This is a genomic window from Dryocola clanedunensis subsp. sulfonylureivorans (assembly GCF_016756775.1).
Lineage (GTDB): Bacteria > Pseudomonadota > Gammaproteobacteria > Enterobacterales > Enterobacteriaceae > Dryocola > Dryocola clanedunensis.
Map to the genome: position 1 here is coordinate 345,104 of NZ_JAERMU010000001.1, position 57,671 is coordinate 402,774.

Annotated in this window: 44 protein-coding genes and 1 tRNA gene (2 of these 45 running past the window's edge); 4 read left to right on the forward strand and 41 right to left on the reverse strand. The window is 53.0% G+C overall.

Translation table 11 applies throughout. The features are described from left to right. The 11 genes from HYQ67_RS01625 to HYQ67_RS01675 form a co-directional block, all read right to left on the reverse strand. Positions 1–416, reverse strand: partial view of a LysR family transcriptional regulator gene (locus tag HYQ67_RS01625; RefSeq protein WP_202300958.1) — the beginning only. Its footprint begins 565 nt before the window's first position; 416 of the gene's 981 nt are visible here — the first part of the coding sequence; the start codon lies at positions 414–416; its stop codon lies off the left edge, out of view. Between the two features lie 133 nt (positions 417–549). Next, entirely contained in the window at positions 550–1,749 is a 1,200-nt protein-coding gene (locus HYQ67_RS01630) for a fimbrial protein (RefSeq protein WP_202300960.1), read from the reverse strand. 61 nt (positions 1,750–1,810) lie between these two features. Continuing rightward, positions 1,811–4,432 (reverse strand): fimbria/pilus outer membrane usher protein, encoded by a 2,622-nt coding sequence (locus HYQ67_RS01635; RefSeq protein WP_202300962.1) that lies wholly within the window; start codon positions 4,430–4,432, stop codon positions 1,811–1,813. A gap of 46 nt (positions 4,433–4,478) precedes the next feature. Continuing rightward, positions 4,479–5,201 carry a fimbrial biogenesis chaperone gene (locus HYQ67_RS01640; protein ID WP_202300964.1) on the reverse strand — a complete coding sequence of 241 codons (723 nt, stop codon included), beginning with the start codon at positions 5,199–5,201 and terminating at the stop codon, positions 4,479–4,481. Between the two features lie 20 nt (positions 5,202–5,221). Beyond that, positions 5,222–5,767 carry a fimbrial protein gene (locus tag HYQ67_RS01645; RefSeq protein ID WP_202300966.1) on the reverse strand — a complete coding sequence of 182 codons (546 nt, stop codon included), beginning with the start codon at positions 5,765–5,767 and terminating at the stop codon, positions 5,222–5,224. 789 nt (positions 5,768–6,556) lie between these two features. Then, positions 6,557–7,501 carry an HTH-type transcriptional regulator Cbl gene (cbl, locus tag HYQ67_RS01650; protein ID WP_202300968.1) on the reverse strand — a complete coding sequence of 315 codons (945 nt, stop codon included), beginning with the start codon at positions 7,499–7,501 and terminating at the stop codon, positions 6,557–6,559. Positions 7,502–7,607: 106 nt separating this feature from the next. Next, complete coding sequence (nac, locus tag HYQ67_RS01655) at positions 7,608–8,525, reverse strand: nitrogen assimilation transcriptional regulator NAC (RefSeq protein ID WP_202300970.1); 918 nt, start codon at positions 8,523–8,525, stop codon at positions 7,608–7,610. A 223-nt stretch (positions 8,526–8,748) separates the two neighbouring features. Beyond that, a complete protein-coding gene (locus HYQ67_RS01660) occupies positions 8,749–9,255 on the reverse strand; it encodes a protein disulfide oxidoreductase (protein WP_202300972.1) in 507 nt (168 codons plus the stop codon). Beyond that, positions 9,245–9,871: a DsbA family protein gene (locus tag HYQ67_RS01665; RefSeq protein WP_202300974.1), complete on the reverse strand. Its 627-nt coding sequence runs from the start codon at positions 9,869–9,871 to the stop codon at positions 9,245–9,247. Before HYQ67_RS01665 ends, HYQ67_RS01660 begins: the two co-directional genes overlap by 11 nt. Beyond that, positions 9,868–11,751, reverse strand: a complete 1,884-nt coding sequence (locus HYQ67_RS01670) for a cytochrome c biogenesis protein CcdA (protein WP_202300976.1) — start codon at positions 11,749–11,751, stop codon at positions 9,868–9,870. Before HYQ67_RS01670 ends, HYQ67_RS01665 begins: the two co-directional genes overlap by 4 nt. Before the next feature lie 49 nt (positions 11,752–11,800). After that, the gene (locus tag HYQ67_RS01675) at positions 11,801–12,166 is read right to left on the reverse strand and encodes a copper resistance protein (RefSeq protein WP_202300978.1); all 366 of its coding nucleotides are present in this window, start codon (positions 12,164–12,166) and stop codon (positions 11,801–11,803) included. A 183-nt stretch (positions 12,167–12,349) separates the two neighbouring features. Between HYQ67_RS01675 and HYQ67_RS01680 the strand changes: the two genes are divergently transcribed. Next, positions 12,350–12,425, forward strand: a tRNA-Asn gene (locus HYQ67_RS01680). 262 nt (positions 12,426–12,687) lie between these two features. On the opposite strand, the gene HYQ67_RS01685 is transcribed toward HYQ67_RS01680, so the two are convergent. The 9 genes from HYQ67_RS01685 to HYQ67_RS01725 all read right to left on the reverse strand — a co-directional run bounded on the left by HYQ67_RS01685 (position 12,688) and on the right by HYQ67_RS01725 (position 22,361). Continuing rightward, a complete protein-coding gene (locus HYQ67_RS01685; RefSeq protein WP_202300980.1) occupies positions 12,688–15,096 on the reverse strand; it encodes a T6SS phospholipase effector Tle1-like catalytic domain-containing protein in 2,409 nt (802 codons plus the stop codon). Beyond that, a complete protein-coding gene (gene tli1a, locus HYQ67_RS01690; protein ID WP_202300982.1) occupies positions 15,084–15,677 on the reverse strand; it encodes a Tli1a family immunity protein in 594 nt (197 codons plus the stop codon). Before tli1a (HYQ67_RS01690) ends, HYQ67_RS01685 begins: the two co-directional genes overlap by 13 nt. 73 nt (positions 15,678–15,750) lie before the next feature. Beyond that, positions 15,751–16,347: a Tli1a family immunity protein gene (gene tli1a / locus HYQ67_RS01695; RefSeq protein WP_202300984.1), complete on the reverse strand. Its 597-nt coding sequence runs from the start codon at positions 16,345–16,347 to the stop codon at positions 15,751–15,753. 252 nt (positions 16,348–16,599) lie between these two features. Beyond that, positions 16,600–16,863 (reverse strand): DUF202 domain-containing protein, encoded by a 264-nt coding sequence (locus tag HYQ67_RS01700; RefSeq protein ID WP_202300986.1) that lies wholly within the window; start codon positions 16,861–16,863, stop codon positions 16,600–16,602. After that, positions 16,860–17,249 carry a DUF202 domain-containing protein gene (locus HYQ67_RS01705; RefSeq protein ID WP_202300988.1) on the reverse strand — a complete coding sequence of 130 codons (390 nt, stop codon included), beginning with the start codon at positions 17,247–17,249 and terminating at the stop codon, positions 16,860–16,862. Before HYQ67_RS01705 ends, HYQ67_RS01700 begins: the two co-directional genes overlap by 4 nt. Then, positions 17,233–18,114, reverse strand: a complete 882-nt coding sequence (locus HYQ67_RS01710; protein ID WP_202300990.1) for a MurR/RpiR family transcriptional regulator — start codon at positions 18,112–18,114, stop codon at positions 17,233–17,235. Before HYQ67_RS01710 ends, HYQ67_RS01705 begins: the two co-directional genes overlap by 17 nt. Positions 18,115–18,166: 52 nt before the next feature. Then, positions 18,167–19,039 (reverse strand): aldose epimerase family protein, encoded by an 873-nt coding sequence (locus HYQ67_RS01715; RefSeq protein WP_202300992.1) that lies wholly within the window; start codon positions 19,037–19,039, stop codon positions 18,167–18,169. 5 nt (positions 19,040–19,044) lie between these two features. Continuing rightward, positions 19,045–20,805 carry a sulfatase gene (locus HYQ67_RS01720; protein ID WP_202300994.1) on the reverse strand — a complete coding sequence of 587 codons (1,761 nt, stop codon included), beginning with the start codon at positions 20,803–20,805 and terminating at the stop codon, positions 19,045–19,047. A gap of 14 nt (positions 20,806–20,819) precedes the next feature. Further along, the gene (locus HYQ67_RS01725) at positions 20,820–22,361 is read right to left on the reverse strand and encodes a PTS transporter subunit EIIC (RefSeq protein WP_202300995.1); all 1,542 of its coding nucleotides are present in this window, start codon (positions 22,359–22,361) and stop codon (positions 20,820–20,822) included. A 156-nt stretch (positions 22,362–22,517) separates the two neighbouring features. Between HYQ67_RS01725 and HYQ67_RS01730 the strand changes: the two genes are divergently transcribed. Next, positions 22,518–23,735 (forward strand): anaerobic sulfatase maturase, encoded by a 1,218-nt coding sequence (locus HYQ67_RS01730; protein WP_202300997.1) that lies wholly within the window; start codon positions 22,518–22,520, stop codon positions 23,733–23,735. Positions 23,736–23,832: 97 nt separating this feature from the next. Here HYQ67_RS01730 and HYQ67_RS01735 read toward each other — a convergent pair whose 3' ends face one another. Together HYQ67_RS01735 and HYQ67_RS01740 are read right to left on the reverse strand one after the other, a co-directional pair. Beyond that, a complete protein-coding gene (locus HYQ67_RS01735; protein ID WP_202300999.1) occupies positions 23,833–24,516 on the reverse strand; it encodes a 4'-phosphopantetheinyl transferase family protein in 684 nt (227 codons plus the stop codon). A gap of 63 nt (positions 24,517–24,579) precedes the next feature. Beyond that, positions 24,580–30,663 (reverse strand): non-ribosomal peptide synthetase, encoded by a 6,084-nt coding sequence (locus HYQ67_RS01740; RefSeq protein WP_202301001.1) that lies wholly within the window; start codon positions 30,661–30,663, stop codon positions 24,580–24,582. A gap of 745 nt (positions 30,664–31,408) precedes the next feature. Between HYQ67_RS01740 and HYQ67_RS01745 the strand changes: the two genes are divergently transcribed. Together HYQ67_RS01745 and HYQ67_RS01750 are read left to right on the forward strand one after the other, a co-directional pair. Further along, entirely contained in the window at positions 31,409–33,094 is a 1,686-nt protein-coding gene (locus tag HYQ67_RS01745; RefSeq protein WP_202301003.1) for an arylsulfatase, read from the forward strand. Between the two features lie 73 nt (positions 33,095–33,167). Beyond that, positions 33,168–34,430, forward strand: a complete 1,263-nt coding sequence (locus HYQ67_RS01750; RefSeq protein WP_202301005.1) for an anaerobic sulfatase maturase — start codon at positions 33,168–33,170, stop codon at positions 34,428–34,430. A 51-nt stretch (positions 34,431–34,481) separates the two neighbouring features. Here the strand turns inward: HYQ67_RS01750 and HYQ67_RS01755 are convergent, their stop codons facing one another. The 19 genes from HYQ67_RS01755 to HYQ67_RS01845 all read right to left on the reverse strand — a co-directional run. Next, positions 34,482–34,883, reverse strand: a complete 402-nt coding sequence (locus HYQ67_RS01755; protein WP_202301006.1) for a DUF302 domain-containing protein — start codon at positions 34,881–34,883, stop codon at positions 34,482–34,484. A gap of 35 nt (positions 34,884–34,918) precedes the next feature. Further along, a complete protein-coding gene (locus tag HYQ67_RS01760; protein ID WP_202301007.1) occupies positions 34,919–35,800 on the reverse strand; it encodes a hypothetical protein in 882 nt (293 codons plus the stop codon). Between the two features lie 558 nt (positions 35,801–36,358). Then, entirely contained in the window at positions 36,359–37,585 is a 1,227-nt protein-coding gene (locus HYQ67_RS01765) for a bifunctional alpha/beta hydrolase/OsmC family protein (RefSeq protein ID WP_202301008.1), read from the reverse strand. A gap of 38 nt (positions 37,586–37,623) precedes the next feature. After that, complete coding sequence (locus HYQ67_RS01770; RefSeq protein WP_202301009.1) at positions 37,624–39,012, reverse strand: VasL domain-containing protein; 1,389 nt, start codon at positions 39,010–39,012, stop codon at positions 37,624–37,626. A gap of 20 nt (positions 39,013–39,032) precedes the next feature. Continuing rightward, positions 39,033–39,515, reverse strand: coding sequence for a hypothetical protein (locus tag HYQ67_RS01775; protein ID WP_202301010.1), 483 nt, complete (start codon positions 39,513–39,515; stop codon positions 39,033–39,035). Between the two features lie 37 nt (positions 39,516–39,552). Next, entirely contained in the window at positions 39,553–40,008 is a 456-nt protein-coding gene (gene tssE, locus HYQ67_RS01780; RefSeq protein ID WP_202301011.1) for a type VI secretion system baseplate subunit TssE, read from the reverse strand. After that, entirely contained in the window at positions 40,008–40,553 is a 546-nt protein-coding gene (gene tssJ, locus HYQ67_RS01785) for a type VI secretion system lipoprotein TssJ (protein ID WP_202301012.1), read from the reverse strand. Before tssJ ends, tssE begins: the two co-directional genes overlap by 1 nt. Further along, entirely contained in the window at positions 40,531–41,616 is a 1,086-nt protein-coding gene (gene tssG, locus HYQ67_RS01790) for a type VI secretion system baseplate subunit TssG (RefSeq protein ID WP_202301013.1), read from the reverse strand. Before tssG ends, tssJ begins: the two co-directional genes overlap by 23 nt. After that, entirely contained in the window at positions 41,580–43,334 is a 1,755-nt protein-coding gene (gene tssF / locus HYQ67_RS01795; protein ID WP_202301015.1) for a type VI secretion system baseplate subunit TssF, read from the reverse strand. The genes tssG and tssF overlap by 37 nt, the downstream gene beginning before the upstream one ends. 32 nt (positions 43,335–43,366) lie before the next feature. Beyond that, positions 43,367–44,962: a type VI secretion system protein TssA gene (gene tssA, locus HYQ67_RS01800; RefSeq protein ID WP_202301017.1), complete on the reverse strand. Its 1,596-nt coding sequence runs from the start codon at positions 44,960–44,962 to the stop codon at positions 43,367–43,369. After that, positions 44,962–48,441, reverse strand: a complete 3,480-nt coding sequence (locus tag HYQ67_RS01805; protein WP_431355425.1) for an ImcF-related family protein — start codon at positions 48,439–48,441, stop codon at positions 44,962–44,964. The genes tssA and HYQ67_RS01805 overlap by 1 nt, the downstream gene beginning before the upstream one ends. An 81-nt stretch (positions 48,442–48,522) precedes the next feature. Beyond that, positions 48,523–49,746 (reverse strand): hypothetical protein, encoded by a 1,224-nt coding sequence (locus HYQ67_RS01810; protein WP_202301021.1) that lies wholly within the window; start codon positions 49,744–49,746, stop codon positions 48,523–48,525. Continuing rightward, the gene (locus HYQ67_RS01815) at positions 49,746–50,012 is read right to left on the reverse strand and encodes a PAAR domain-containing protein (protein WP_202301023.1); all 267 of its coding nucleotides are present in this window, start codon (positions 50,010–50,012) and stop codon (positions 49,746–49,748) included. The genes HYQ67_RS01810 and HYQ67_RS01815 overlap by 1 nt, the downstream gene beginning before the upstream one ends. 3 nt (positions 50,013–50,015) lie before the next feature. Further along, complete coding sequence (locus HYQ67_RS01820) at positions 50,016–51,044, reverse strand: DUF6708 domain-containing protein (protein ID WP_202301025.1); 1,029 nt, start codon at positions 51,042–51,044, stop codon at positions 50,016–50,018. Between the two features lie 123 nt (positions 51,045–51,167). Next, positions 51,168–52,196 carry a DUF6708 domain-containing protein gene (locus HYQ67_RS01825; RefSeq protein ID WP_202301027.1) on the reverse strand — a complete coding sequence of 343 codons (1,029 nt, stop codon included), beginning with the start codon at positions 52,194–52,196 and terminating at the stop codon, positions 51,168–51,170. Positions 52,197–52,319: 123 nt separating this feature from the next. Then, positions 52,320–53,357 (reverse strand): DUF6708 domain-containing protein, encoded by a 1,038-nt coding sequence (locus tag HYQ67_RS01830; protein ID WP_202301029.1) that lies wholly within the window; start codon positions 53,355–53,357, stop codon positions 52,320–52,322. A 123-nt stretch (positions 53,358–53,480) separates the two neighbouring features. Further along, the gene (locus tag HYQ67_RS01835) at positions 53,481–54,509 is read right to left on the reverse strand and encodes a DUF6708 domain-containing protein (protein ID WP_202301031.1); all 1,029 of its coding nucleotides are present in this window, start codon (positions 54,507–54,509) and stop codon (positions 53,481–53,483) included. Between the two features lie 123 nt (positions 54,510–54,632). Further along, positions 54,633–55,661: a DUF6708 domain-containing protein gene (locus HYQ67_RS01840; protein WP_202301032.1), complete on the reverse strand. Its 1,029-nt coding sequence runs from the start codon at positions 55,659–55,661 to the stop codon at positions 54,633–54,635. Further along, positions 55,662–57,671, reverse strand: partial view of a T6SS effector BTH_I2691 family protein gene (locus tag HYQ67_RS01845; protein ID WP_202301033.1) — the 3' portion only. The gene runs 582 nt beyond the window's last position; only the last 2,010 of its 2,592 coding nucleotides appear in the window; the start codon falls outside the window, past its right edge; its stop codon occupies positions 55,662–55,664.

Below are 57,671 nucleotides of genomic sequence, written 5' to 3' on the forward strand. Positions count from 1 at the left end.
TTTAACTGATAAATACGCGCCTCGGCACTTCCTTGCCAGACTTTAAATGTATAACGAAAAGGCAAGACGGCTGATTTATCCATGAATGCACTGTTCGAGAACATCATTTCCATCAGCGACCAGGTGTGAACCGTAATTGTCTCGCGGCACGTTTCCTCTTTCCCCCTGGGAAGTTGCGTAACAGCCGTATTATACTGCTGGTAGCGCTGGCTTAATTCCCTGGCCGCTGATACAGGCTTCATTCCCGTCCTGGTACGAATAAATAAATGCGAGCCAGTTATTTCGCGCAACTTTCTCAACTGATGACTGATATTTCCAGGGGACTGATTAAGTATTCTTGCCGCCTCCGTCACGCTACCGCACATCACAAGGGTATGGATGAGCTTTAAAAGTTTTAGATCGATATCCTTTGTCATATTGCCTCAGCCTCCCTGATAATTTCATAAATATATTAAGATTGCGCTTTCTGCTGACAGCCGCGCAGAAGATCGGTGCCAAAGAACACAGCAGTGTGTCCCCGGCACCATTTATATAATATTTATAATATCGTTATCTGTATTCAATATTAAAAGTCACTGACGCATTAGCTTTACCAGCCGTCGCTTTATTTTCGATTTGATAATAACGGGCCGCAATAGGGATTTTAAATGAATTCCTGCCATCGTTAGGTGGAGAAATCTCCCATTTCTTACCAGGTGCCCAGGTATTCGCTGGTGTCGTCGGGCTGGCATTAATATCACTTGAATAGCCCAACTCAATGCCCACTCCCGTTGCAGTATCAGTACCGGAATCCAGGCCGATAATAAGATTGTCCTTTACCGGATTACTGGTGGTCAGCGAAACGGTTAGCAAGTTTGGGTTTCGCCCTGCTGAAGGTTCCTGAGCGTCTCCCCCCTCCAGTGGAATCGTCTGGCCAGTGTAATGGTTAGCATAATATCCGGAGAATTTCGGACAGTTTTGCATCACAATCGAGGCGTCTTTCCAGGGCGTGGTATACCCCTTAGCAGTGAACTTATTGGTTTCATACGTCCCCATGTTCACCGTCACATCCGGCGTCTGGCACGAAGCTGTTGTAATCGTTATCCAGCCCGACTGGGGAAAATCTACAATCTTCAGCTGTGCCGGGTTATCGTTCTGCGTCGGTGAAAGTACCAGAGCAATATGCGGCATAAGTTGCGAGATAGAGACTGCTGCCCCAGAGGCAATAGGGCCAGTTTTCACTAAGGCGACATCAAAGTTACCATCGCTTGCGGTTAACTCTGTTATCTGTGTCGCTGGAACATTAGCTTTAAAGTCAACTCTTTGCGGATATGACGGTGTTGTCTTACTAATAAAAGCGGCAGGACTGCTGTAGAAGTAGACGGCTCCAATACCCGGTACACCGGTCGGATAGACCGGCCCGGTGCCAAAATCCGTCTTCATAATAGTCGGTGGCCCGGCAGGTTCCGTGGTGACGGTAAGAAATTTATACATCGTGGTGTCTTGATCGCAAGTAACCTCAGCGCCACCAAACGGCCCGGTCTGGTAGCTGGCCCTGTATAAAGTACTGCCCACCGGACGCTCATTACCACTGTAGGTTTCAGACACGTTAAAAATCATTGGAATAGAGGTAACATTCTTTACCGTACACGCAGCCTGCGCTCCGTGGCTGTAGCCAAATACACCAGCCACCAATAGTGCTGCCGGCACAATTGCACTGACAACACCACGGCTCTGTTTTGCGTTAACTGAATGGTTATTTGCGTCCATTCTTTTTCTCCTGATAGTCCCTGCCCCGGCTGCCCGGGTGCAGGGATAGATTCGTGTCAACTCAGGCACCTTCACCTGTCGTGTTGCTGCGCATCGCCAGCTCGTTATGCCCTGACGTGGCGCTACTGCTTCCGGCCTCACATTCCGAAGTAAAGGTCTGCAGACGATTGCCTTTTTGCGTGCTACCCACAGGCATCAGGTGATAGCGGATTTTGCAGGTCTGAGCCGAATTTTTGCCCCAACGTACGGTCAACGCTCCCTGGTCCTTTTCAACTCGGGCGTAAATCTGCCCACCCTGACCTGCGGTTCCGACACTACGACCTTCGGCATCCAGAACTTCCGCACCAAACGGCACTGGATCGCCGTTCACGGTCGCATTGACAAGAATTGGCGTACCGCTCTTCGTCCCGTATTTCACCTTCACCACTGCGCCGTAGTAAGGTGCCACTTTCTTCTCGGTTGAAGCCATTTCGACATCTTCACTCGCGCCTTTCGGATCCAGGGTGATGTTGTTCATCTGGTACGGATCAAGGTACGGCACTAAGGCATAGCCAAAGTGGTCGATATGTACACCCGGATAACCGGAAACAGTGGCCCCCGCAGCGCCCTTCGCTTCAATCAGCGCAAAGGTGTCTGAGTTATACGGCGACAGCGTCACACCGCCGCTGTGCGCCACGATGGTACCGTTCGCACCAAGTGACTCGCTGTGGTAGTTACGACCACCGCTCCAGCCTGCGCTCAGGTTGGTAAACGGCGCACGGTACTGGGCGTTCAACGCACCGGACGTGCCGACGCCCTGGTTGGTGTTCATCGCCGTCGCGCTGTAGCTGAACTGATGCTCGTCCCCACCGGTACCGGATAAGGTTGCCTGCTCACCAGTACGACCGTTGCTGTCGTGATTCAACATCATGGAAAGCTGCGGACGATACGAACTGTCGGAGCGGCCAAGCGGCATACTCATCGTCAGCAGGTAAGTGTCCTCGGTACCGGAAATGCTATATGTCCGACCCGCTGATATCCCATAGCTGACCGAGCCGTAGCTGTTGTTGTAGCCGACCTGGTACTGCTTATCAGACCCACCTTTGTTCCAGTAATCCTGCACCGATCCGCTCGCATAGATCTGGCCCCAGGTATCCGCCAGCCCCTGGCTTGCCGTCAGGCTGAAACGGTTACGCGAACGCGAGATACTGTCTTCGCCATAGCCATGCTTAACCGCGTTCAGCGTCTGCTGTGCGGTCAGGAAATCCATAAAGCCGCTGGAGGAGAAGCGGTACGCGGCCACCGACAGATTGGTGTTGTTAAGCGTTTCGCTGTAGCTCAAACGATAACTCTGCCCCGGGCTTGCCACTTCGTCGGTGCCTCTCAGGTGCATCCTCGCCTGAGTCACATCAAAGGAAAACGCGCCGATACCGGTACCGAGCGCCGCGCCCCCCAAAAGAGCGTAATAGTTCTGGCTGACCTGCAAACCACCGTAGCCCGTCACATTGTTGGTGATACCGTGGCGAACCGTGCCCTGATAAAGGGCGATATGGTCGGTGATATAGTCGTTGCGCAGGTCACCGCCAACAATTTCATAGCGGGTTGAACCTGGACGTAACTGCTCGACTACCGAGGCATAAGGCACGGTAAACGCCTGACGCGTACCGTCGGCTTCTTCAACCGTGACTGAAAGATCGCCGCCGTAGCCGGTCGGGTAGAGATCGTCAATCAGGAAGGCGCCCGGCGCCACGGTGGTCTGGTAGATAACCTGCCCACTCTGACGTACCGTAATTTTGGCGTTAGTCCGCGCTATGCCGCGGATTTCCGGTGCATAGCCGCGCTGGGATTCAGGCAGCATTCGTTCATCAGTGGCAAGTTTGACGCCGGTAAACGGCAGCGTATCAAACACATCACCTCGGGTGTTCGCCTGTCCGATCAGGGCGCGGGCGCGCAGTGCCGGAATATCGCGCTGCATGTAGGTGTTGATGGACTCGTATTTTTTACGGCCATTCTGATCCCAGTTATAGCTGCCGTTATGGCGGAAATACCAGGCCCCCACGTTCAGACCGGCATTAATACCCGCATATAACGATTTATTTTCAACGCCATGAGAGGTGCTCTGGTAGCCATTCAGGTTGTATCCCAAAATGGCGGCCGGAATACCACTGTCCCACAGCTCCGGGCTAACGGAGCCACGCGCGCTGTCAGAGACATAAAGTTGCGGCAGTTGAATATTAAGGCGCAGCTCATTACTGTCATACTGAACGATGGCTTCAGGCAGTAACTGCTGTAAATCACCACACTCCCCCACTTTGTCAAAAAAGTGGGCTGGCAGATGGTCATATCGGAAGGGAATTTGACGCAGCAGCGTATCCGTCATGCACGGATAGATAGTTTTATCCTTCCGCTCGCGTAACGTCACATCCATATTGCCGACTGGATCGCCATTGACATACACCGCCGAGCTATAGGTTCCCGGCGTAATATTCGCACCATTAGCGTAGCGGCTCAGGTCAACGGCGCTTTGATCTTCTAGCTGTAAAAATGACGAGCTAAACTCGACGTTTTTAGCCAGCTCCTGAGGTGGCAGAGTTTCTGCCGCATGGGCATTTGTGGTGCCCAGCGACAGTAAAGCAATTATAAGCGGAGATAACTTCCCCGGAAATTGGGCGCAGGCTTTATCATCAACTTTATTATATTTCATCGCGTATTATTACCCTCATCCAGAGTTTAATAAGAGTCGGGCTTTATTACTGAACGGCAGCATCCAGTGTAATAACGGCCCCGTAATCATTTACGTATTCTGCTTTTACTTTGCTTCCTGCTGATGCCGGTAGCGAATAATTGTCTTCACCAAATGGCGCCAGCATTTTCCCATCAGCTTTTTTTCCACCGACCGCGACATCAACTAAAGAGATGTAATAAGGCGATGTATTTTTGACATGCAGAGCTGAGCCCTGGCTTGTCCACTTCAAATCGGTTGCTGCTGCCTTCGGGCTGCCTGCAAGGCCTTCAGGACGATAGAAAAACTTGATACGGCTACGGAATGCGACCTGTAAATAATTATCTTTTTCTGGTTTGGCATCTTTTGGCTTGGCCGGAATTTCCAGCACGTTTAACCAGAAAATAGATTCTTTATCCGCCGGCAAGTTATTTGGCAGCCCACGAATACGCAGCGTCTGGCCACTTCCTGCTTCTACCCGGTTAATGGGCGGCGTCAGGACGAACGGGACTTTAATCTGGTCCGGCTTTGATTTTGTATTGCCGTCATCCATCCAGCTCTGAATTAATACAGGGGACTTACCTTTATTACTGAGTTTAACACTCACCTCTTTGGCGTCAGACGGATAAACCACACGCGTTCCGGTAATAACAATACTGGCGTAGGCGCTGTTGCAAATAAGAGTTAATGCGACAATAGAAAAAAGAGAACGAAACATTGAGAATACCTCCGGTAAAACAGGGGGAGCCATGCAGGCTCCCCCAAACGGCATTATTTGTACTGAATGGAGTACACAACGTCGCTCACAACTGTACCGGCAGTGGTCGCTGCGTCAGCAAAGTATTCAACGTTGTATGGCAGGTCAGCAGAACCTGAAGAGATGTCGAAGTAAGAAGCGTTAGCAGTCTGGTTAGAGTTACCCGCCTGGATAACCTGCTCGCTTCCACCGTTTTCACGCAGCTGCAGGCTGACGTTGGTTGCATCACCGGTCATGTTTTTCAGGTGACCAGTAGGCAGATCAACAGAAGAACCCGCTTCGAAGAACGCAGAAGCAGTCTGCAGGGTACCAGCACAGTTGCTCAGACCGATGTTGAAACCAGTACGGCCAGCAGTTTGACCTTGAGCAGTCAGCTGGTTAGTACCGATTGTTGGCAGAACGATGGTGGCATCCGGGCCCTGGCCATCTACGTTTGCATCACAAGTGGTTGCAGTCAGTTCACCGTTGAATGTGATAGTACCGGTAGAAGCAGCCTGTGCACTCATGGAAGCAGCAGCGATAACAGCCAGCAGAGCAGCGGAAGTAATAACCTTTTTCATTTGTAAGTCCTGTTTTACGAGTTAATAAAGATACGAGGTTGCCCGCCACTTATTTTAAGCAGTGAAGAGTTTCGTATATTAATTGCACTTGAGGCGTCATTGCCTTTCCATACATTGGAATAGCAGTTCGTTATACACCCACGATTCCTGCTGGTTTAAAATCTACATAAATAACATTCATCAATCAAATAAGTGCCGCTGAGAAAATATCGTTTACTGACAAATAAAACAGAATCCACCCATAAGCACTAAAACCCAGAAAATATGCAAATGACAGAATTATCACCCGATAAACACACAATCCAACAGAATCCACAAAATATAAACCCAGACAAGACGACAGGCACCGCTTTGATATCTTTACGAAATCAACAATAACTTACACACCTAAATTTAACCGCAACCCATTGATTTAAATAACTAGTTAAAGAAACACTCAAAGTGAAATGAAATGTACATTTAGTGAATTTTGTTTTTTTTACAGGAGATCAATAAATTCCATAGCAAAGGAATATTTTCAATTAACTAAATTAGCGCTTTAGGCGAATAAAAATACCTGACAAAGCCGACAAAAATACTTTACCTGGCGGTGGGTTATGAAATGCAGCCTGTATTTTAATTTAGGTTAAATGAGCGAAAATTAAGGGCATGCCATAATAAAAACATCATGAGAAGGATAAAAAATGGGCCCACCACGGGCAATCATGAGCCAACATTTCATTCTTGGGGAGCAGAGTTAAGCAGACGAAAAACCCTGCCAGAGAATGTTCAGCAGGGTCAGAGGGAGGGTTAGATTTGAAAATCAATGGCAATTTCGTCCGACTCAAGCGCCTGACGCTTTATCTCATCAACCGACAGCTCAGGGTTACATAGCTCAATAAAGCGCCAGACGTAGTTGCGCTGTAGCTGCCCGCGTTTCAGGCCAAGCCAGACGGTATTGGCATCAAACAGATGACGGGTATCCAGGCGCACCAGACTTCCCTCCTCCCCACTCGCCTGATCGGCCACCAGCCCGATGCCCAGCCCAAGTTCGACATAGGTTTTCACCACGTCAGAATCCTGCGCGCTGAGCACAATATCGGGCGATAGCCCGCGACGTGAAAATGCCTCATCAATGCGGGAGCGTCCGGTAATGCCCTGCCGATAAGTGATCAAAGGCCAGCGGCTGATATCGTCCAGGGTCAACGGACTGGCGTGAATGAGCGGATGGCCCTTTGGCACCAGCAGGCTGTGGTACCAGCGGAACCAGGGGTAGGCGACAAGCGTCGGGTCGGTGCTGAGGCGTTCACTGGCAATGCCAATATCCGCGGTACCGCTGTGGATCAGAGCTTCAATTTCCTGCGGGGTTCCCTGAATAAGCTCCAGACGAACCTCAGGGAAAAGTGCGCGGAACGCTTTAATAATCACGGGAAGGCTGTAGCGCGCCTGGGTGTGGGTGGTGGCAATAGTGAGGACGCCGCTTGCGTCATTGGTGAACAGATCCGCCAGCCGCCGCACGTTGCTGGCTTCATTAAGAATGCGCTCGGCAATCAGCAGCAGCGCCTTACCCGGCTCGGTCATTCCCAGCAGCCGCTTACCCCGCCGGATGAAAATCTCAATGCCCAGCTCCTCTTCCAGCTCGCGAATATGCCGGCTGACGCCCGACTGGGAGGTAAAAAGAATATTGGCGACCTCGGTGAGATTGTAATCCCGCCGGGCCGCCTCGCGGATGATTTTGAGTTGCTGGAAATTCACGTTGCCCCCAGGAGCATGACAGTTCTTTACACCATTGTTAAAGTCACTCAGCTCTGGGAACAAATAATAAAAACCAGCAAGCTATTCCATTTAGCGATAAGCGCTATCAGCCCGCCAGCATCAGCTCGCGGCTTTCCAGCGATGGGCGGGTGACCAAAGACATCAGAATATCTTTTACCGCCTGCGCCTGAGGGGTGAGCGGTAAGCGAGCGGAAAGATTGACCGACAGCGGCAGATTCAACGACGGGCTGGTGATGCGTGCCATCCAGCCGTTTGCCGAAGCGATGAGCGAACGGGCGGCAGATTCTGGCAGCACGGTGACCCCCATACCGCTGGCAATCGCCGCAGTGAGCGTGGATATCGACTCAATTTCACCAATAATCTTCGCTGTCAGGCGGCGCAGCGAGAAGGCTTCATCAACGCGCTTACGCACGGCGCTGTAGTCACGCGGCAGGAACAGGTTCATTTCGGCCACCGCGGCGAGATCGACTGTCAGACCTGGACAGTCGCGGGTGCCGACCAGAAACAGCTCCTCTTTCAGTAACGGCTGGCTGATGATACCTGCCGTCGGAGAACGGTCATACAAGACCGCCATGTCAAGCTGGCCGCTTAACAGCTTGTCATTCAGGGAAGTGCCGCTATTTTCATGCAGATAGACCAGCACGTCCGGCAGTTCAGCACGCACGGCCTGCAGCAGAGGCATAGTAATAGATGAGGAAGCGGTGCCTGGCGCAAGGCCGATGGAGACGGCGCCGCTCAGCGTCTGGCCCACATTGCCGACGGCAAGCTGGGCCTGTTCACATTGCCGCAGAATGGCACGCGCATGGGTATAAAGAATTTTTCCTGCTTCCGTCGGCGTGACCCCTCGCTTGGTCCGAATAAGCAGCTGCTTGTCCATCTCCCCTTCCAGAGTTGCGACCTGCTGACTTAACGCCGGCTGCGCGATGTGCAGGACTTCAGCAGCCTGCGTCAGGCTACCAATATCGACGATTTTTACGAAGTACTTCAGCCGTCTTAAATTCATTTTGCCTCCTTCGGGAAAGACCAGCGCCGGTTACAGCAGTGTTGTTGATGAAGGAATTGCAAGATGCTTGCCACTTTTTCGCCAGCGCAGCGCCACGAGCCTAACCGGCTGGATAATAAGCGAAACTGATAATCAGACCGCTTTTCATAACTGAAACAGCGGTTCGCTTATGCTCCAAAAGAGGTACTCGCGCACCGTTTTGGTGCGCGATAACAACAAAAACTTATGACAAACGCGCCCACCACAGCCGCGCTTTCATCCCCCAGTAGCTCGTCCAGCCCGTCGTCGAACTGACGATTTCGCCCTTATAGAGCACAACAAAAGTCGGCGTGACGCCAATCTGCCAGTTCTGCGAAAGCCTGCCGTCCGCGTCGTTGATCACCGGAAAGCTCACCTGCTTACGCGCCAGCCAGCTGGCTACCTTCTGCTTATCTCCCGAGCGCAGCGCCACGGTGGCGACGTTCTCCCCCTCAGCCGTTAAGCGCGCGACATCAGGCGTGGTAAAGCGACAGACCCCGCACCAGCTCGCCCAAAAATAAATCAGCAGCGGACGCTCCTGGCTCATCGCAGCCAGCGACAGCGTGTTGCCGTCCAGCGTATGCAGCGGCGTGCTGTCAAAGGCGGAAGGTAACTGCGGCGCGCGCCACCAGTCCATGACCAGCAGTACGGCGCCGAGAAGGGCCAGCAGCACCAGCCCGTCGCGCCCCCATCGCAGGAGTCTATTTGCCATTGGCCTGCTCCAGCTTCTCTTTGACCAGCCCTTCCAGGGTTTCCCACGGCACCGCCCCGGCCAGCATAGTGTCGCCGACGATGGTGGCTGGGGTGCCCTGTACGCCAACAACTCTGGCAAGCTGCAGGTTAAGGCTTATTGTCTCCATGCTCTTCTGGTCGGGCGTGACCGGCGTGGCCCCGCTTTTCTCAATGGCGGTCTTAATGGACGCAGAAGTGTGGTAGCCCTTTTTGGACATCAGCAGCTGATGCAATTTAAGAAACTCATCCGGGTGCTCGCGCCAGGTCGTCAGCACTACGCCCGCGGCTTCGTTGGAGCTTTCGCCCTTAAACGGCAAGGGTTTGATGACAACCGCCACCTGCGGATAGAGCCTTGTAATCTTCTCCAGCATCGGGTCAAGCTGCTTGCAGTACGGGCAGTTATAGTCGGTGAACGCAACCAGCGTCAGCGTTGGATTTTTCGCCCCAATAACCGGGCTTTGCGGATCGTGGAACAGCGCCTCATAGATAAGCTTCTGCATTTCTTCTTCTTTGTTCGGCGGCTGCGGCGATGTCTCTGCGGCCTGCGCGCTGAAGGTCACCATCAGCATCAGTAATAATGTCATCATCAGTTTCATTTTGTCTCTCCTTTCGCTTCCATCAGCGTATTCAGGACGGCATCGCGCGATAATAGCGTAGGCAGCGCTTTGCCTTCGGGCAGGCCGGGGCCGTAGATTTGGTTGTAAGGCACAGCCACCTGGCCGCGCTGTTTCAGGAAGTTGGTTATCTGTTCGGAGGGCAGCGTCCAGTCGCCGCGCAGCGCCACAACGTCCGGAGCCTGAAGCGCCTGCTGCACATCGTCACGCGAAAGAACGTTAAGCTTGTTGATTTTGCAGGTAATACACCAGTCGGCAGTCACATCGATAAAGACGCGTTTATGCAGCCTTAGCGCCTCCTGCACCGCCTGTTCGCTAAGCGGCTGCCAGGCAATGTTCTCTTCGCTGACGTTAGCTGTCGCCGTGCTGAAATGGGCGGGGAGCAGGCTTGCCAGCCAGAGGGCAGAGCCGAGCATCATGACGGCGAGGATCTTACGCAACCAGTTCATCCACGGGCCGGGACGAGGCAAACGCAGCGCCAGGCCTGGGCGCAATGCTATCAGCAGCCACGGCAGGCTCATGCCAATCCCCAGCGCCAGGAACAGCCCCCACAGCACCGGCAGCGGTGCCGCCAGAGCCACGGCAACGGCGGTGCCTAAGAACGGAGCGCTACAGGGCGTAGCCAGTAACGTTGCCAGCGCCCCCTGCCAGAAATGCCCTGCCATGCCGTTGCCGCCGTGGGTGGCGAGACGGGTCGTCAGATTTGAAGAGAGACGGAACTCAAACAGGCCAAACAGGCTGGCGCTGAATGCCACCATCACCAGCGCCATAAAGCCGATAAACCACGGATTCTGGAACTGTATCCCCCAGCCCAGGGCCTGATTGGTCAGCCGTAGCACGGTCATCAACAGGGCCAGAGCCATAAACGAGGCGATAATACCGGCAACGGAGGCGAGGAACTGGCGACGAATGATTTTCCGGTCCTGCTGCCCGACCAGCAAAATAGACCCCAGCTTCATGCCCAGCACCGGCAGCACGCACGGCATAAGATTAAGAATGAAGCCGCCCAGCAGGGCAAAAAGCACCACCTGCCAGAGAATGAAGTTCTGGTCTGGCGTCGGCACGACGGGGGCTTCTTTCACCTCAAGGGTAGATTGCTGGGCAATCCCACTCTCTGCCAGCACCAGCGAGAGTGAGCGCCCGCGTAAATCCGGCCCTGTCCCATCCCAGCCGTCGCTGGTGGGGACGGTAGCCCACAGGGTGTCACCCTCCACCTGAATTTTAGGTTTGGCAAAGCTGGCGTCATCAGGTACGACAAGGAACAGATCCGGTTTCGTCCAGCCCGCGGCTCGGGTCGCTTTCACCACCAGCTCACCGGTGTGATAGCCCGCGCTCAGGCTATCCGTTAACCCCTCCGGGCGCGGCACGCTGCTCAGCGCCTGCGCATAGTCATGCGCAAAAGCCGCATCGCCCGTCGTTGCGGTAATCTCGAAGGGATAATCGGTTAGCAAACACACATCTTTGCAGGTGGAAAGCGTCAGCACACCAGCAATACGCGCGGGCGCGCCCGGAGACGTCATCGGGATACTGACCTGATTGTGATAGCCCTGCGTGGTGATGCCCCCCACGTCAAAGCGTTGGGGCGCGGGCCATGCCCAGCTCACCTCAGGCATTTCTCCCTGCCAGGCAATCGAGGGGGCAACGCCTCCCTCACCCGGCGATTGCCAGTAGGTTTTCCAGCCCTCTTCCAGTTTCACATCCAGCAGCAGGCGGGTTTCACCTTTTGCATTATTGTCAGCGCGCAGCCGCACGCTGGCGTGATCGTTATCGGCAGACGTCAGCCAGCCGGGTTCTGCGGCCCAGCTAAACGGCAGCCATAGCAGCAAGAGACAGAGCAAAGCCTGCCTGAAAAGACTCAACATATTTTTTCTCCGTAAATGAATTAACTAACTGTGATGCACAGCGGGTTTATCATTCACGGAAGACGCAAAATCGCAGATGGACTCTGAGCGTGGGCGAGGAAAAGGCTCGCAGAGGAGCAACAGACGAACGCGTTGTCCGCGCGGGAATAAGCAGGGTCAGCAGCAGGCTAAGGGCAAACAGCGCGCCTTCAAATAACACCGGGGGTGCCGAAAGGAGCGATTTAGCACTGAGTTCGCAGGGAGACACAGGGGCGGCATCATCAACGCTGGACGTATCGGGCTGGCTTAACGTGATGTTCGCAGCCGCTTTCATTTGCAGGACGTGCAGGCCCGCCATGCGCTGTGCGGTGCAAACCACCATCACCAGACATGCCAGAACCAGAAACCACTTAGCCAGATGCTTGCGTTTAAACATACGTCCCTCGAATATGAACCGTCTATCTTAGCCAGTCAGCACCGTTTGGCAACCGGTACGCTGTAAAGTTATGTCTGCAAATTCAACCCATTTGCGTGTTTTATCAGCAAACGCACCGCAACCGCTGTTTCAGGCTTTGACAACCTCCGCGCACCTCGCTAACATGCGCCCCGTTCACACGATTCCTCTGTAGTTCAGTCGGTAGAACGGCGGACTGTTAATCCGTATGTCACTGGTTCGAGTCCAGTCAGAGGAGCCAAATTAGAAAAGCCCGCTTAAGGAAACTTAAGCGGGCTTTTTGCTTGCTGACAAAGAAGGAAAAAGCGTGGTTTTCCCTTCGTTGTGATAAGCAGGCGAAAATCAATGAATTGATTTTCCTTGTTATTTATTCGGTGAGATCTTTGCGAAACGCATTCGCTTTAGGTTTGTCATCCGTCTGAAAGCCCGCTTAAGGGAACTTAAGCGGGCTCTTTGCTTTTGCGATGGCCGCTAAACGCCGGGCGCGCCATCAGACACCTGCATTACTCCCACAGTGAAAAGGCATGCGCTAACTTCTCCTTCAGCGCCTGCTGCTGACGTATCCGATCCTGCTGCTGGTTGTTCAGGCATTCAGCCTCGATGGCCCCAGGATGCTGTACGCACGTAATTTGTTGCTCCCTGCCCTGCAGCACCGTCTGGTCGTTGTCCCCATGCGTCACGGTAATGATCTGTCCGTCGGCAGAGGTGGTGGCCAGGGGCCGCTCGTTATCAAGCGTGCTGATGATGAATCGCACATCCTCAACCGGCATGGGATAGCCCAGCCCGGCGACATAGCCCAGCATGGCAAGCGGTTTGACCTTCTTGCTCATCTCCTCGCCAAAGTAAACCATCCGGTACAGGAAATAACTCCCCCATGGCTCACGCGCGCCAAGGGCGTTGTGCATAAACCAGGCGCGGGAGTCATGAACCTGGTCGTCAAACAGGGCAACAACCTGGCAGGCCATCTCATCAGCGCTCCCTTTCACGGGAAATAGCGTACTCAGCCGCAACTCGCCGTCTTGTTTAATGCGCTTAAATTCCACGGGCACATTGTCCTGATTGAATGCATAGACAAAGCCCTTAAAGTAATCCAGCACCGCATAGGTGGTACTTTTAGCCTGCGTCCTCGGCACCCCCTGGTAGTCTTCCCGAAATTCGGTAGCCGCCTGAAGGAGCTGATTCTGCCCCAGGGCTGCGTCAAAATCTTTTGGGCCGGCCGGCAACAGCGTAAACCCGGCGTTTCGCGGGCGGGCCGCCAGCATATCGCGGCGCATCTTTTCTACGCCTTTCCGGGCCTTATCGTGCTCTCTTTCACGCCGCATTCTGATCCCCGGATCGTTATCCTCATTAAGATTGCTGGCAGCGGCAGCCGTATAAAAGGGCTGTGTCCGGTAGCTGCCGCCGGCATAGCGATTGATCCGCCAGGCGGTTAGCCAGCCCACCTGGTTTTCAAGAGCATGAACGACGCTCACTGGCGCGCGGACCGGGGTGAACTGCGCGGCCTGTTCGTCACTGATGTCCCCATTAAACGCTTTAAGACCCATGGTCAGTGTTCGCCAGCTGTTAAAACACTGAACGAGTATTGGATCTACAGAGAACTCATCCATGACGGCTTCCGGCATGACACGCCAGGCATCCTTCCTCAAAACATTGGGCAAAGATGCGCCTGGGACTTTTAGCGGTGCCCCCGTTTCAAAAGCCGCAGCATACATCTCATTTAGCGGGATCTGGGATAACAAAAAATCGTCAACAGCTCCGCATGCTTTTCCCTGATCGCCCGGTGGATAACCGCCGCCTATGTCCGAATGCACTCCTGGGTATACCACCTCAACGCTGTTGGCCGGATAACGCCCGTCCGCGCGACAGAGGGAGTCCAGCGGGAAGCACAGGCGCTGCTCGTGCGCAGAGACCAGATGCACGCAGCGCCTGACCAGGCCGCTGTCCGGCAGCGCCATGGTGCCGTCAGCCCAGCTCATATGACCTTCGGCAACCGGCGCCAGATGGGCCACGCCAACCGAGGCCACCGTATCCAGCAGACCCAGAAACTCAACGCTGAGTGGAATATCGCCCGCGGATGAAGACAGGCACTGCGGACGTGGCTCCCCCTGCTTTTTCGGCTCCGGCATCAGCTCGCTCAGCCAGTTAACAAAAGCCCGGGCGGACGCCGCCCCCCGGGAGAAACCGTAAACATACAGCTTTATGCCCACCAGCTTCGGTTTACCGGGCTCCGGCTGCTCCAGCGCCAGTTTCAGTTCATGCCCCAGGCCGTTCAGCAGCCGCTGAAACTCTTCCCTGCGGCGATACCGGCCGATGATGGCCGGCTCAGCGGCGCTGGTGGCCATTGCCTGGATGGACCACCAGTTGTCATCATCAGAGAGCTTCCCTTTTCCCAGCGTGCGGCGCAGAGCGTCAATCAGACGCAGCAGCCCCCAGTTGATGCGTCCCTCTCCGCCGCTGGCGAAGGCCAGCCCCTCCTGGCTGAAATCCAGATCCATAATTTCCGGGAACGGCGTGCCGACGCCGGGGATATAGTACTTGTAGTATTTGTTCCCGGCGGAGCCGTCGAGGTCTACCAGCGTAACGTTATTTGCGCCGGTCCCCGCCGCATAGCCCTGGCCGATGGTGGCGCGGAACAGGCGGGCGATATTAGTCGGATGCTTCGGGTGGGCGTTGTACAGGTCCTCGTTCAGGTTGTTGCCGGTACCGTCGAAGAACAGGCTGATGTGCAGTGTCTTGCAGCAAGGAGGGGCGACGCGACGGCCGGCGGCGAGGCACAGCTCATCGTGGTAGGCCCGCTCCTGGCTATCCTGTTTCTTACAGTTCTGGCCAATCAGTGCAGCGCGTGAAGGTAGTTTACCCTGGCCTGGAAACTCAGACGGATACCAGGCGAGGTCAGGATTTATTTCGGACATACGGCAGGTTTCTCCATGTTCACGGGATCTTTCACCGGATAGTCAGGGCTGCCGTAGTCGGCACAGCTGGTGGTGACCTTTATCTGGTCGCAGGGCAGGAAATGCACGGTGATGCCGCAGGTCTTTTGTCCGGTATAGTCCGGCACCGGCACAATGCGGGAATGCTCTTTGCTAAATGCTTTGACTTTCTCATACCATAACTCATGTTCTTTGAAGTACTGCTCCGCTTTTATATAAGCAGATTTACTGTCCAGATTACTCAGGTCTGGCCGCTCGGGCTCGGGTATTTCCGGCACATCACTGGCAAAAGCCACCCCGGTTTCCCAGTCCACCCGCACCGTCAGCCCCGGCTTCCAGACGGCTGGGGCTGCATAGCTCCCGCCACCGCCGCCTCCCTGATACGGGCCAATCACATCCAGGGCATTCACCCCGTTGACGCTGAAATGGTTTATAGCCCAGCTGGTGTGGTTGATGGCCTCAATGGCTCCGCCGCCGCTGACCGTGTTTTCAGCCTTCGCCGGTTTGTCGCAGCCACTAAGCAAAAATGTGGCGACCAGCAGCAATGTTCCCGAATATTTCATACGCTTCTCCCTGTTAGCCATGTTTAATGTCATCCACTTCTTTAAACGTTGTTAACCCAGGCGAGGTCAGGATTTATTTCGGACATACGGCAGGTTTCTCCATGTTCACGGGATCTTTCACCGGATAGTCAGGGCTGCCGTAATCGGCACAGCTGGTGGTGACCTTTATCTGGTCGCAGGGCAGGAAATGCACGGTGATGCCGCAGGTCTTTTGTCCGGTATAGTCCGGCACCGGCACAGTGCGGGAATGTTCTTTGCTGAATGCTTTTATCTTTTTCCGCCATGCACGACGCTCCTCTGCATAAGCTTCCCACGCTTGATAATAGTCTTTTTCGTTCATACCTTTAGTATCTGGCCGCTCGGGCTCGGGTATTTCCGGCACATCACTGGCAAAAGCCACCCCGGTTTCCCAGTCCACCCGCACCGTCAGCCCCGGCTTCCAGACGGCTGGGGCTGCGTAGCTCCCGCCACCGCCGCCCCCCTGATACGGGCCAATCACATCGAGGGCATTCACCCCGTCGACGCTGAAATGGTTTATAGCCCAGCTGGTATGGTTGATAGCCTCAATGGCTCCCCCACCGCCGCTGACCGTGTTTTCAGCCTTCGCCGGTTTGTCGCAGCCGCTAAGCAAAAATGTGGCGACCAGCAGCAACGCTCCCTGGTATTTCATATGCCTCTCCTGTCCATAGAGTCCATAACTATCGCAAGGATTTAACAGGAAAGGGAGCAAAAAATACGCAATGTGTTAGGTAGATGTTTTTATCTGCTGACAAGAGCCAAATTAGAAAAGCCCGCTTAAGGAAACTTAAGCGGGCTTTTTGCTTTTGCGATTTAGCGCAAGAAACTAGCGTTCAACACAGGCTGGGACGAGCAGTTGAGCATTCGCGAGTATTTTAAACGCGCCCCCTCACTGCATCAGACTCTATTTTTTCACGGTAACAACCATCAGCATCGCCGCAGAAACGATCACAATCAGAGCTAAGGTCGCGTGCTTGCTACTGCGCTGATTAAATAACGTCGCCAGTATTCCCGTCAGCAGTGAACCTGCGCAAACAAGATAAAGCCACTCGCCAGAATGAAACCACCCGCGCAGACATAATATTGTGGGGATTAACATTGACCATGCTGTGCGCCGCCAGGATAACGCCGTGCGCTCAGGTTGCAATCCGGGGTCCCGGTCACTCATGGCTGTCCCTGCCAGAGTAAAACACCCAGCAGAAGGGCCAGCACGATGATAAATCCACCCAATAATAACACCGCTCGGGTATAGGGCAGATCGCTATCCATTCGCATGGCGTATTCACTTTTACGCCAGCGACGCCAGGCCAGAAATCCCATAGATGCGGCTGCGGTGAGTAACAGCAGCGCCAGTGTCATTCTGAGTTCCGGCGATGACAGATCGGGGGAAAACTGGTCAATGCCGACCGCTCCTGCCATCAGGGCCAGCGCGGTACGTATCCAGGCCAGAAAAGTACGTTCGTTAGCAAGCGTAAAACGGTAATCCGGCGTTTTCCCGGCCAGCCACCATTTTCCGCGGGGCGACGGTGAGTGGACATTATCCTGATGACTCACGTTTGATCCTTTCTTTTATCAGTAACTCTTTAATCGACAGCCCTGTGGAAGCACTGTCACGTAAATTATGCCGGGTGATTTCAGTACATAAAAACTCAATCATGAACAGCTGCGAAATACGCGTTGCGATAGAATCCCCCTGATAAGGGCCGGCGCTGCCGCAGGTGAGCAAAAAAGTGTCTGCCAGCTCGGTAAGCGGCGAATTTGGACTGTGGGTGATGGCCAGACATCCCGCCCCAGCCTTCTTCGCAAGGATGAATGCGTTCACCACCTCTGGCGTCTCACCGGAGTGGGAAAATGCGACGACCAAATCTTCTGGTTTTAGATTTGCGAGCTTCAGCGTCATGGTGAAGCGGTCGGTATAAGCCTCCGAGTCAATGCCCTGGCGGTTCATCTTGTCGCGCGCTTCCATTGCCGATAACCCTGACGCCCCGAATCCCACAAATAGCACCCGGTTAGCCGTTAAAAAACGGTCCACCACCGGATGGATGACGTTCATATCGAGCAAGCCGATGGTTTCCTTCATCGTCGTGTCGACAGTCAGAGCAATTTTCTGTGCCACATCGTTGCGGCTGTCATTGAGGAAAATATCGGGTGACGACGGCAAATGCTGATCGCTCTCTTCCAGCAGCTCACGTTTGAGGGCCGCTTTCAGATCCAGCAAACCGGCGTAGCCAATTTTCTTACAAAAACGCACGATGGTCGCTTCACTCAGCTGAACCGCCTCTGCCAGCTTGCTGACCGGCATCTGCGCAACCTGCGCGGGGCTTTGCAGGACGAATTCTGCAATGTGACGATCGGTTTCGCCCAGCCCGCCGATAATGTTGCTGATATAGACCCTGACATTTTCCCGGTTCACACTCATGACGTTTCTGCTCCTGGATGACAACACTGCGCGTATTCTGGCTAGCTGCGCCTCATACGTCTACCGGAAACCGCAGCCTGACGCTGAACACCTGGCTTTCTCCGGGGGCAAGCTGCCGCATTCCGCGTTTATGACCAGCCTGACCATCAAAGTCCGGCGCATCCGTCGTGCCTGCCAGCGGCTCAATGCACAACAGATCGGCGCCCGGCACGCCCCAGAGCGCCAGCCATTCCTGCACGGTGGTCTCCATGCTCAGTACGGTTTTTCCGTCCGACGAGCAAACCTGGATAAATTGCTCCCGACTATCAGCAAAATAGACCGCACCGTCCGTGAAGCTGTCGGTTTGCAGAAGAAAAGCGTCCCGTGATGGCAGGTTTTCAGCGACGGTGAGAGTACGCTGACGTGTGGGCAGAGGGCCTTTGACGCCGTCCCCTGCAAAACGTACCTGCCAGCCTTGCTCTGATGACAGCGGCAACGCAAACCCCGGATGCCAGCCAATGGAAAACCAGAACGGGGTATCGTCTTCATTCGTCACCTCCTGACTGAACAGCAGGCCATCATCCGTCAGTTCGACATGAAGCGTGACTCGCCAGTGCCAGGGCCAGACTGCAAATGTTGCTTCGCTGGCAGTCGCTTCCACAGTCAGGCAGTTTGCCGAGTGTTCAAGACAGCAAAACGTCTGCTGACGAAGAAAACCGTGTGCCGGCAACGGGTAAAACTGCGCCCCTTGCCAGATACCGTCATGGATCAGACGGCCAACAACGGGAAACAGCTGCGTGGCAGAGTTATTCCAGACCCCCTCCTGCGGCTGCCACATCCACTCTGTGCCGATAGCCTTGTCCCACAGGCTGCATAATTCGCCGCCCTGAGCCTGTACCGTTACCCTGAAGCGGCAGTTTTCCAGATGCCAAACGTGACTTGCCATAAGCCTTATTCCGTTCTCAGCAATAGACGAGCCTGGTAAACCAGCGCTTTATGTTTGTCACCTGTAAAGCAGCGGTCAATCAGGGTGAAAATATCGTTCTCAGTGAGCAGATGCCCCGACGGAAAATGCTGTTGCAGCGCGGCCAGCGTAATGCCCTGCTCCGCGGCGGCGCTGACGACAAAGCGCATCGCTTCTTCGACACCATGGTGTTCACACTGATAATCAAGCCCTTCCGGCAGCGTCAGGCTGGACCAGCGCTCAACAAAAGCCTGCTCGCGTTCAGGCGACAGCTCATCCAGCTCAAAGCGAGCGTAAAGTTCAGGTGGGGCATCATGCACCTGCATCATGCTTTTGATGGCCTGTGCATAACGATACGCACGCTCACCATCATGCAGGGCTTGCATCTGCTGGGGATCTGAATGCAGATCAAAGAGTTTGTCGCCAAAACGCCACGGGTTGAGATAACCGAACGCGGCCGGGATCTGCATGACCTGTGCTCCCTGAGTGAAATCAAACCCCGGATGGATACGAATGTCCTGAAGCTCGCTGACCTTAAACATGCTGTCAATACGGGTAGGCATCAGGGTGTATTCATACAGATTGCTTTTGCTTTCATCACGTGGGCAGCGCATGTAAACATAGTCGCCGTCGGTCACATTGATGTGTCCCCCAAAGTAGCCGAACAATGCGTGTTCCCGTACCGGGGTGTCATTCTCCACTGCGGCCCGTAAGGGTTTCCCGGTCATGGACGGTGGGCGAGGAATATCAAAGTACTCCAGCAGAGTTGCCGGAATATCGACCGTCTGTGCCAGAGCACGGCGACGCACACCTTCTGCCTTACTGCGCGGATCGCGGATAAAGAACGGCGTGTTGGCAATCTCGTTATACACCGGCATGATGTTTTTGCCCCACCACTGGTGCTCGCCCAGCAGGAAACCGTGATCCGTACAGACGATAAACAGGGTATCTTCCCAGAGGTTGAGGGCTTTGAGCTTGTCCATCACCTGGCCCAGATAGTCATCACACATGGTGATCAGCGCCTGGTAAAACTTCCGCACCTTATCGTCATCCTTTCCCCCTGGCGCGCCACAGTAGTACGGCACCCAGCCGTCAAACTCACCGGGCTGACAACCGTACTGTGCCAGATATTTTTCCGGGACAAAGAAAGGCTCATGAGGATCGAAACATTCGATTTGCAGGAACCAGTTGTCCTGATGCTGGTTGGTTTCCAGAAACTCCATGCCGGCGCTGATGGTGCGGTGTGTGAAATGCTCTTCCTGGGTCGGCATTGCAGCACGATTAATCAGGTCCTGAGTCATTCGTCCACTGCGCCGACGCAGAGTTTCCGCATCCTCCATGCCCTGCCAGTTGATGGTGGGTTTCTCCACCTGCCCTTTCCAGCAGTCCCCTTCCTGGCCCCGGATGAACTCAAAGGTGGAATAGCGGGTGTGATAGGTAGCCCCGCCATCACGCCAGTAATGTTTATGGTCAGTGACCATATGGGTATGCACACCCGCCTGTTTCAGTGCCTGAAACGTAGAAAAATCAAACGGCTCCAGCGGTCCCCAGCTGCGGTGCAGGAAGTTGTAACGCCCGGTATGCAGCTCACGACGAGCGGGCATGCAGGGCATGCTGCCGACATAGAAACGATCAAACTGCGCCGACTCCTCTGCCAGTCGGGTAAAGTTTGGGGTAATGGCATCGCCTCCATAAGGGGCGAGATGGTTACGCGTCAGCGTATCAAACATCAGCATGACTGCTTTCATAAGACGTCTCTTCTTTATGAACCGATAAATTCTTCAACTTCGTTTTTGATCAGTGTGACATGGGGACCGTAGACCACCTGAACCCCCTCCCCGCGGATAAATGCACCACGGCTGCCGAGCTGTTTGAAATCATCTATTTTGACATTCAGAGGATTTTTAACCGTGATGCGCAGGCGGGTGGCGCAGCAGTCCACGTCGACAATATTGTTCGTTCCCCCCAGGGCTTCAACGATGCCTGCGGCACGTTCATTTCCAACCAGCGTGTTCTCTACGGGGGCGTCATCGTTTTCATCTTCACGCCCCGGCGTTTTTAGCTGGCGCCATTTGATCAGGGAACGGAAAGAGAAGTAGTACAGACAGAACATCACCACGCCCAGCGGCAGCATCAACACCCAGTTAGTTTTGGCATTGCCCTGAAGCACGCCGAATAACAGGAAGTCGATAAGGCCACCGGAGAAAGTCTGCCCAACGGTGATTTGCAGGATATGGGTCATCATGAAGGCCACGCCGGTCAAGACGATATGCACGCCGTACAACAGCGGCGCGCAAAACATGAAGGCAAACTCCAGCGGCTCGGTAATTCCGGTGACAAAGGCGGTCAGCGCTGCGGACAGCATCAGGCTGGCCACTTTTTTGCGGTTTTCAGGACGAGCTGAATGATAAATAGCCAGCGCGGCACCAGGCAGACCAAACATAAAGTCAGCGAAGCGACCCGCCATAAAACGTGACACGCCGATGTAGTACTGAGTCACGGAAGGATCCGCGAGCTGGGCAAAGAAAATTTTCTGCGTCCCCTGGACCAGATGCCCGTTAACGACGGCTTCTCCCCCTACGCTGGTCAGCCAGAATGGCAGGTAGAAGAGATGATGCAGACCAAGCGGGATAAGGCATTTCAGGATCATGCCGTAGACGAAGGTGCCGATATAACCCGTACTTTCGACCAGCCCGCCCAGATGCGTGATGCCAGCCTGAATATGCGGCCATACCCAGAACAGCGCCACGCCGAGGAAAATGGCAAAAAAGGAGCTGACAATCGGCACGAAACGGGACCCGCTAAAGAAAGCCAGCAGGTTCGGCAATTCCGTTTTACCAAATCGTTTATGCACCCAGAATGCCAGCAGGCCGCTCATGATGCCCCCCATCACCCCGGTTTGTAATGTGGTGATACCCATGACGCTGGCCTGCCCGGCAGCGGCAAGATTTTCGGTTGCCAGCTCACCTGAAAGCAGTAATGAAGCATTGATCGCTTTATTCATCACGATAAAGCACAGCACGGCGGCAAGCCCCGCCGTTCCCTTGTCGCTGCGTGCCATGCCAACGGCAATCCCCACCGCAAACAACAGCGCCAGGTTGTCAAAAACCACGCTGCCGCAAAGCTTCATCACGGTAAAGATGGCCTGAACCGTATGGTTATCCAGTACAGGATAAGTTGATATGGTGACCGGATTAGTGAATACGCCGCCAAATCCCAGCAGCAAACCGGCTGCTGGCAGGACAGCAATCGGTAGCATAAAAGATTTTCCCAGATTTTGTGCTCCGGCAAATAATTTGCTCATACAAGCCCCTGATGTTGGTGTTATGAAGTTTATATTTCATGTTATAGTCAAATCAACGAAAACTATGTTTCGATCCTTTGCGCTCAATGTCAAAACGCAGTGATAAAAAAGTGAGCAATGTCACTAAACTTAACAGGTGTATACCCTGGAGGGAGTATGAAGCGACCCTTTCATCTGATGGCCAAACCGGTCAGCTACCAATGCAACATAGCCTGTGACTACTGTTTCTATCTGGAAAAAGACCAGGGCACGTTGAAACCCCGGAAAGCCGAAAGACATATGGATGACGCCACGCTTGAGAGCTATGTGCGCCAGTACATTGCAGCAAATCCGGGGCAGGAAATTGAATTTACCTGGCAAGGCGGTGAACCGACTCTCGCGGGTCTGGCGTTCTATGAAAAGGCTCTGCAGTTCCAGCACAAACACGCTCAGGGCAAACGTATAAGCAACAGTATTCAGACCAACGGTGTACTGATCGATGAGGCGTGGGCCGCTTTTCTTGCGAAACATAACTTTCTGGTGGGGCTGTCCATTGATGGGCCGTCATGGCTGCATGACCGCTATCGTAAAACCCGTAGCCAACAGTCCGTCTTCGACAAAGTGGTACGAGCAATGACGCTGCTGAAGCAGCATCGGGTGGAGGTGAATGTTTTAACGGTCGTCAACAACGTGACCGCAGAACACCCGCTTGAAATTTATCAGTTTCTGACACGTGAACTGGGCGCGGAATATGTCCAGTTCATTCCTGCGGTTGAGCAAAGGCCCCTGAACGAAAAATATGGCGAGCTGCTTTATCCCCAGTCGCTGTCGGGAAGTTCTGTCACTGAATGGTCGGTATCCGGCGAACAATGGGGAGCTTTTATTAACACCGTATTCGATGAATGGGTTCGTCATGATGTTGGCCGGGTCTATATCCAGCTGTTCGACAGCGCGCTTGCCGCCTGGCTCGGTGAGAAACCCTCGCTGTGTGTGATGCAGTCATCCTGCGGTTTCGGGCTGGTTGTTGAGCAAAACGGGGACGTTTACAGCTGTGACCATTATGTCTACCCGGAGCATAAACTGGGTAATCTTCGTCGCGACAGCCTGGAAAAAATGGCCAACAGCAAACAGCAGCGAAAGTTCGGGCTGGCTAAAAACAAGGTGTCAGGCGAGTGCGAACGTTGTGAATGGCGTTTTGCCTGTCATGGGGGCTGCCCAAAACATCGTATCCATAAAACGGGAGAGCGCTGGCATAACCATCTTTGCGCAGGGTATAAGGCCATGTTCAGCCATATGGATCCTTATATGCGCTATATGGCGGAGCAAATACGACAGCGTCAGCCTCCGGCCAGCATTATGACAGTGGCGGCAAATATTGCGGGGCAGCATCGCTGATCCGCTAATATTCAAAAGAGATTCTCCTGACAAAGCAAAAGAATATACGGGGCACGGATTTACCGTTTAACCACCAGGCCATGGACGGCAACAAAACCTATTCCCTTTGGCTGGCTGGACTGGCGTAGAGCGCTGTGTATACGCATCCCTTTTCAAACAGATACTCCCCGCGCCAGACGCCCCCCGCAACCTGACAATAAAATTGCCTTAGCTCAGATGACAGAGCTACGAGCCTGATGCCGTGAAAATCTCGCATGGGGTGGCGACGGGATAATGCCTTGTACACGCTCTCCTTTGCCGAAAACGCCAGGGTTAGCGCGGCATGAAAAGCCAGCGGCAAGCCCTTTAAATATCGATATTCTTCGGCGTCGAGGATGGCCGGATGTAAAACCTCCGCCTCTTCCGGGGCAATCAGGTTTTCAACGTCGATGCCGATGCTCGCCGCCACTGGCGAGGCGACTGTGGCGCAGAGTGCGATCTTATCCGTATGGCTGATAGATCCATATACGCCCGGCGGCCAGAGCGGAACGCCTTGTTCGTTAGCCAATAAAGGCGCTTTGCCGCAGCCGTTTTTAAGTAGCTGCTGCTGAGCCAGCCAGCGTCCCGCCAGATATTCAGCCCGGCGTGACTTTGCGGCATGGCGCAACGCGTCAGGGAAAGTGATGCCATAAAAATCAAAAAGGTTGTCATCGTAGTGCGCGAGCTGAAAAGCGCAGCGTGCAACGGCGACCGGCAGCAACCGCAGCGAAATGGGGAATAATGGTTGAATAAAATTTGTCATCGCACGCCTGTCAATACTGGCCCGTTCGGGCCAGCTCGGGCCAGTTTGAAAGAGAAAGAGGCGTTACGCCTCCGAAGATGCCAGCGTCTCAGGCGTTAAAAAACCGCACCCGAACCAGTACTTCCGGTATCTGGCGATCAGCTGCTCTGCGTCTATAGCCCCAAATTTCTCGGCCACCAGCGCGTGTTCAATCTGCATGCGTGGGTAAGTTTTCGCCTCGAGATAAAAGGACTTAAAGGGATAAAGCGCATTGTCGCTGTCCACGCCGGGCACCCACTCTTGCGCCCAAACCTCTCCGCTGACGAAGCGGATTGCCTGCTCGCCGCCTGCAATGGTTGACAACAGTTTCTTCCACGGCACGGCGGAGAGATAGCCCAGATTAATGGCCTGTTGGTCATGCTCCCCCAGCAGGCTTTCACCCACCAGCAGGCTCGCCAGGCAGTCCACGGGGCTGATATCCAGCTCGTAGTTTTTCCACTCCGGCGCCACGCCCATTTGCAGGCAGCCCTTAATCAGGTTCAGCGTGTGGTTGGTTTCCACATTCGAGATCCCGTTGCGGACGGAACCGGTGATGTTGCCCATGCGGAAAATAGCGCCGTGCAGCCCGCTGTCAAAGGCCTGCTTCACCAGCTGCTCACTGGCCCATTTCCCCTGCACGTAGCCATTTGCCACCGGAGGCGCAGCCGCAAGCGCTCTTTCCAGAATGCACGTGCCCTCGGCTGCTGCTGCTGAAAGCGTGGAGACGTAGAAGAAATGCTTTGGGCGTCCGAATGTACAAAGTTCCAGCAGCCGGCGGGTGCTCTCTACATTGGCGGCACGCAAAGTGGTGTAACTGTGTAAGTGGTTAACCCATGCCCCGCAGTGGTAAATCGCATCGATACTTTCCCCTAAGGCTTCCCACACGACGCCGTTCATACCAAAACAAGGCGCATCAAGGTCGCCGCACAGCGCGCTAATTCGCGACGTATCGAGGCTCAGCTGGTACAAATCAGCGGCCTCAAGCAGCCGTTGCAGCCCATCCTTCCCTCTGACAAGACAGTGGATAATGGCTTCAGGCCGCTGACGCTGTAGCTCTGCCAGCAGATGAATGCCAAGGAAGCCGCTTGCGCCGGTCAGCAGGATCTTTTCAAACTGCCTGCTACCGGCGCTCAGACAGGTCATTGCCAGCGGCGCGACGTCACGGGCAATCAGCTGCGCCTCTTCTTCCTCGTTGTCCTTCATATTTCCTTCGAGGTTTGCCGCCAGCTCCGCCAGTGAACGGCTGCGGAAAACCGCGGCGACCGGGACAGATTTCCCCATCCTTTTCTGGATAAGATCTGTCATTTTGATCACCAGCAGGGAATGACCGCCGATAGTGAAGAAATTATCCTCCCGCGCGCAGGGGCGGTCTGTTTTCAGCAGCTGTTGCCAGATAAGCGCCAGCTGCTGCTCAGTTTCGCCCTCGGGTGGCGTCCCCTCTTTAATCGCGGCCGCAAAATCGATAGCCGGAAGCTGTGCTTTATCGACTTTGCCGTTTGCCGTTAGCGGGATTTTGTTGACCGTTTGCAGCGCTGCCGGAACCATATAAGCAGGCGCAACGGCCGCAAAGGCGCTGAGAATTTCCGCCGCCTGAAGCTCGCTGACGCACCAGGCCGCAAGCTGCTTCTGCCCCTGATGTTCTATGGCGAGCACCACGGCCTGCCTGATCCCTTCAAGCTGACATAACAAGTGTTCCACTTCACCCGGCTCAAGACGGTAGCCGCGGATTTTAACCTGATTATCTCCTCGCCCCACGAACGCCAGCACCCCATCGCGTTTCCACAACACCCGGTCACCGGTTTTGTACATTTTCGGCGTGGCGGGCGTTTGCTGATGCGTTTGCTCATAAAACGGGTTATCAACGAAGGCCTCACTGGTTTTGTCCGCTTTGTTAAGATACCCCCCTGCCAGCCCTGCTCCAGAAGTGTAAAGCTCGCCAATAGCGCCAGGCGGTAGCAGACGCTGCCGGGCATCCAGCACGTAACAGGTCGTACCCGAAATGCTGCTGCCAATAGGGATGCTTGCGCCCAGACCGTCTTCTCGCCTGATGGGATACAAGGTGGTGAAGGTGGTGTTCTCGGTCGGGCCATAGCCGTTCCAGATCTGTGCAGGCGGGGTAGCCGATGAGAGCACGGCATTCACGAGCGAGGGTGACAACGCATCGCCGCCAATCAGCAGATTCCGTAGTCCGGCAAACGCATTGGGGTTGTCGGCGGCGAGCTGATTGAACAGGGCAACCGTAAACCAGGCGTCGGTGACACCTTGCTCGGCCAGCGTCCGCTGGAGTTGTTCAGTGTCGATGACGGTTTCGTAAGGAATGACTTCTATCTGCGCGCCGTTGAGCAACGCTCCCCAGATTTCAAACGTCGAAGCATCAAACGCAATATTGCCTGCCTGAGCGACAACAGCATCCGCCGCTATCTGCAATGGCTCTGAATTGACCACCAGACGGGTGACTCCCTGCTGGAGCACCTTCACGCCTTTAGGTTCGCCCGTCGAGCCAGAGGTGTACATCACGTAGGCTTCATCGTCAGCATGATGGACAACAGGCCGCCTTTGCGCGCTCTTCAAATAAAGAGCATCCAGCGCGATTTCAGGGCAAATGTTCTGCCGCCCCGCTGTGCCGCCGTTAACGATCAGGCAGTCTGCCGCGCTGTCGCTCAGCATGTAGCACAGCCGGTCATTCGGATGCGAGGGATCGAAAGGCACGTAGGCAGCGCCAGTTTTGAGGATCGCCAGCATGGTCACCACCGTCTCGATCCCGCGGTCAAAAGCAAAGGCGATTCGTTTTCCTTTCAGCTCCCCCCGCTGCGCCTGAAGCCCGGCGGCGAGCTGGTCGGCGCGCCGATCGAGTGCAGAGTAAGTCAGACTTTGCGACCGGCAGCGAACGGCGAGTTTATCTGGCGCCAGGCGGAGCTGGCGATCGAACAGCGGCAAGATGGCCTGTAGTGGCTTCTGCATCCGTGGAGGGTTCCATGCCAGTAGTTGCTGCTGACGCATCGTCTCGCCGAGGGTCATCAGCGCCGAAAGCGGTTGCTGTAAGCCTTCGGTCATCTTTTCCAGAATGGCGTGGTAGAGGTCCAGCAGGGTATCCATCAAGATTTCTGACCAGATGCCTTTGCGGAAGGTCGCTTCCAGCCGCAGCTGGCCATCGGTTTGCGGCACCACGTTCAGCAGAAGATCGGACTTCGCCTGCTCGTCAGGCAGCGGATAATCGCTAACGTCACAGCCGCTGAGGCTGAGCGCCCTGCCGTCTCCCCCTTCGGTGTTCTGCAACACTAACAGCACGGCGCAAAGCGGATGCTGCGTCGGGCCGGAGGGAACGCCTGTGGCGGCCAGCACCTGGCCTAATGGAGCGTCGCCCCGCTCGAACCCCTGCGTCAGGTGCTGATGATTGTCGCGTAGCCAGTTTCCCAACGCGTTTTGCTCTTCAACCTGCGTTCGCAGAATCAAGGTGTTGGCAAAGAAACCAATCTGATCGCTGAGGGCCTGCTGCGGCCGGTTGGCCCAGATACCGCAAATGGGCACGTCCTGCTGCTGGCAAACTCTCGACAGCAGCAGCGCCAGCCCCGAAAAGACGAGGTTAAACAAACCGCTCTGGCTGGCTATCGCCGTACTCTGAAGCTGGCTTAGCAGGCGCGAAGGAAGCACTTTCTTGCGCATGATGCTACCGGCCTGCGGCGTACCCATAACGGGCAGCGCCAGCGGCGTAACGTCTGCCAGCGCGGCTGCCCACCAGTCAATTTTCGGCTGAAAATCCTGCTGCTGCTGCCAGGCGCAATAATCGGGATACTGGCACGCCAGGGCCGGCAGCCCCGTTTCCCCTTCGTACAACGCCCTCAGCTCCTGGAAGAAAATCCCCATAGACCAGCCGTCAGCAATAATGTGGTGAATGTTGATCAGCAGCAGGCGGGGCTGCTCGTTGACGTAATAAAGCGTGGTGCGTAGCAGCGGTTCGTCACCAAAGCGGAATGGGCGTGCCACCTCATCATTTATTTTCGTCGCCAGCTCGCTTTCCTGACGGACAGATACGGTGTCCAGAGTCAGCGGCGTCTCAACAACCTGCTGCCATGCCACCCCCTGCGTTTCATCGATGCGCAGACGCAGGCTATGATGCCGCTCGCCCAGTTTACGCAGCGCGGTTTGCAGGCGATGGGTATCCAGCGCGCCGACAATACGAAACGCCAGCGGTATTGAATAGTGGGCGACGTCCGGCTCCCGACAGCAGGTAAGCCACAGACGATTTTGCTCTTCTGACAGAGGAATTTTCTTTCCGGCAGGCACTACCGGGAAAAGAAGGTCGCCCTCCCCCTCCGCCTGCCGGTCGATATGCGCCGCCATTTCATGCAGCACAGGAAAACGAAAGAGATCGGCGAGGCTAATCTCTTTGCCGCAGCGTTGATATATCGCATGACGGAGTTTCACCACCAGCAGCGAATGCCCGCCTGACCAGAAGAAGTGGCCCTGGCGTCCCGGCGCCTTTTCAAGTTTAAGAATGTCCTGCCAGACTTGCTCCAGCCAGCGCTCGGTGCCGGGCTGAACGGGCTCATAGTCATGGTGATTAATTTCCGCAGCAGGTAACCGCCGCTTATCTACTTTTCCGTTTGCCGTGATGGGCAGTTTATCCAGCAGCTGCAGGCTTACCGGAACCATGTAGGCGGGAGCCTGTTCCCGGAACTGAGCAAGCAGGTGCTGAGGAGAACCGGAGCCCTGGCACCATGCCGCCAGCTGTTTTTGACCATCCACGATAATCGGTTGTACCACCGCCAGCTCAACGCCGGGCAGCTGGCAAAGCAGGAACTCGACCTCACCGGGTTCGAGGCGGAAGCCACGGATTTTTATCTGATTATCCATGCGGCCAAGGAAATCGAGATTTCCGTCTGCCAGCCGCCTGACACGATCCCCGGTTTTGTAAAGGGTCTGAGTCGCTGATTCGCAGCAGGACTCAAGCTCCCGCTCGTAAAAAGGGTTGGCAATAAACGCTTCGTTCGTTTTGTCCGCTTTGTTCAGATAACCGAGAGCCAGCCCTAATCCGCTGGTATAGAGCTCACCTTCTTCTCCATCAGCCACCTGATGCAGAGCCTTATCCAGCACATAACATTGCGTGCCGGAAATACTCTGTCCAAGGGGGATGCTGCTGCGGTAGCAGTCAGAAAGCCGAATACGGTGCAGGGTTGTGATCACCGTATTTTCCGTCGGCCCATAAGCGTTCCAGATAGCCCCCGGTGGGGAGACGGAGGATAACGCCGCCAGAACGGACGCCGGATTAAGCGCATCGCCACCGGTGAAGACGTTTTTCAGACCGCCAAAAACATCAGGGTTTTCTGTAACCAGCTGATTAAACAGCGCAACGGTGAAAAATGCATCAGAAATATTTTCTTGCTGAAGCAGACGACTCAGCTCCAGGCTATTAATAACGACGTCGTAAGGAACAATAACTAATGTACAACCATTTAATAATGCCCCCCATATTTCAAACGTCGAGGCATCAAATGCAATATTTCCGCATTGTGCAACTACGGCATCGTTCGAAAATTGAAAAGGATGTGCGTTCACCACAAGGCGTAATATGCCTTTCGCAGGAACCATCACACCTTTGGGCTGCCCCGTAGAACCTGATGTGTACATAATATACGCAGCTTCTGCTTCATCAGTAAAAAGAGGGTTGCACGCCAGCGGCTTCTCCTCGGGGAGTTCCTCAATATAAATTTCGGGACATTTCTCCTGTCTTTTTGCTTCCGCTCTGCTGGTAATGATTAATGCTGGCTGGCAGTCCTCAATAATATAGTTCAACCTTTCATCCGGCCCGCTCGGGTCGAAGGGGACATAGGTCAAACCTAGTTTTTGAGTGGCAAGAATGCTGGCGATAGCGTAAGGGTCGCGCTGCAAGGCAATAACAACCGTGCGAGAAGCAGGTATTCTGGAAAGCGTGCTCTGGATTGCGTGGGCGATACGATTCGCGAGATGATCTAATTGTGAGTAAGTTAAAGAGATATTGTTATATTTTATTGCACTTTTCGCGGGATGTAATTCAACCTGCTGCCTGAATGCATAATAAAGGCAATCAGTGGCCTCTGCCTGATATTCTTTCAACAATTTTACGACCTCTGCGAGATTGCCGCGGAGCATAGGGTTGCTCCACGCATTGTATAAATTCCATTTATATTAAGAATATCACTGAAGCTCCCCCCTCAATACTTCACTTTTTAAAATAGTCAATTTTATCATACTTGCTTGCATACTCTCGACAGCGCCAGCTCATTTCCTGTAAATTCAAATATGCCCTGTTATGGCTGTGTTATACCGACAAATAATAACCATCAGAAACAATCCCACGCACTTATTACTTTAAGATAAACGAGCATTAATCCTTAACAGACAAACAGAGCAGCCGATACATTATAAGAGCAGCCTGGCTACGGCTTATATTCGGAATGTCGTAAACTGGCCGGCCGGCAATGAATGGCCGTGAAGGTAAAAAAAAACCACATGCTGGGTAGCGGAAATCTGGCACTGAAGACACCTGCATATGCCATTAATAATGCTGCCATGGCATTGATAAATATTGTTCACCTCATCAACCAGCCCTCCAACATCCATATTAAGTATATTTTCGCATGCAAACCTGTTTAATTTAAAATTCTGAAATTCTGAAAAACCAGGCCATATCAGGTTGTGCCGTATATTCCCTGGCAAGTTCCTGCGCATTATTCATCTTTCCCCCTTCCCGCAATCAAATATTTTGCGTAAAAGAAATGTCGATATTATATCTCTGCACTATATTAAAAAGATTTGGTCTGTTTGATGATTTTTCTGACGCAGGCTAAATAAGCCTCCCTGACAGGGTTTTATCAGCAAGGAAAAGAAGGTGAAAATGAAAAAATACAAAGGTATTGGCGTACTGGCAATAGCGGCAGGCTCGCTGTTGCCTACGGGCGCCGTGCATGCCGCAGAGCAGAACGCTGAGGCGCAAAGCAGCAACACAACCAAAAAGCCCAACATCATTCTGATCGTCTCTGATGATACAGGATACGGTGACCTTGGAGCCTACGGCGGAGGTGAAGGCCGCGGAATGCCGACGCCTAATCTTGACCGCATGGCCGACGAGGGGATGACCTTCTTTGATTTTTATGGTCAACCAAGCAGTACGCCGGGGCGTGCTGCCATGCAGACTGGACGTATTCCAAACCGTAGCGGTATGACTACCGTGGCCTTCCAGGGCCAGGGCGGCGGCCTGCCGAAAGAAGAGTGGACGCTGGCTTCCGTGCTGAAAACCGGTGGCTATAAAACCTTCTTCACCGGGAAATGGCACCTGGGCGAGGCGGACTACGCGCTGCCAAACGCACAGGGTTATGACGAAATGCGTTATGTCGGCCTCTACCACCTCAATGCCTACACCTACGCCGATCCGAAATGGTTCCCGGATATGGATCCTAAACTGCGTGAAATGTTCACACGCGTGACCCGCGGCGCGTTGTCCGGCAAAGCTGGCGAAACGGCGCATGAAGATTTCAAAATCAACGGCCAGTATGTCAATACGCCTCAGATAGACGGCAAAGAAGGCGTGGTCGGTATTCCGTTCTATGATCGCTACGTCGAAAAAGCCTCCCTTGACTACCTTGAGGCCAACGCCAAATCGTCTGAGCCGTTCTTCATGAGCATCAACTTTATGAAGAACCACCAGCCGAATATGCCGGACCCGGACTTCGTCGGCAAATCCATGTCGAAAAGCAAATATGCTGATTCAATGGTCGAAATGGACGCCCGCGTCGGCCACATCATGGATAAACTGCGTGAGCTGGGCATTGATAAAGACACGCTGGTGGTGTGGACCACCGATAACGGCGCCTGGCAGGATGTCTATCCGGATGCCGGTTATACCCCGTTCCGTGGAACCAAAGGGACCGATCGCGAAGGCGGCAGCCGTGTACCCGCTATCGCCTGGTGGCCAGGTAAAATCAAGGATCACAGCCGTAACCATGACATCGTGGGCGGTCTGGATCTGATGGCAACCTTCGCTTCTGTGGCGGGCATCAAGCTTCCGGAAAAAGATCGTGCGGGCCAGCCTATCATCTTCGATAGTTATGACATCACTCCTGTGCTGTTCGGAACCGGTAAAGACCCACGTACCGAGTGGTTCTACTTCACCGAGGATGAACTGTCCCCGGGGGCTGCGCGTGTAGGCCACTACAAAGCGGTGTTCAACCTGCGTGGTGACAACGGTGCGCAAACCGGTGGCCTGGCAGTGGACTCCAACCTTGGCTGGAAAGGACCTTCGTCCTATGTCGCCACCGTTCCGCAGATCTTTGACCTCTGGCAGGATCCGCAGGAACGGTATGATATCTTCATGAACAACTACACCGAGCACACCTGGACGCTGGTGACATTCAACGAAGCTATTACTAATCTGATGAAAACCTACGTGCAATATCCGCCGCGTAAATCACAAGGCGAAGGGTATTCAGGCCCCATCACGCTGAGCCAGTATGAACGTTTCAAAAATGTTCGCGACCAGCTGCAGAGTGAAGGGTTCAAATTGAGTATGCCAACCGGCAACTAAAGTAAAAATGGCCCGGAGGCGACTCCGGGCAATGACTGAAACCGTACTGCACAAGCCACACAAGGCCAGGTCTATGAAAAAAAGCACCACCATTCCGCTGACCCCGCTCGAGAATCAGGGCAAATTTCTGCCGGCGTATAAACGTCGCTATCATGTCATGGCAAAACCCAGCGGCTCCACCTGCAACCTTGACTGCAACTACTGCTTTTACCTGCATAAAGAACAATTACTGCATCAACCCCATGACAAGGGGATGAGCGATGAAGTGCTGGAAAACTTTATTCGTCAGTACATCCAGAGTCAGGATGGCGAAGAGATAATCTTCTCCTGGCAAGGCGGCGAGCCGACGCTGATGGGTCTGGAGTTTTTTGAAAAAGTTGTTGCTCTGCAAAAAAAATATCAGCCAAAACATCAACGTATTGAAAACGATCTGCAAACTAACGGCGTGCTGATTAACGACAAATGGGCTGCGTTTCTTAAAAAGCACCGTTTCCTGGTGGGCGTCTCTATTGATGGCCCACGTGAAATCCATGACCGATTTCGCGTCACCCGCAGCGGCAAACCAACATTTGATAAAGTGATAGCCGGTATTGATGCCCTGAAGCGTCATCAGGTTCCTTTTAATGCCCTGGCCGTAGTCAATCGGGTCAACGCTCGTTTTCCCCGCGAGGTATACCGGTTTCTGACCCGTGAACTGGGTGCAACTTACATCCAGTTTACCCCCTGCGTTGAAGCCACGGATTTCAAGACCACCGCTCCGCAGTTCTGGCGTGAAGATACCATTCCGATTACCGGATCACGCCGGGCAAAACCCGGAGACCTGGATTCCATCGTCACCGACTGGTCCGTAGATCCTGATGACTGGGGCCACTTTTTAGCGGAAGCCTTTGACGAGTGGGTCACCCATGACCTGGGACGCGTGCAGGTGAACCTGTTCGAAACCGCCGTCGTGCAAACGATGGGCCTTCCTTCTCAGCTCTGTATCACCGCGCCGTTCTGCGGCAAAGCGCTGGCCATTGAGAAGAATGGCGATGTTTATTCCTGCGACCACTATGTCTATCCGGAATACAAACTCGGCAATATTAAAGCCCATAAACTGGCGCACATGGTGTTTTCCGAAAGGCAAAAAGTGTTTGGCATGGGGAAGAAAGAGACCCTGCCAGCCTACTGCAAAACCTGTCCGCATCTGAATCTTTGCTGGGGGGAATGTCCGAAGAATCGCATTGTGCGTACGCCTGACGGCGAGGAAGGATTGAATTATCTCTGCCCGGGATTCCGCCATTTCTATAGCACGGTAAAACCGGAGCTTGAGAGAATAGCGAACCTGCTAAAGTAGATCCCCTGCTCCATTGAGACAGGGTTTATGCAAATAAACCCTGTCCGGCAGTTAGCTGACCGTGTGATCCAACCAGCCAGGCAACAGGCTGTAGATTGCCTCTATCGCTCCGTTCCCACCATTTAAGGTATAGAAATCATCCATTTGGTCAATATCATTACAGCGTATCCAGACCTGCCCGTCTTTGGCTTTCCAGATAAAGGCTTTAATCGGCAGATCGAAGCCTACCTCGATATTGCTTGCCAGTAAGTTACCGACAAGCTTCGTGTTTTGAAATAGCAGGCAGACAGCCTCATCCACCTTCTTATTGGAGAGTGCCGCAACCTTCTGCTGATCGACGTCAGCGACAATCATGACTTCTGGAAACTCGGCTAATTTTGCCAGTAAACGGTCGGCGGTTTCTCTGACGGAGTAAGGGCTTTTTCTGATCCAGCGTTGATTAATATTTTGCATTTTATCTTCCATTATCAGTCATGGTTCAAGGGTATTTAAATAGCCTCAGCGTCTTTTGGATCCCATAATTCAAAGACTAAATAGGTAGCGGGAGTCGTTGCAGAATGATTCCTGATAGTCACTTCATTCGCATTCACAAGATCTGCGGTGCCCAACTTTTCCACAGGTGCTGCATCTTTATGATCGGGGGTCACCACATCAAGTGAGCCATCAAGAACTAAAAGATAAGTGGGGCGATTGCTAAAATCTTGTTTCGGTAGCGCGACGCCCTTTTCCAGGGAAACTTTTCTTACCCGCATCATTCGGTCAATCAATTCAGCGCCCTGTTTCGGTAAGTGAATGTCATAAACATTGTGGGAATAAACGGGATTACTTTTTTCCATACCGCCTTTTTTCGGCGCATCCACATAATATTTAGCCTGCTCTGCTTTAAGCTTAGCCAGCAGCGGCGTGTGCTGCGGGTAGGTGACGCCATTGCAGGATGAACCATCATCCAGCAAATCGAAGGTCGTCATGGTCAGCATGTCGGTCGCAGAGCCGTTAATGGCATAGTGCAAATTCGCGTACTCTTTATAAGAATCGCCGATATGAAGCGTCACAGGCTCATGTTGATAAGGATAAACAATAGCGCTTCCGCGGGTCACCCCCAGCATCGCAGGCCTGTTTTCATGGCTGTGGAGATCGATATGTGAGCCTGGCTGGACATCCACAGTACGGAAACGTAGCGCCCGACAGGTTAACGGTTTATTACCCGTTGGCAGATGGATATCAGCGACCTTAAGCGTATTCAATACCTCTGACTTAACGCCCGCGGGAAGTTGACTACCGGTATTTGCGCCTGCCGTTTCCGCCTGGCTGAAACCAGCAGTAAAGGAAGATGCAATAACTAAACCCATTGCCACAATATTCTTCTTCATTTGTTCTCCTTAATTTTATTTTTTGAATCCTCAGGAATAGAAAAGCCATAATATGACAAAAGTCGCTGTTATCGCTTTAGATAAGACCTGGGTATGACACGGTTTTAAGCTATACCCGGCAGGATAAGATAACAACCTCGCTATTTTTAGCCAGATATACCGTTTACAAAAACAGAGAAACTTCTTCCTTCGAATGCGGAGTTTGCGATTTATTACTCTGATAGTTCGTCAACATCAGCCCACAGCAAGCATATAATTCCTTCATGCTAGTTTATTAAATTGTCTATTCATAATAATCACCGATATAACGTCAGCAAAAACACATCATTCAAACGTCGTCGCTCGCGGCGGTGACTGAATAGCCACAGAAAAAGGCAAAGCAATAACCAAACCTGAAACGTTTCAAGCAAAAATAATGAAATCAAAGAGGGTTAACAGGAGCATTAAATGAGGGAAAAGAGGCAGCGGAACAGCGGGAGAATAAAAAGCAGTTCAGTTCGTCACCGTTAAGGCCTGCGACAAACTGAACTGAGCGGGAGGCTCATCAGCAGAGAATGATTAGCCTTTTGTCAGATGGGTGGTGATATCGATGTGGTTGAGAAGCGTTTTATGCACCGGACAAAGCTCGGCAATCTGCTCGAGCCGCTCTGTCTCTTCAGGCGAAAGCTCGCCTTCAATTAAGATCTCACGATGAATGCGGTCGGCCAGATTTTTACCGTCCAGGCAATCTTCACAATCTTCAAGATGTTCACGGGAGTGCGTCAGCCTGACCACCAGACGGCTCAGCCTCAGCTTCTTTCGTCGCGCGTACATTCGAAGCGTCATTGAAGTACAGGTTCCGAGCGCGGCCAGAAGCTGATCGTAGGGGGTGGGACCTTTATTCAGTCCGCCTACGCTCAACGGCTCATCGGATAGCCACTGGTGCCCGACGGAGCGCACGTCGCAGAGGAAATCCCCCTCCCGCATGGTGACAATGACCTCCCCTTTTGCCGGCTCCTCAGACGGCAAAACATCCGCGACAATCGCTGGCATATAACGTTCCGCCCAGGAGGCAATGCAGTTTGCGGCGTAGCGCGCATCCTGCTTGCTGCTCAGCAGGTGATCGGCATCGTCCAGCGAAATGAAACTTTTTGGGTGGCGAGCGCTGGTATACAGCCGTTCGGCCTGATCAACAGAGACCGTGGTGTCCCGCGGTGAGTGCAGGATAAGCAGCGCCTTATTCAGGGATCGTAGCTGGCCCTGGAGCTGGAATTGTTCCACATCATCCAGAAACTGTTTTTTGATGGTAAAGGGCCTTCCCGCCAGCTGCACCGTGGCAACGCCTTGCCCACGGATATCATCAAGCTTGCCACCAAGCTGTTTGAGCACGTGCGCAGGTTCGGCAGGGGCGCCGATGGTGGCAACACACTTAACGTAGTCCAGCCGTAGCGCCGCAACCAGTACGGCTGTTCCTCCCAGGCTATGACCCACCAGCAGCGCCGGCGGCTGGTAATTTGTCGACAGATAATCTGCCGCCGCGAGCAGATCCGCGACATTCGATGAAAAGTTGCTGTTAGCGAAATCCCCGTCGCTACCGCCTAAACCCGTGAAATCAAAACGGAGGACCGCAATGCCCTGCTCCACCAGAGCACGGCTAATCTGCGATGCTGATGTCAGCCCCTTTCCGCAGGTGAAACAGTGGGCGAAAAGGGCATACCCCGTCGGGTTCTCCGGTGATTCCAGTAGCCCGCTGAGCGTAATTCCGTCCTGATTCGCAAACGTAAGTTTCTGCTTTATGACTGTCATCCTCTCGCTCTCCTGCATTGTTCGTTATGACATGGATATTATCCGGCTGATTCTGATTGTGGATATCGGCTCTTGTGACTGCTGTTTTCTTCTGCCCTGGCGCTCAACGTGGACCACGCATTGATGAGCTGTTGCAGATGGCTTTCAGACTGTGCCTGAAGGCTGGCGCTGGCGGCAGGAGAATCATCCAGCATACGCAATTGCTCCTCAAATGGAACCGTCTGGCGGAAGCTGGTGATCATCCCGAAGACCATCGATTTCAGTTCGCTGACGGTGATGTACTTGCCCTTCTGCCCGTCCAGCGCATCCAGCTTGTCCGACAGCGACTGCAGCTGCGTCATGCCGTTGTGCCAGCCGTTCAGCGCATTCGCCGGAAGAGCGTTGACCGCCAGCTGCTGCTGCCACTGCTGGCGCATAGCCGCGACCTCCTTGCTTTCGGGCCACAGCGCCTGCGCCTGGCCCAGCAGGGCGTTGCCGTATCGCAGCGTCCAGTCAGGGGATAGCCGTGCCAGCGCATCAAGCTGCGTGGACGTGCGTTTTAGCCACGTCGCCGGGTCAGGTTTGTGCCCCTGCGCCTGCTGGAGCGTATGAAGCTGCTCGTGGTTCAGGGCCTGCGGCAGAGCCGTCACCGAAGCGGTTAATGCTCTCGAGGCATCATCAACGCGATGGAGATAGTGCCAGCCCCATAACGTAACAGCCCCAACGACCAGGGCGGTACAGGCTCCTGCCAAAAATGTCGGCCAGCGCTTTGGCGACGGCGGCATTTCATGCACTACGTCAACATTCACCTCCGGCTCAGGGCGGATGACGTACACCAGACGACTGCCGGATGATGCAGCTTCCGCCTCACTCTTCAGCGCCTGGGCAGGCAACGCTACCGCGGGCGTCTGCGCATCCGAAGATGTACTGTTTTCCAGTCTTATTAATGCATTATGCACCTGCTGTGATAACACGACGGTCTGACAGGCATGCTTCAGAGCCTGGCGGGAGAAAATGTCATCCAGCGTGGTCAGCAATTTTTCTGCACTCAGTAAAGCAGGCAGATCGTTATGGTCCAGGCTGAATGTACGGAAGGTTTTTTGCAGCCGCTGAAGCAGACCGTTTATGATCTCCACCCGGGCATGAGTGGGCTGCGGCCACAGCTGCGTCCACTGGTGTCCAGGCAGCGCCACAAGCACGGACAGCCCTTCGTTCATGCCGTTAACGCGAGCCAGGTGGCTGCGGGCCAGGGTATACCAGGCCGCCGTTTGTAATTCAACACCGTTGTGTTCAAACAGCGCCAGCGAGAGCGTTTCCACCTGCCCCCAGTCCACGTCCGGACGCGCCGGATGGGTCAGCTTGCTCATTTCTTCTCGCAGTGCGGCAAAATCAGGTAACGAACGGGGATCGCTGCCGGTTCGTACCGGGCGGGGTTGCGGATCGTGCATGGTGACTTCCCTGATAAAGGTTAAAAGGTGGCTGAGGGCAACAGATATTCAAGCAGGGTAAAAAAGGCATCTTCGTCAAAAAACTGGCTGTCGCTTGTTACCGTGCCAGCTGGCTTCCAGGTCCAGTTAACATCATTGCTGGAGCGCATAAACAGACGACAGAGTGGAGTGGCGTTTCCGTCGATACAAACGGTAACTTCCACGCAGCCCGTCACGCCCTGCCCGTACAAAAAAACGGGCGTGAATTTCATCATCCGCTTGTCAAAACGGAGCATGATACCCGGCACGCTAAACGCCTCCGCCCCCACCAGTAATTCGGTCAAGAACACGGGAACACTGGCAATACCGATCCCGGTCTCCCTCAGCCAGCTTTCCATCTCTGCATGCAGGAGCCCCATCCGCTGACGGAATTCGGCAATATCGGCCAGGCCTCTGTTTTTATATTCACCGCTGCGCGGCCGTTGAGCCTTAAGTTTTTGGAGAAATTTCTCTTTTGCAGACATGCTGTCCCTGTGAGTTATCGCTTAAAAGTGGAGCACCCTACAAACGGGTCTGAGTATCGAGGAAATGCTGCTGTTTGAGGTGGCGGATAAGCACGCGCCCTTCCGGCATAAAGTCCGTACCGTAGCGCACCAGGCCAATACCTTTTAGTTCGGCATCAATGGCGTAACGCAGCTCGCCAGGGAGAGTTTGATCCAGCATCACGACGCGGATGCTTTTCAGCCGTGGCTCATACTTCAGCAGCACATCGGATAGCGTGCCCATCAGCTGATGGGCGGTGCCGGGCAACCCCTGGAGGATTTTAGTCATATCCGGCAAACCGTAATCCGGCAGGTGCGCCAGCGTCCCGGCACGGCAGTTGAGGATGCGCTGCATATTATCCAGCACCGAGAGGATCACCTGGTTCTGCTCGCTGACCTGGTGAAGATCGAGACCGCCGGTGAAGTTGCCCGCCAGCATTTCATAAAGCGAAGGCGTGTTGTGTTCCTGGGGCATCAGTCGTCCTTAACGGGCAGCAGCGTCAGATGGTTGTGTCCGGCTTCAAAAATCCGGGCAGCATCCGGGTCCAGCTCTTCACGCTCGAGCACCTGCTTCCAGTCATTTTTCGCCATGTCTGGATGGCGGAAAAGCCCCACCACGGCGACAAACTGCGCGTCCGCGTCCATCGGCATATCAAGCGTGGCATCCCCGCCCGGTTTGATGATCACATCGCGGCTAGCCAGCAAATCATCTTTCAGAATCGCCTCGTCGTCTTTGAGCAACTGCTGATACACCGTTTTGTCGAAGGTTTTACGGTCTTTCAGCTGGTAGACGCGTACGACCACGGGTTCGGAAAGAGAGTTGTTTTCTCTGGCATCTGTATTTAGGGCTTCGCGAGCCGTGAAATCGAGATGTAATACCTTAATTTTCTTATAAAAGACCGAAGTTATGGCCGATTTCGTGCCGTCCGTGACGCTCTGCGTCAGGCCGCAACCGCTGAGGCTTAATGCCAGAAGCGGCAGCAGCCAGCGTGAAGACTTAGTCAAACTTGTACGTAACACGTCGATTTCCTTTTTGTTGTGTTGCGGGCTGCAGGCCGCTGTAATAACCCAGTTCGGTCGTAAAGGTGTCTGGCACATCCTGTGAAACTTCGCCCTCTTCCACCCCCAGAACGCCGTTCATTCCCAGCCAGAAAGGGGCATCCCCGAGAGGGGGCACGGACAACATCCTGGTGCCAACGGTCAGGGTAATTTTTGCCTTAAAACGCCATCCAAGATAGACGCGCAGCATCACCAGAAAATCCTGATAAAGCAGACCATCCGGTTTCCAGCCCTGCGCTTCCCGCTCGTTGTCGGTCGCAAGCGCTATCAGCAGCTGGCTGCTGGCATCCATCGCTTCGTCGCCCAGCGGGGTGTTGCCATCCAGAACAAAATCATCCTCGCCGTAAAAGCCCAGCGGCTGGTTAATCTCGATGGGACGAAGACAGTAAGGGCTGACGTTGACCGTGGTTTCTGGTGCCAACAGGCTCACCAGAGCCTGCATCCCTTCTTGAGTTTTTCCCGGCTGGCGTAAAACCCCCAGCAGCGCCAGAAAGCGGGAGACTGGTGTGGCAATATGATTCGCCGTACCGGGGATGCCCAGCCCCACCAGCCCGAGTAGCGACTGAGAGATAGCATCCGTGCCACCCGCTTCGAAAGCGGCCGGATACGAGTATTTACGCCAGATACGATAGAACTGCGTCAGGATTCGGTGACTGAAGATATCAAGAAATCCCTGCAGCGCCTCATGCCCCTCCCTGCGCTGAGTAATATCATCGAGATAGGCTGTCGGCAGTGGCGAATCGACACCATACATCCCCATAAAGGTCGTACGCACCACCGGCGGCTTGCGCTCATCCTCATCGTCGTATTCGACAGCTTTCAGCTCACTGGCTGGAAAGCCCATCCCCGGATAAGGACAGAAGCGCACCGGATCGTCTGCCGGGCTGCTGGTCGTACCCAGTAAAGGCTTCCCCGGCTGACGTTTCTCCAGCAGCTGGCAGAAACGATAGAAGTTAATCCGGTTCAGCTCGGCTTCCAGCCTCGGGGTCAGCCGGGAATGCGGCGGTTGTGTTTCTCTTCCCATTCCAGACGCTCTCCGGTTGGTTGCAGGGTGATAATCAGGCGGTTAAACAGGTAAATATCGGTGTACAGTGCGAAAAAGCGGCTCAGCATTTCACCGAACAGGCAGATATCCCCTTTCCCGGCAAAGCCGTGGCTGTCCAGCGCCACTTCAATCTGTACACCCCGCACCAGGTAACCCTCTTCGAAGCGCTCGGTTTCACTGTGCTTTACCTCGATGATGGCTTCCAGCCGACGACGATTCATTTCGCTGTGCGTCCAGTCATACAGCGCCAGAGTGCCCCGCAGCACTTCGGCGTTATCCATCATGGAGAGAAAACCGCTGCCGAGGTGGCTCAACACTCGCCAGTGGAAGCGATCTTTATCGGGTGGATAACAGGGAAGCGTTGGCGCACACAGGTTACGCACCGCAATGCTTGCCGAAGTGGTTTTCATCACCGTATCGAGGACGGTGCTTTGCAGCGCCCTGCGCGGTAGCTGCCCGTTCGTGCCGGTCAGGGTCAGTGACAGGCTCTCGTTTTCCGGCACGGTGTGGTTATCGAACGCTTCCCCCCCCAGGATAAGCCAGGTGTTATGCAATCCTGATGGCCCACGGCGTACGCGGGTATGATAGTAATACTCCGGCGCTTCATGGCGCATCATGCCGCCTTTATGGCGGAAGCTGGAAAACGGCACGTAGGTATGCTGGCTGGAGGACATGACAGAATCGACAGCGTAGATCTCGGTATGCCCGTCCTGCACGCGCATCGGGCGCAGCATGTATTCCGTCTGCAGGGAGTTAAGCGTCAGCGGGTCGGATTCCAGCGGGAAAAGATTGATAACCGGCACACAGTTCAGGCGCAAATGCTTCTCTGTAAAGCTGAAGTCATGCTCCCAGCGTTCAGCCAGGACCACCTCGATTTCAAACCACGCCAGTTCGGCTGGAAAATCAACGCGCTCAAGCCCTCGTAGACCGGTGAACATAAACTTCTCACGAAAAGTGAAATACTCCAGCAGCAGCTGGTAACCGCTGAAGCTGCTGGTGCCTTTTGGCCACAAACCGTCATCATCGCCAAAGCCCAGCGCGGTAAAATGGCCGTCCAGCGGGCGACGGTCAACATCACCCGGCAGGCGCAGCCACATGCGCGCGACATTCATAGTGAAGGCTTCGTGCATGGCGCAGGCCAACGGCGCATCGGCGTTGAAGTAGAGCGAAATGCGGCTAAGGTCAACCCGGCTCCAGTCGGCAAGCTTACTGCAATTGAAACGCATGCTTACCACAGAGCGACCCTCTGAATCCGTGGTCAGGGTCGCTTTATCCAGCGACAGCGGTTGCAGGTTAATCTGCTGGGTCGTTGTGTAGCGACAGCGCGTGCCCTTCTCGCCGATGGGACGGGAAAGCACCTCAAACCCTTTGGCGATACGCATCTGCTCTTTCATCTCTCGCCAGTCCGGAGAGAACTCCACGACCGACATAGAGGGAATGGTGCGCAGATAGTGCGGCCATAGCAGGCTGACCAGCCCCTCGGTCAGCTCCGGCAGATCGTCGTCTAACTTTTCGCGCAGGCGGCCCATCAGGAAGGCAAAGCCTTCAAACAGGCGCTCAACATACGGGTCGCGCGCGCCGGCCTTGTCGAGGTTGAGCATCGCCGCCCGGTCAGGATGGGCGCGGGCGAACTCTTCTCCAGCTTCAAGCAGATAGCGCATTTCAGCGTCGTAATAACGCAGGGTTATGTCATCCATAGTTTTTTATATTCTTTTTTATCTGGGGGGAGTTAGCCGCACAACACCGCTGCACGCGCAGGATCAAGCGTTATCAGGCCAGAAAGCAGGCCATCCATTTCCGGTTGCAGACGGGCTTTATCCGCTTCGTTGCGCCCTGCTTTCGATCGTAATAGCTTCAGCCGGCGGGCCTTCACTTCAAACAACAGCGCCGGTGTCCACTGTTGCAGCGTCAATGTGCTGGCGCGGTGGTCCAGTTCGCTCAGCAGGTGTAACGCCATCTCGTTTTTGCCATACTGCTCTGCTACCCGCGCCATCAGCAGGCGCATCAGCCACTGGTTGCGTGAAGAAGTAAAGCCTGGCCGCATCTGCAGCCAGCTAAGCGCAGCTTCAATACCGTCACTGTCTGCAAGGGCCAGGACTTCCGGTTCCAGCGCGAGAATATCGTCCCCGGAAGAAGCGGCTGCGCTGACAGGCTCGTCTTTCCAGCTGCTCAAATCGTCCTGCACCTTTTCGCTGATCCAGTTCAGCGTCACTTCATCGGCAAAAGGCGTACCGTCGTTAAAGGCCAGGACTTCCAGCCCCGGCAGACGGGCCAGCAAACCTTTCAGGTCCCGGCAAATGATGTCCCCCCGCACAGCGTCATTATCGAGTTTGCCCAGCGCCTGCCAGGTGTACCACTGCACATCCAGCCATAAGTGGTTTACCCCCTGCGCCAGCAGACTGTCGGCCTGCTCCAGCAGCTCTGACCAGCTCTGTTGCAGATACAGGCGTTTCAGGTGGGCGCGATGGTCAGGCTTTGGCGCAACCAGCCGAGTTCGCCCGGAAGCGTCCAGCGGCGGCAGTTCAGTGAGCGTGTCCCAGCGGACGCTTTTCATCATGTGGTGGCCGGCAAGCCAGCCGCCGGGTTGGTCGCGCAGATATTTCGCCAGCACTTTGGTCTGGTCAAGCAGATCGCGCCCTGAGGTGACGGTCGTCATCGCCGGAGCGCAAGGTGCAGATGGCGTGGCAACGCCGTTTTCTTCCCGGCTGGTTTGCGGCACCATACTTTTCGCTCCGCCACTTTGGATCAGCCGATTTTCCAGCGCCTGATACAGGGCTGAAAGCTGTGGACGTGATGAGTCATCAAACGCCTGCATTGCCTGCTCAGCCAGCAGTAATGCGCCAACAATGCGCCGCATCACCGCGACATCCACTTCCGGGTACAGAGAGAGACTGTCGAGGACACGGTTGCTGCCCAGCCATTCAAGCGCTGACTGACGGCTGCGCTCGCGCTGCGGATGAAGCTGCGCGCCGAAACGCTGTAGCATTCCGGCCAGCAGCTCCAGCCCTTCCGCAAACCCGCTCTCCCCGTCCTGATGCAATCGCGCCCAGACGTAAAAGGTTACCACACGAAGATCTTTGCTGACCGTGGTCAGCAGCTTTTCGCTCAGGGCACAAATCAGGCCGGTATCAATTCCGGACAGTTTGTTGACCTCTTCACGTATCCGCTGGAAGTCGTCGTCATAGCCGGGATCTTCACCTGCCGGGAGATTACCGCTCAGCGGCTCGAGCCAGCTCGCCCAGCGTTCGCATTGCCCTCGGGTCTGCTCAACAAGCTCATACTCGTCGGCTGCGCTGGCGAGAAGTAAATTTTGCAGCGTCGCCATTATTCCACTCCCTCCATGTCACTGTTACTCGTACTGGCCATCAGCGCCTGCGCCGTCGCAGCGGCATCAACGCTAAAAATCTGCTCCGGCAGGCTGAACCCCCGCAGCGCCAATAGCGCCAGCGGCCCTTTACCCAACTGTGAGCGCAGCACCCATTGCAGGGTTCGGCCATCCTGAGCCTTAAAGCTCATCATCCACTGGCTGCGGTCAAGCTGCTGGCGTTTGCCATGTTCAAGCCAGCGAATAAAGCCCCAGGTGCCGGTAAAGTCCCCGAACAAGCGGGCGCCGGCGCTGGTCGACGTCCAGGTCAGCATCGTCCCCGGCTTGTACGTATCCCCCGGCCAGCGGAAGGACTGCCAGTCCGCCATCTGGTTGAAGTAACGCAGCTGCTGCCCGTCAATGGTGAGCTGTGTCTCCACAACCTGAGGGGCGGGACGAGCCTGCAGCTCAAAACTGATCCCCTGGCTGCCGTCGGTAAACAGAATGTCTGATAGCTGGCTAAGCTGGTTGACCGCCTTAAGGAATACAGGATTAAAGGTCAGCCCCTGGCTGTGCGCGCTGTCCGGCACCCACTGGCTACCCTCTTTATGCAGTACGCCGCTCAGTTCGGTGGTCAGGAAACGGTCGATACGTCCGCTATCTTTACGGATAAACTCCGCCAGCATTGGCAGGGAAGCATCGCTTTTGCTCGCGGCAAACGGGTAGCGGCCATCGAAGGCCGTATGCCAGTTAGCGGCCAGCGAACGGCTCCAGCGATCGTTCAGGCTGGCAGCAGAGGGTTGCAGCACCGTTTCCCAGGCCTGAGTTAGCGGCTGGACGAACAGGGTGTTGCCAAAGCCGTTCCACTCTTCACCAAGGCTCGCCGCCACCAGGCTGCCGTACTGCTGGGTATCGGTCAGATCGATGCTTTTCCCCTGAAATACCGTCTGCGCCAGCGTCTGCATCATCTCCTGCGGGTCGGACGCGCTGGCAACCTGTTGCAACCGCAGACGAACGCGGGTAATGCGGGTCAGGTACGTTTGCAGGCTCAGAGTGTTATCGCCTGCCATCACGTTATCGGCTTTGTTTTTCCCTATCAGGTTAAGCAGCGGCCCGAAGGTTTCATCCAGCGGCCCCTGCGGACCTGCGGCACTCTGATCGATAACGGGTTTGTCTTTGTTGCCGATAAGATCTTTTGCCGACTTAATAATCGAGTCCGACAGCCCTTCATTTTTCTGCCCGGTCTGCCCCTGCCAGGCCAGCGTATTCATCAGCGCAATCATCGGAGACTGGCGCACGTCGCTCATCAGCGTCAGCTGGTCGGTGACATCGGCAATATTGTGTGCGGGGTTAAGCCGCAGGCTGTTCAGAAAACTGAGCCAGCTTCCTGCAAAATCAGTGAAATAGCGCTGGGTCAGCCGCGCCTGTAAAGCTTCCGGTGACAGGTCAGCAGAAACAGCTTTCTTGCTGTCGCTCAGCACCCAGTCGATTTCATCGCGGCGGGAGTTCGCTGCTTTCTCAATGGCCTGTTGAATGCCCCCTTCCCACGCCTGGCGGGTGAACATCCCCGGCACCACTTCGTCGGTATTAAACAAGCGGCGAGCATCCGTGCCGTTGGTCATATCTTCGAGGGAGACGTCGGCAAAGTTGCGGCGAATCGATTTGAGCATATTTTCGTACAGGGTACTTTCCGCGTTGCGACGGCCTATCTGCTGCAGCAATACCTGGCGGCTTTGGGAAACCAGTGCCGAAGCCGGGGTAATTTTCCACTGCGGCTGGCGGGGCAACTCAGAGAGATAGAACGCCCACAAATCTGGCGACAGGCTCTGCCACAGACCGGTTGAGATACCCGTACGCGTCGGCTGCACGGCTTTCATAGTCTGCGCGTAAAATGCGCCATCGGCTTTATCCGGACGGGCCATCATCAGCCAGGCTTTCAGCTGGTCGTATCCGGGTTTTGCAAGCTGCGCGCGCTGGTCGCTATTGGGAGCCGAGTTGACCAGCGCCGTCAGTTTATCGGTCAACGCGCTATTTGCCGGGTCGCGAATCAGGCGATTATTCGCCACGCCGTACCAGGGCAGCATGGCGCTCAGCAGCTGCTGATTGTGATCCAGACCAAAGCGCTGATACCACGGAGAACCATCCAGGACACGGTGCTGCAGACGACCGGCGTCGTTGCGTAACTCATGCAGCGCGGTCAGTTGGGAATCCGAGACCGAGGGATGCTCCACCAGGTTATGCGCCTTCTGTGCCACCGTGGAAATCTGTTGATAGTTCAGGCCAAAGGAGATCAGCAGTCCCGCCCCCCAGATGCCAATCACCGCCGTTATCGCCCATGCCAGCGTCTGCTCCCAGGCCATACCGACGCGGCGGCCACGTACGCGAGCGCAGTCATCAACGATACCCTGCCAGGTCACCGGCAGAGTCAGCGCATGACGTTGAGATTTCGGAACATAGGTGTCTGCCTCGGCGGGAGCAGAAGGCGCAACATCTTCAGTCGTACCCGTTGATTTACTCTCCGGCAGGCTGAACATGAGGCCACGCAGGGGTATGCGCTGCTGGGAGACGGACAGCCATGGCACCAGCTGCTGGGCCCAGCGGTTGATAGCGCCGTCTTTAAAATGTTGGCCCAGACGCAGCAAGAAGTCATGGCTGTTGTTCTCAGCAACCTGGCTCATCCCCTGCGTCCGCAGGGCCGGCAGCATCAGCTCAAGCTGACGGAGAATATCGTCTTCTTTTGCGCGCAAGGGAAAGCTTGCGCCAACCGCTTGTTCAGGCCGCGTCGTCTGCGGCCAGCTGCTGTCGCACAGTTTCCACAGCCAGACCGGCGCCGAATAACGCAACAGTTCGCTGATTTTTTCCAGGCCGCGTAGATCGTGGTCGCTGATTTGAGGTGTCAGGTTAAGCGACTCAGGAATGACTCGGACAATACCGTCCAGCGGACGTCCGCGGCGCAGTTTGCGTAGCGCAGTGTACTTTTCCTTATCCAGCTCCGCCGTCAGGCTGCCGCCGTAAATCAGAACCGTGCGGCTGCCCTCAAGCCACTGATTTTCCTGCAGGCCAGGTACCAGCTGTTCAATTGCGGCTTCGTCGCCGGTCACTAACAGCAGGCGGACTTTGCGGCGCCAGAAGAAGGAGTAGCGTTTACGTAAATACTTTTTCAGATCCCGAACAGTAATAAAAGCAGGAGAATTATTTTTTATTGTTTTCTGATTCGAAGAGACGTTATTCGAGATTTGAGCTTTCGCCCCGCGATAAGTCTTTTTGCCAAAAAAATAAGTTGTAATAAAGAAAAGTAAAATAAAAAGAAGCATCCCTGCGGTCAGTATCAGAGCACTAAAAAACAAGACCGTTTGTAAAACAGAACCAGGGGTAATACCAAGCTGATCCGGATAATTCTTGAGCATCAGGCAGACGGAACTACCCAAAAATAAAAAAACAAACAAGATTAACCACAACTGAAATGTTGTGTTCTTTAGTCCCTGCTCTATACGTTTCACTTTTTTCTCCCGACACGAAACGACTGAACACAATAATGCCCATTACTTTTTGAATCTGATGCTGTGTGACATCAAATTGACTTAATAACCCTCTTTACCCGAACGAATAACTACCCACCAGGGTTCTCCCTCATCTGACGCGCTCATGATTAACTGAGGAAACGGCAATGTAGATGAATGCCCGGCAGCAAGCGCAACGGCAATCCAGGGGGAAACAACACCGGTTCTTCCTGTTTTTAAATCAATATCGATAATCTGTGCGCTGGCTTCTGCGCGAGGAAAGCGAAACTTATTCTCTGATAATAATGACTGCGTTTTATTTTCAGTTCCCATCCCAGAAAACCACAGGGACTGTATATCGGCAGCGTCAGTTTTTCCCCAGACTAAAGCCTGCATGGCTGACGAGTATAATGATGCTGGACCTTTTGATTGCTCAGGTCGGTGGAAACGAACTGCCATATTGCTATTGAACCCTTCATTGGCTCCGGAATGGAGCAGCAATGCCACAGCAGCCTCACCCTCGCCATCAGAAACCGCCGCTCGGATACAGACAGAGAGGAGAAGCAGCGAATCCATGCTTTCGGAATTATCCAGCCACTTATCGATATCAGACAATCCAAAGTATGGGGAGAACTGAATATTCTTCGTAGGTAAAAGCGTAACCATACGCTTCCGAATTTCGGCCAATTCATCTGAGGAAAGGTTAATATTTGAATCTATCTGTAATATGACTTGCAGTGGTTTATTGTTTGGGCGACTGGCTAATCTCACCGACAATAACTGGTCACTCAGCATTTCCCGGAGCCGATTTTGAATACGTTCAGCAGCAGGCAGACTGTTGTCCCTAAACTGGGCGATATAACTTACAGATTGTGTTGCTGCATCGACAACAGAAGGCAACTTTATCCCCTGGGGCAGCAGGAATTGTTCCGTCAGTGCCCCTGACGTGACAACATGAGGTAAACGCACACTTGCGAAATCCAGTATTAGAAAACATTGCCCACGCTGAATTTCATTCTCTATATCCTGTTCACGCTCATCATCCCATCCATTTGCCGGCCACACTGTAGATAACCATGCGAGCCAGCGAAGACCAAACAACACAACCCAAATCGCCAGTGGTGCACTAATAAAACAATGCCAAAAAAGGGGTCCCCGTGCAGAATTATTATGTGTTGGCCACAGCCAGGAGGTAAGAAAGCCACCGAACACCATGAATATCAGCAAAATCACAAACCAGCGTTTTGCTGATGGCTGACGGGTTCTCCTTGCGACATCAGGAATAGCAGAAAGATCGACTGGCATTATTTACTCGTAGTTGTATTGTTCAGGGATGATATGAGCTTACAACCACAGGAACACTCATAGTCATGAAAGGCAACAGGGGTTCCTCTGTCTTTCATTGTAGGATGGCCTTGCGAAATATAGGATGGGCTGTGCCCCTCAATAGGGCAACTGACAGGATCGTTTAACCGCGCAGCACCGATACCTTTAAACTTCATTTTAGAGGAGCCAGACAGCACCTTGCCGCCACCCGTTGTTTTATCGCCAATACGAATAACACCTTTCATTTTTTATCCTCCATAGCGCGCATCAAGTTTGGCTTTGATCTTTTGGTTTGCCGATGCCAGCCGCTGGTTTTTGGCCTCATACACTTCCCGCGATTCATTTGCCAGCACGGTGCGCCAGCGATGAGGGGAATTGTTTTCAGCGCCAACGTTGACCGGGTCGTGCGGATCAACAGCGCATGCTTCAAGAACGTCCGGTGACCACTGAGGGATCTTGCTGGTTTGCATGGCAATATAGCGGGCAATGCTTTCAACCAGCGCGAAAGGAAGATTCAGAACAAGCAGCAGCCAGTCTGCCCGCGAATCTATTTGCATCAGTCTCTGCAATCCAGCGATATAGCCTTCTTTTTGCTTCTCAACAGGAGGGCAAAATAAGACAGTCTCAGCCAGTTCTTCCTGACACTCCTCTTCCATATAGCAGCGAATAAACTCCCAGTAGAGAGCCAATTCTTCTCTTTGACCTACATATCCAAAACTGAATGTGTTCAGCACGGTTTCTTTATCTTCGGAGAGAAGGTGCCCAACAATGCAGTAACTGATTTTCTGCTTGCTGGTTGTGAAAAATATGTCTTTCCAGGGCACAGTAATGATCTCACCGCTGACCTGATAAATATGCACCAGCTGTTTTTTCCGGTTAAAACGCATAGGGTAGTGCGTTTTTCTAAACCAGTCTTTCAATAGAAATCGTCCAAAAAAACAAATACTGCCACCCGAAAGTAGTGCGGCAAAACAAAAAAATGGAACACTACCATTTTCAAAAATGGCGATTTTTGCAAAAGCGACAATTGTGATAATAAACAATATACAAAACGCCATCATAAAAGACGCTACATACCCTTTTGTAGGATAGAATTTATCCACAACTTCCAGATAAGATGAGTTTATCCGTATAACTGTATCCAGGTCTAGTACAGTAGCCTCACCAGAAATTCGTCTTCTTTTACCCTGAACAAAGCGACTCTGCTTTTCTTCTTTGGTCAGTGGTCGATTAACCTTAAATGGAAAAAAAAGCCCGATATCGTGTGAAATTGCCATTTACTCCCCTCCTCCGACTAACTGCTGTAGCTGGGACATTTCCATCTGCATGGTTGGCCAGACTGCTGGCACATCACTTTCACCATCGGGTATTTGACGCCATCAGGTTGCTGCCTTTTATTTTTATTCCCCATAGCGAGCATCAAGTTTGGCTTTGATCTTTTGATTTGCCGATGCCAGCCGCTGGTTTTTGGCGTCATACACTTCCCGCGATTCATTTGCCAGAACCGTGCGCCAGCGATGAGGGGAGTTGTTTTCAGCGCCAACGTTGATCGGGTCATGCGGATCAACTGCGCATGCTTCAAGCACTTCCGGTGACCACTGGGGGATCTTGCTGGTTTGCATGGCAATATAGCGGGCAATGCTTTCAATCAGCGCGAAAGGCAGATTCAGAACAAGCAGCAGCCAGTCTGCCCGCGAATCTATTTGCATCAGTCTCTGCAATCCAGCGATATAGCCTTCTTTTTGCTTCTCAACAGGCGGGCAAAATAAGACAGTCTCAGCCAGTTCTTCCTGACACTCCTCTTCCATATAGCAGCGAATAAACTCCCAGTAGAGAGCCAACTCTTCCCGTTGTCCGACATAACCAAAGCTGAATGTATTTATTACCGTTTCTTTATCATCAGCAAGGACATGACCTACGATGCAATAGCTCACTTTCTGTTTACTGGTGGTGAAAAAAATATCTTTCCACGGTAGCGTGATTATCTCACCTTTCACCTGGTATACATGTACCAGTTGTTTTTTTCGGTTAAAACGAACCGGGTAGTGTGTTCTTTGAAACCAGTCCTTTAATAGAAAACGCGTACAATAAAACACCACTCCGCCACAAAGAAAAAAAACAAAAAAGAACGAAGGGATATCACCACCATTAAAGATGGTCGTTTTTGCAATTGCAAAAAAGAAAATAATGAATAAAATACAAAAAGCCATCATAAATGATGCTACATACCCTTTTGTAGGGTAAAACTTATCCATAACTTCAAGGTAAGATGAATTTATCCGTATAACTGTATCCAGGTCTAGTACAGTAGCCTCACCAGAAATTCGTCTTCTTTTACCCTGAACAAAGCGACTCTGCTTTTCTTCTTTGGTCAGTGGTCGATTAACCTTAAATGGAAAGAAAAGCCCGATATCGTGTGAAATTGCCATTTACTCCCCTCCTCCAACTAACTGCTGTAGCTGGGACATTTCCATCTGCATGGTTGGCCAGACTGCTGGCACATCACTTTCACCATCGGGTATTTGACGCCACCAGGTTGCTGCCTTTTATTTTTATTCTCCATAGCGAGCATCAAGTTTGGCTTTGATCTTTTGATTTGCCGATGCCAGCCGCTGGTATTTGGCGTCATATACTTCCCGCGATTCATTTGCCAGCACGGTGCGCCAGCGATGAGGGGAGTTGTTTTCAGCACCAACATTAATCGGGTCATTTGGTTCTACAGCACACGCATCAATAACTTCCTGTGGCCACTGAGGGATTTTGCTGGTCTGCATTCCTATATAGCGGGCAATGCTCTCTACCAATGAAAGCGGAAGTAATAATAAATTGGGGATCCACTCCAGTCGGGAATCCATTTTTATCAAAGTTTGTAACCCGGTGATATATCCCTCTCTGTGCTTTTCTACCGGTGGGCAATATAAAACGGTTTCAGCCATTTCTGCCAGACAGTCTTCTTCCATATAGCAGCGGATGAACTCCCAGTAACGGGACAAATCTGTTTTATTGCCCACATGACCAAAACTAAACGTGTTCAGCACGGTTTCTTTATCCTCCGCAAGAACATGACCAACGATGCAATAAGTTACTTTCTGTTTGCTGGTGGTGAAGTAAATATCGTTCCATGGTAGAGTAATCACCCCTCCTTTTACCTGGTAAATATGCACCAGTTTTTTCTTTCGGTTAAATCGAACTGGGTAGTGTGTCTTGCTAAACCAGTCCTTCAATATAGGACGACAAAAAATAAACCATGTCGGAATTAAAGATGCAGAGAGAATAACCACACCCCAATAACCACCTTTATAATCGTGAGAATATAGCACATCGCATAACAGCCCACCAAACAACCCTAAAATAAATAAAACCATACACATCATCGGGCCAGCAATAACGCCTTTGACCGGATAAAACTTGTCAACAATCTCCAGGTAAGATGAATTCATTCGGATGACTGTATCCAGGTCCAGTACTGCCGCCTCACCTGAGCCTTTTCTGCGTTTTCCTTGAACAAAGCAACTTTGTTTTTCTTCTTTGGTCAGATGCCTGTTTAATTTAAATGGAATATATAATCCAAGTGTATGTGAAATCGCCATTTATAAGTTATCTCCGACTAATTTCTGCAACTGAGACATTTCCATCTGCATCGTTGGCCAGATTGCAGGCTCATCACTTTCACCATTTGGTATTTGACCCCATCAGGTTGCTGCCTTTTATTTTTATTCTCCATAGCGAGCATCAAGTTTGGCTTTGATCTTTTGGTTTGCCGATTCCAGCCGCTGGTTTTTGGCGTCATACACTTCCCGCGATTCATTTGCCAGCACGGTGCGCCAGCGATGAGGGGAATTGTTTTCAGCGCCAACGTTGATCGGGTCATGAGAATCAACAGCGCATGCTTCAAGAACGTCGGGTGACCACTGGGGGATCTTGCTGGTTTGCATGGCAATATAGCGGGCAATGCTCTCTACCAATGAAAGCGGAAGTAATAATAAATTGGGGATCCATTCCAGTCGGGAATCCATTTTTATCAACGTTTGTAACCCGGTGATATATCCCTCTTTGCGTTTTTCCACTGGAGGGCAATATAAAATGGTTTCAGCCATTTCTGCCAGACAGTCCTCTTCCATATAACACCGAATAAACTCCCAGTAGAGAGACAACTCTTCCCGTTGTCCGACATAACCAAAGCTGAACGTATTCAGTACGATTTCTTTATCATCAGCAAGGACATGACCTACGATGCAATAGCTCACTTTCTGCTTGCTGGTTGTGAAAAAAATATCTTTCCACGGAATGGTTATAACTTCACCACTAACCTGATAGACATGCACCTGCTGTTTCTTTCGGTTAAACCTTACGGGGTAATGTGTTCTTCGAAACCAATCTTTCAGAAGAAATCGCCCCAGCCAGAAAATGGCCGAACCAAACAATATTAAAATGAAGAAAAACATAGGAACATTGCCATCATTAAAAATGGCAATTTTTGCAGTGGCTATAATTGCGATAAGAAACAATATACAGAATGCCATCATAAATGATGCTACATACCCTTTTGTAGGATAGAATTTATCCACAACTTCAAGGTAAGATGAATTTATCCGTATAACAGTATCCAAATCGAGTACCGCGGCCTCGCCGTAACATTTCCTACGTTTACCCTGAACAAAGCGACTTTGTTTTTCTTCTTTGGTCAGTGGTCGATTAACCTTAAATGGAAAAAAAAGTCCTATATCGTGTGAAATTGCCATTTACTCCCTTTCCCCAACTAACTGCTGAAGCTGCGACATTTCCATCTGCATGGTTAGCCAGATTGCAGGCGCATCACTTTCACCATTTGGTATTTGACCCCATCAGGTTGCTGCCTTTTATTTTTATTCTCCATAGCGAGCATCAAGTTTGGCTTTGATCTTTTGGTTTGCCGATTCCAGCCGCTGGTATTTGGCGTCATACACTTCCCGCGATTCATTTGCCAGCACGGTGCGCCAGCGATAAGGGGAGTTGTTTTCAGCACCAACGTTGATCGGGTCATTTGGTTCTACAGCACACGCATCAATAACTTCCTGTGGCCACTGAGGGATTTTGCTGGTCTGCATTCCTATATAGCGGGCAATGCTTTCAATCAGCGCGAAAGGCAGATTCAGAACAAGCAGCAGCCAGTCTGCCCGTGAATCTATTTGCATCAGTCTCTGTAATCCTTCGATATAGCCTTCTTTTTGTTTCTCAACAGGCGGGCAAAATAAAACAGTCTCAGCCAGTTCTTCCAGACAGTCCTCTTCCATATAACACCGAATAAACTCCCAGTAGAGAGACAACTCTTCCCGTTGTCCGACATAACCAAAGCTGAAGGTATTGAGTACTGTTTCTTTATCTTCTGAAATTAGATGTCCAACAATGCAGTAACTAATTCTTTGCTTACTGGTTGTAAAGAATACATCCCCCCACGGAACTGTTATAATTTTTCCACTAACCTGATACACATGCACCTGCTGTTTCTTTCGGTTAAACCTTACGGGGTAATGTGTTTTTCGAAACCAATCTTTCAATAGAAATCGTCCAAAAAAACAAATACTGCCACCCGAAAGTAGTGCGACAAACCAAAAAAATAAAAAACCATCACTATCAACAATGGTGATTTTTGCAGTGGCTACAATTGCGATAAGAAACAATATACAAAACGCCATCATAAATGACGCTACATACCCTTTTGTAGGGTAGAATTTATCCACAACTTCCAGGTAAGATGAATTCATCCGTATAACCGTATCCAGATCGAGTACAGCAGCCTCACCAGAAATTCTTCTTCTTTTCCCCTGAACAAAGCGACTTTGTTTTTCTTCTTTAGTCAGTGGTCGATTAAGCTTAAACGGAATAAAAAGGCCAATATCGTGTGAAATTGCCATTTATTCACCTCCCCCAATTAACTGCTGAAGCTGCGACATTTCCATCTGCATGGTTGGCCAGACTGCAGGAACATCACTTTCACCAACAGGTATTTGACGCCACCAGGTTGCTGCCAGCCATTTCTGAATTTCATCACGACTTTGCATCGCAATATAAACTGCAGAGCCAAGAACAAAAGCAATCGCTATCGCCAGGCCTACAGGGCCAAGGGCCAGTGAAGTAAATACTGCTGATGTTACCAATGCTGCACCAGCCACAGCAGAGATCAAGTATGCACTAGCTAACCCTATATTGCCTTTTTGCCTTTCATCAATAAAATGATAGATATCCCATGCAACTGCTACATAACCAAATGCGGCGCATACCTTTCCTGCGAGCTGAATTCTGTCAGCTAATTTCATCATCCCGACTTTGCCATAACGCAAACGTACCAATGGCTTGAGCCGGAAACTCTTAAATTTAAAGATCACCCTTTCCACCGCATCCAGTAATGTTCCACCAGCTCCGATGGTATCGGCGAATAATTTAGACATCTTTTCTGCCCCCGTAAGCTGCCCGTGCATCAGGCTGGCTGCGGATTTGCTGACGGCCCCAACCTGCATGATCATTGCAAAAACGCATCCGGCAAAAGGCAGGCTCTGCGCACCATCATTTGCCAGATTGTTGACCGCGCTGCCTTTCGCCAGCGCCAGTTTTTCTCTCCACTGACGCGGGAATAACGTACTGCTGACTTCATCTGCCGAGCGCATCGTTTTTGCGGCTGCGGTGGCACGTTCAGCCTCTGGTAGTACCCGCGTCCGCGTTGCTTCTGCTACATCAATCAGAACCAGTGATTTCTGCTGGTGAATCCCCACCATCGATACGCCGGCAATTTCCATTCTGCGTACTTCGATATCGACATAGTGTCGCAGGCGGGACGCTGAAATGCGGCCTTCAAGATCGGTCATTTCTCCCAGCTGCCTTACGATGGTACTGATGAAATATTTTCGCTCACCCGTGCTGCTTATCACCTTAAGTCCCATGCCATATGACGCAGCCAGTGCCACCAGAGAAGGCAGTAATCTGTCTGCAGCTTTGTCCAGCATCCCCGCCAGCGCACTGCTGACTGCATTGAGATAGCCTTCCAGCGCGAACTGAACATTCTTCGCCGCTTTATCAGTTATCTTTGTATAGACGTCGATTAGCTTATCCTTCCAGGGAACATCGCTGTAATCCTTGTACGCACTCACTGAGTCGCTGACCCTGAGGGTCCATTGCCTGTTATTCATCACCGCGGCACGCAGAAGAATATTACTGCAACCTATTGATGGCTGGGACAGTTGGTCCAGGAACCAGGCCGTAACATCTGATTTATCCTGCATATGCTGTACGCAATGCATCACCGTCTGGGTAAATAATGCGCCGCTGCTAATATCTTCAGGGTCAAAATTGCCGTCAAGATAGTCCAGCAACGTCTGACCTTTCAGCCAGGCCAGATACATCCCCACCATCGGTGAAATGACCTGCTGGTCAAAGGCTGAGAGTGCAGCATCGTATTCCTTCAGGAATGCCTGCTCTTTTGAGCGGTCAATATATTTTTCATACTGTGCCCAGTACATATTAACCTGTTGCTGAAGTGACTGATTATTATGGCTGTAAAGCGCATTTTGCTGCGCGCTGGCCATGGTGGGCAACATGACTCCTGCTTTAATGGCAATACCACTTCGGGCCTGCTGCTCCACCCCCCTGTCAAGGGTGAGCTGATCACGTTCGAATTGGGTGCAAAGCACCTCTTTCAGCGAACTTAGCGCTGATGACAAAGCCAGTCCCCGTGAGTATTTCGGATTCTGTGAAAATTGTTTTTCTATTCGATGATTGGACAGGGCTGCAATATCCTGAATAACGGCAACGGGATCTTGCAGCACAAGGATCGCCCCCTTTCCGGCATACAGTGCATCAGCCGCCTGAATCAGATGTTGTCCTTCCTGAGGTTTGACCGTCCTGAAGGGGGCTGGAGACCACGTTTTATG

Excerpts from the sequence above, each read along its gene's own strand:
- HYQ67_RS01685 (WP_202300980.1), bottom strand. The coding sequence starts at position 15,096 with ATGTCCGAAATAAATCCTGACCTCGCCTGGTATCCGTCTGAGTTTCCA.
- tssE (WP_202301011.1), bottom strand. The coding sequence starts at position 40,008 with ATGCCCCAGGAACACAACACGCCTTCGCTTTATGAAATGCTGGCGGGC.
- tli1a (WP_202300984.1), bottom strand. The coding sequence starts at position 16,347 with ATGAAATACCAGGGAGCGTTGCTGCTGGTCGCCACATTTTTGCTTAGC.
- HYQ67_RS01660 (WP_202300972.1), bottom strand. The coding sequence starts at position 9,255 with ATGGCAAATAGACTCCTGCGATGGGGGCGCGACGGGCTGGTGCTGCTG.
- HYQ67_RS01830 (WP_202301029.1), bottom strand. The coding sequence starts at position 53,357 with ATGGCGATTTCACATACACTTGGATTATATATTCCATTTAAATTAAAC.
- HYQ67_RS01755 (WP_202301006.1), bottom strand. The coding sequence starts at position 34,883 with ATGCAAAATATTAATCAACGCTGGATCAGAAAAAGCCCTTACTCCGTC.
- HYQ67_RS01635 (WP_202300962.1), bottom strand. The coding sequence starts at position 4,432 with ATGAAATATAATAAAGTTGATGATAAAGCCTGCGCCCAATTTCCGGGG.
- nac (WP_202300970.1), bottom strand. The coding sequence starts at position 8,525 with ATGAATTTAAGACGGCTGAAGTACTTCGTAAAAATCGTCGATATTGGT.
- HYQ67_RS01640 (WP_202300964.1), bottom strand. The coding sequence starts at position 5,201 with ATGGCTCCCCCTGTTTTACCGGAGGTATTCTCAATGTTTCGTTCTCTT.
- HYQ67_RS01775 (WP_202301010.1), bottom strand. The coding sequence starts at position 39,515 with ATGTCTGCAAAAGAGAAATTTCTCCAAAAACTTAAGGCTCAACGGCCG.
- HYQ67_RS01730 (WP_202300997.1), top strand. The coding sequence starts at position 22,518 with ATGAAGCGACCCTTTCATCTGATGGCCAAACCGGTCAGCTACCAATGC.
- HYQ67_RS01835 (WP_202301031.1), bottom strand. The coding sequence starts at position 54,509 with ATGGCAATTTCACACGATATAGGACTTTTTTTTCCATTTAAGGTTAAT.
- HYQ67_RS01645 (WP_202300966.1), bottom strand. The coding sequence starts at position 5,767 with ATGAAAAAGGTTATTACTTCCGCTGCTCTGCTGGCTGTTATCGCTGCT.
- HYQ67_RS01820 (WP_202301025.1), bottom strand. The coding sequence starts at position 51,044 with ATGGCAATTTCACACGATATCGGGCTTTTTTTTCCATTTAAGGTTAAT.
- HYQ67_RS01720 (WP_202300994.1), bottom strand. The coding sequence starts at position 20,805 with ATGAAAGCAGTCATGCTGATGTTTGATACGCTGACGCGTAACCATCTC.
- HYQ67_RS01840 (WP_202301032.1), bottom strand. The coding sequence starts at position 55,661 with ATGGCAATTTCACACGATATTGGCCTTTTTATTCCGTTTAAGCTTAAT.
- HYQ67_RS01665 (WP_202300974.1), bottom strand. The coding sequence starts at position 9,871 with ATGAAACTGATGATGACATTATTACTGATGCTGATGGTGACCTTCAGC.
- HYQ67_RS01765 (WP_202301008.1), bottom strand. The coding sequence starts at position 37,585 with ATGACAGTCATAAAGCAGAAACTTACGTTTGCGAATCAGGACGGAATT.
- HYQ67_RS01630 (WP_202300960.1), bottom strand. The coding sequence starts at position 1,749 with ATGGACGCAAATAACCATTCAGTTAACGCAAAACAGAGCCGTGGTGTT.
- HYQ67_RS01710 (WP_202300990.1), bottom strand. The coding sequence starts at position 18,114 with ATGAGTGTGAACCGGGAAAATGTCAGGGTCTATATCAGCAACATTATC.
- HYQ67_RS01815 (WP_202301023.1), bottom strand. The coding sequence starts at position 50,012 with ATGAAAGGTGTTATTCGTATTGGCGATAAAACAACGGGTGGCGGCAAG.
- tssF (WP_202301015.1), bottom strand. The coding sequence starts at position 43,334 with ATGGATGACATAACCCTGCGTTATTACGACGCTGAAATGCGCTATCTG.
- tssA (WP_202301017.1), bottom strand. The coding sequence starts at position 44,962 with ATGGCGACGCTGCAAAATTTACTTCTCGCCAGCGCAGCCGACGAGTAT.
- HYQ67_RS01715 (WP_202300992.1), bottom strand. The coding sequence starts at position 19,039 with ATGGCAAGTCACGTTTGGCATCTGGAAAACTGCCGCTTCAGGGTAACG.
- HYQ67_RS01750 (WP_202301005.1), top strand. The coding sequence starts at position 33,168 with ATGAAAAAAAGCACCACCATTCCGCTGACCCCGCTCGAGAATCAGGGC.
- HYQ67_RS01770 (WP_202301009.1), bottom strand. The coding sequence starts at position 39,012 with ATGCACGATCCGCAACCCCGCCCGGTACGAACCGGCAGCGATCCCCGT.
- HYQ67_RS01825 (WP_202301027.1), bottom strand. The coding sequence starts at position 52,196 with ATGGCAATTTCACACGATATCGGGCTTTTCTTTCCATTTAAGGTTAAT.
- HYQ67_RS01740 (WP_202301001.1), bottom strand. The coding sequence starts at position 30,663 with ATGCTCCGCGGCAATCTCGCAGAGGTCGTAAAATTGTTGAAAGAATAT.
- HYQ67_RS01760 (WP_202301007.1), bottom strand. The coding sequence starts at position 35,800 with ATGAAGAAGAATATTGTGGCAATGGGTTTAGTTATTGCATCTTCCTTT.
- HYQ67_RS01670 (WP_202300976.1), bottom strand. The coding sequence starts at position 11,751 with ATGTTGAGTCTTTTCAGGCAGGCTTTGCTCTGTCTCTTGCTGCTATGG.
- tssG (WP_202301013.1), bottom strand. The coding sequence starts at position 41,616 with ATGGGAAGAGAAACACAACCGCCGCATTCCCGGCTGACCCCGAGGCTG.
- HYQ67_RS01735 (WP_202300999.1), bottom strand. The coding sequence starts at position 24,516 with ATGACAAATTTTATTCAACCATTATTCCCCATTTCGCTGCGGTTGCTG.
- HYQ67_RS01810 (WP_202301021.1), bottom strand. The coding sequence starts at position 49,746 with ATGCCAGTCGATCTTTCTGCTATTCCTGATGTCGCAAGGAGAACCCGT.
- tli1a (WP_202300982.1), bottom strand. The coding sequence starts at position 15,677 with ATGAAATATTCGGGAACATTGCTGCTGGTCGCCACATTTTTGCTTAGT.
- HYQ67_RS01745 (WP_202301003.1), top strand. The coding sequence starts at position 31,409 with ATGAAAAAATACAAAGGTATTGGCGTACTGGCAATAGCGGCAGGCTCG.
- HYQ67_RS01700 (WP_202300986.1), bottom strand. The coding sequence starts at position 16,863 with ATGAGTGACCGGGACCCCGGATTGCAACCTGAGCGCACGGCGTTATCC.
- HYQ67_RS01725 (WP_202300995.1), bottom strand. The coding sequence starts at position 22,361 with ATGAGCAAATTATTTGCCGGAGCACAAAATCTGGGAAAATCTTTTATG.
- HYQ67_RS01675 (WP_202300978.1), bottom strand. The coding sequence starts at position 12,166 with ATGTTTAAACGCAAGCATCTGGCTAAGTGGTTTCTGGTTCTGGCATGT.